This window comes from Allobosea sp. 05T422_2 (assembly GCF_056396265.1).
The window spans coordinates 1-54,381 of record NZ_JBFTLD010000013.1 but is presented as its reverse complement, the minus strand read 5'-3'; the positions used below and the strand labels follow the sequence as shown (position 1 = coordinate 54,381).

At 64.9% G+C, this 54,381-nt stretch carries 54 protein-coding genes, 2 tRNA genes and 1 pseudogene; 29 read left to right on the top strand and 28 right to left on the bottom strand.

Annotated elements, in window-relative coordinates; genetic code table 11:
* Nucleotides 1–51 precede the first annotated feature (51 nt).
* Entirely contained in the window at nucleotides 52–207 is a 156-nt protein-coding gene (locus tag AC1DJT_RS04545; RefSeq protein ID WP_476768755.1) for a hypothetical protein, read from the top strand.
* A 71-nt stretch (nucleotides 208–278) separates the two neighbouring features.
* Here the strand turns inward: AC1DJT_RS04545 and AC1DJT_RS04540 are convergent, their stop codons facing one another.
* From AC1DJT_RS04540 to AC1DJT_RS04525, 4 genes are all read right to left on the bottom strand, one after another.
* Nucleotides 279–941, bottom strand: coding sequence for a cold-shock protein (locus AC1DJT_RS04540; protein WP_441508201.1), 663 nt, complete (start codon nucleotides 939–941; stop codon nucleotides 279–281).
* Nucleotides 942–1,031: 90 nt separating this feature from the next.
* Entirely contained in the window at nucleotides 1,032–1,730 is a 699-nt protein-coding gene (locus tag AC1DJT_RS04535; RefSeq protein ID WP_441508200.1) for a carbonic anhydrase, read from the bottom strand.
* 71 nt (nucleotides 1,731–1,801) lie between these two features.
* Complete coding sequence (locus AC1DJT_RS04530; protein ID WP_441508199.1) at nucleotides 1,802–2,119, bottom strand: DUF167 family protein; 318 nt, start codon at nucleotides 2,117–2,119, stop codon at nucleotides 1,802–1,804.
* Nucleotide 2,120: 1 nt separating this feature from the next.
* Nucleotides 2,121–2,411 carry a YggT family protein gene (locus AC1DJT_RS04525; protein ID WP_441492532.1) on the bottom strand — a complete coding sequence of 97 codons (291 nt, stop codon included), beginning with the start codon at nucleotides 2,409–2,411 and terminating at the stop codon, nucleotides 2,121–2,123.
* 118 nt (nucleotides 2,412–2,529) lie between these two features.
* Here AC1DJT_RS04525 and AC1DJT_RS04520 point away from each other — a divergent pair.
* The 4 genes from AC1DJT_RS04520 to AC1DJT_RS04505 all read left to right on the top strand — a co-directional run bounded on the left by AC1DJT_RS04520 (nucleotide 2,530) and on the right by AC1DJT_RS04505 (nucleotide 6,840).
* Nucleotides 2,530–2,605, top strand: a tRNA-Ala gene (locus AC1DJT_RS04520).
* A 396-nt stretch (nucleotides 2,606–3,001) separates the two neighbouring features.
* Nucleotides 3,002–3,577: a transglycosylase SLT domain-containing protein gene (locus AC1DJT_RS04515; protein ID WP_476833613.1), complete on the top strand. Its 576-nt coding sequence runs from the start codon at nucleotides 3,002–3,004 to the stop codon at nucleotides 3,575–3,577.
* Nucleotides 3,578–3,793: 216 nt separating this feature from the next.
* Nucleotides 3,794–5,794 carry an AI-2E family transporter gene (locus tag AC1DJT_RS04510; protein WP_441508197.1) on the top strand — a complete coding sequence of 667 codons (2,001 nt, stop codon included), beginning with the start codon at nucleotides 3,794–3,796 and terminating at the stop codon, nucleotides 5,792–5,794.
* A 71-nt stretch (nucleotides 5,795–5,865) separates the two neighbouring features.
* Nucleotides 5,866–6,840 (top strand): ketopantoate reductase family protein, encoded by a 975-nt coding sequence (locus AC1DJT_RS04505; RefSeq protein ID WP_441508196.1) that lies wholly within the window; start codon nucleotides 5,866–5,868, stop codon nucleotides 6,838–6,840.
* Between the two features lie 19 nt (nucleotides 6,841–6,859).
* On the opposite strand, the gene AC1DJT_RS04500 is transcribed toward AC1DJT_RS04505, so the two are convergent.
* Together AC1DJT_RS04500 and AC1DJT_RS04495 are read right to left on the bottom strand one after the other, a co-directional pair.
* Entirely contained in the window at nucleotides 6,860–7,735 is an 876-nt protein-coding gene (locus AC1DJT_RS04500; protein ID WP_441508195.1) for a LysR family transcriptional regulator, read from the bottom strand.
* On the bottom strand, nucleotides 7,732–8,607 hold the full coding sequence (locus AC1DJT_RS04495) for a LysR family transcriptional regulator (protein ID WP_441492410.1): 876 nt from the start codon (nucleotides 8,605–8,607) through the stop codon (nucleotides 7,732–7,734). Before AC1DJT_RS04495 ends, AC1DJT_RS04500 begins: the two co-directional genes overlap by 4 nt.
* 118 nt (nucleotides 8,608–8,725) lie before the next feature.
* On the opposite strand from AC1DJT_RS04495, the gene AC1DJT_RS04490 reads away from it, so the two are divergent.
* From AC1DJT_RS04490 to AC1DJT_RS04470, 5 genes are all read left to right on the top strand, one after another.
* Complete coding sequence (locus AC1DJT_RS04490; protein ID WP_441508194.1) at nucleotides 8,726–10,252, top strand: ABC transporter substrate-binding protein; 1,527 nt, start codon at nucleotides 8,726–8,728, stop codon at nucleotides 10,250–10,252.
* Between the two features lie 46 nt (nucleotides 10,253–10,298).
* Nucleotides 10,299–11,234, top strand: coding sequence for an ABC transporter permease (locus tag AC1DJT_RS04485; RefSeq protein ID WP_476833612.1), 936 nt, complete (start codon nucleotides 10,299–10,301; stop codon nucleotides 11,232–11,234).
* A gap of 3 nt (nucleotides 11,235–11,237) precedes the next feature.
* Entirely contained in the window at nucleotides 11,238–12,053 is an 816-nt protein-coding gene (locus tag AC1DJT_RS04480; RefSeq protein WP_441508193.1) for an ABC transporter permease, read from the top strand.
* A 40-nt stretch (nucleotides 12,054–12,093) separates the two neighbouring features.
* Complete coding sequence (locus AC1DJT_RS04475; RefSeq protein ID WP_441508192.1) at nucleotides 12,094–13,014, top strand: serine hydrolase; 921 nt, start codon at nucleotides 12,094–12,096, stop codon at nucleotides 13,012–13,014.
* 147 nt (nucleotides 13,015–13,161) lie between these two features.
* Complete coding sequence (locus AC1DJT_RS04470; protein WP_441492405.1) at nucleotides 13,162–14,442, top strand: DUF763 domain-containing protein; 1,281 nt, start codon at nucleotides 13,162–13,164, stop codon at nucleotides 14,440–14,442.
* Between the two features lie 86 nt (nucleotides 14,443–14,528).
* Here AC1DJT_RS04470 and AC1DJT_RS04465 read toward each other — a convergent pair whose 3' ends face one another.
* Both AC1DJT_RS04465 and AC1DJT_RS04460 read right to left on the bottom strand, forming a co-directional pair.
* Nucleotides 14,529–15,317 (bottom strand): extensin-like domain-containing protein, encoded by a 789-nt coding sequence (locus AC1DJT_RS04465; RefSeq protein ID WP_476768753.1) that lies wholly within the window; start codon nucleotides 15,315–15,317, stop codon nucleotides 14,529–14,531.
* Nucleotides 15,318–15,322: 5 nt separating this feature from the next.
* Complete coding sequence (locus AC1DJT_RS04460) at nucleotides 15,323–16,303, bottom strand: L,D-transpeptidase family protein (protein WP_476833611.1); 981 nt, start codon at nucleotides 16,301–16,303, stop codon at nucleotides 15,323–15,325.
* 219 nt (nucleotides 16,304–16,522) lie between these two features.
* On the opposite strand from AC1DJT_RS04460, the pseudogene AC1DJT_RS04455 reads away from it, so the two are divergent.
* Both AC1DJT_RS04455 and AC1DJT_RS04450 read left to right on the top strand, forming a co-directional pair.
* Nucleotides 16,523–17,317, top strand: a pseudogene (locus AC1DJT_RS04455) (S10 family serine carboxypeptidase-like protein); the annotation flags it as partial.
* Between the two features lie 986 nt (nucleotides 17,318–18,303).
* Nucleotides 18,304–19,323 carry a PAS domain-containing protein gene (locus AC1DJT_RS04450; RefSeq protein WP_441492403.1) on the top strand — a complete coding sequence of 340 codons (1,020 nt, stop codon included), beginning with the start codon at nucleotides 18,304–18,306 and terminating at the stop codon, nucleotides 19,321–19,323.
* A 163-nt stretch (nucleotides 19,324–19,486) separates the two neighbouring features.
* On the opposite strand, the gene AC1DJT_RS04445 is transcribed toward AC1DJT_RS04450, so the two are convergent.
* The 7 genes from AC1DJT_RS04445 to AC1DJT_RS04415 form a co-directional block, all read right to left on the bottom strand.
* Complete coding sequence (locus AC1DJT_RS04445; RefSeq protein WP_441508204.1) at nucleotides 19,487–20,281, bottom strand: DUF899 domain-containing protein; 795 nt, start codon at nucleotides 20,279–20,281, stop codon at nucleotides 19,487–19,489.
* Nucleotides 20,282–20,586: 305 nt separating this feature from the next.
* On the bottom strand, nucleotides 20,587–21,030 hold the full coding sequence (locus AC1DJT_RS04440) for a DUF6691 family protein (protein ID WP_441508188.1): 444 nt from the start codon (nucleotides 21,028–21,030) through the stop codon (nucleotides 20,587–20,589).
* The gene (locus tag AC1DJT_RS04435; protein WP_441492401.1) at nucleotides 21,027–21,431 is read right to left on the bottom strand and encodes a YeeE/YedE family protein; all 405 of its coding nucleotides are present in this window, start codon (nucleotides 21,429–21,431) and stop codon (nucleotides 21,027–21,029) included. Before AC1DJT_RS04435 ends, AC1DJT_RS04440 begins: the two co-directional genes overlap by 4 nt.
* On the bottom strand, nucleotides 21,428–21,724 hold the full coding sequence (gene bigR / locus AC1DJT_RS04430; protein WP_441492529.1) for a sulfite-sensing transcriptional repressor BigR: 297 nt from the start codon (nucleotides 21,722–21,724) through the stop codon (nucleotides 21,428–21,430). The genes AC1DJT_RS04435 and bigR overlap by 4 nt, the downstream gene beginning before the upstream one ends.
* A gap of 32 nt (nucleotides 21,725–21,756) precedes the next feature.
* Entirely contained in the window at nucleotides 21,757–23,055 is a 1,299-nt protein-coding gene (gene blh, locus AC1DJT_RS04425) for a bifunctional sulfur transferase/dioxygenase Blh (RefSeq protein ID WP_476833610.1), read from the bottom strand.
* A gap of 80 nt (nucleotides 23,056–23,135) precedes the next feature.
* Nucleotides 23,136–23,777 carry a L,D-transpeptidase gene (locus AC1DJT_RS04420; RefSeq protein ID WP_441508203.1) on the bottom strand — a complete coding sequence of 214 codons (642 nt, stop codon included), beginning with the start codon at nucleotides 23,775–23,777 and terminating at the stop codon, nucleotides 23,136–23,138.
* 50 nt (nucleotides 23,778–23,827) lie between these two features.
* Nucleotides 23,828–24,445: a DsbA family protein gene (locus AC1DJT_RS04415; RefSeq protein WP_441508185.1), complete on the bottom strand. Its 618-nt coding sequence runs from the start codon at nucleotides 24,443–24,445 to the stop codon at nucleotides 23,828–23,830.
* A 176-nt stretch (nucleotides 24,446–24,621) separates the two neighbouring features.
* On the opposite strand from AC1DJT_RS04415, the gene AC1DJT_RS04410 reads away from it, so the two are divergent.
* Entirely contained in the window at nucleotides 24,622–25,287 is a 666-nt protein-coding gene (locus AC1DJT_RS04410; protein ID WP_441508184.1) for a response regulator, read from the top strand.
* 10 nt (nucleotides 25,288–25,297) lie between these two features.
* Nucleotides 25,298–26,641: an ATP-binding protein gene (locus tag AC1DJT_RS04405; protein WP_476833609.1), complete on the top strand. Its 1,344-nt coding sequence runs from the start codon at nucleotides 25,298–25,300 to the stop codon at nucleotides 26,639–26,641.
* A gap of 59 nt (nucleotides 26,642–26,700) precedes the next feature.
* Here AC1DJT_RS04405 and AC1DJT_RS04400 read toward each other — a convergent pair whose 3' ends face one another.
* The 3 genes from AC1DJT_RS04400 to AC1DJT_RS04390 are packed head-to-tail and all read right to left on the bottom strand — an operon-like array spanning nucleotide 26,701 to nucleotide 29,346.
* Nucleotides 26,701–27,129 (bottom strand): DUF411 domain-containing protein, encoded by a 429-nt coding sequence (locus tag AC1DJT_RS04400; protein ID WP_441508182.1) that lies wholly within the window; start codon nucleotides 27,127–27,129, stop codon nucleotides 26,701–26,703.
* 19 nt (nucleotides 27,130–27,148) lie between these two features.
* The gene (locus tag AC1DJT_RS04395) at nucleotides 27,149–28,585 is read right to left on the bottom strand and encodes an ATP-binding protein (RefSeq protein ID WP_476833608.1); all 1,437 of its coding nucleotides are present in this window, start codon (nucleotides 28,583–28,585) and stop codon (nucleotides 27,149–27,151) included.
* Nucleotides 28,582–29,346, bottom strand: coding sequence for a response regulator (locus AC1DJT_RS04390; RefSeq protein ID WP_476833607.1), 765 nt, complete (start codon nucleotides 29,344–29,346; stop codon nucleotides 28,582–28,584). Before AC1DJT_RS04390 ends, AC1DJT_RS04395 begins: the two co-directional genes overlap by 4 nt.
* 171 nt (nucleotides 29,347–29,517) lie before the next feature.
* On the opposite strand from AC1DJT_RS04390, the gene AC1DJT_RS04385 reads away from it, so the two are divergent.
* Genes AC1DJT_RS04385 through AC1DJT_RS04360 form a run of 6 tightly spaced genes read left to right on the top strand, consistent with a single transcriptional unit; the run spans nucleotide 29,518 to nucleotide 33,835 of the window.
* Entirely contained in the window at nucleotides 29,518–29,733 is a 216-nt protein-coding gene (locus tag AC1DJT_RS04385; RefSeq protein WP_441492393.1) for a hypothetical protein, read from the top strand.
* Nucleotides 29,730–31,238, top strand: coding sequence for a TolC family protein (locus AC1DJT_RS04380; protein WP_476833606.1), 1,509 nt, complete (start codon nucleotides 29,730–29,732; stop codon nucleotides 31,236–31,238). Before AC1DJT_RS04385 ends, AC1DJT_RS04380 begins: the two co-directional genes overlap by 4 nt.
* 18 nt (nucleotides 31,239–31,256) lie before the next feature.
* Nucleotides 31,257–32,693: a multicopper oxidase family protein gene (locus AC1DJT_RS04375; RefSeq protein WP_476833605.1), complete on the top strand. Its 1,437-nt coding sequence runs from the start codon at nucleotides 31,257–31,259 to the stop codon at nucleotides 32,691–32,693.
* Nucleotides 32,694–32,725: 32 nt separating this feature from the next.
* Nucleotides 32,726–33,214: a cupredoxin domain-containing protein gene (locus tag AC1DJT_RS04370; protein WP_476768749.1), complete on the top strand. Its 489-nt coding sequence runs from the start codon at nucleotides 32,726–32,728 to the stop codon at nucleotides 33,212–33,214.
* Nucleotides 33,215–33,245: 31 nt separating this feature from the next.
* Complete coding sequence (locus tag AC1DJT_RS04365) at nucleotides 33,246–33,539, top strand: copper-binding protein (protein WP_476768748.1); 294 nt, start codon at nucleotides 33,246–33,248, stop codon at nucleotides 33,537–33,539.
* An 8-nt stretch (nucleotides 33,540–33,547) separates the two neighbouring features.
* Nucleotides 33,548–33,835 carry a hypothetical protein gene (locus AC1DJT_RS04360; RefSeq protein ID WP_476768747.1) on the top strand — a complete coding sequence of 96 codons (288 nt, stop codon included), beginning with the start codon at nucleotides 33,548–33,550 and terminating at the stop codon, nucleotides 33,833–33,835.
* A 106-nt stretch (nucleotides 33,836–33,941) separates the two neighbouring features.
* Here the strand turns inward: AC1DJT_RS04360 and AC1DJT_RS04355 are convergent, their stop codons facing one another.
* From AC1DJT_RS04355 to AC1DJT_RS04340, 4 genes are all read right to left on the bottom strand, one after another.
* Complete coding sequence (locus AC1DJT_RS04355; protein ID WP_476833604.1) at nucleotides 33,942–35,423, bottom strand: tripartite tricarboxylate transporter permease; 1,482 nt, start codon at nucleotides 35,421–35,423, stop codon at nucleotides 33,942–33,944.
* Between the two features lie 37 nt (nucleotides 35,424–35,460).
* Nucleotides 35,461–35,934 carry a tripartite tricarboxylate transporter TctB family protein gene (locus tag AC1DJT_RS04350; protein WP_441508174.1) on the bottom strand — a complete coding sequence of 158 codons (474 nt, stop codon included), beginning with the start codon at nucleotides 35,932–35,934 and terminating at the stop codon, nucleotides 35,461–35,463.
* 102 nt (nucleotides 35,935–36,036) lie between these two features.
* Entirely contained in the window at nucleotides 36,037–37,005 is a 969-nt protein-coding gene (locus tag AC1DJT_RS04345) for a Bug family tripartite tricarboxylate transporter substrate binding protein (protein ID WP_441508173.1), read from the bottom strand.
* Nucleotides 37,002–37,760: a FadR/GntR family transcriptional regulator gene (locus AC1DJT_RS04340; RefSeq protein WP_476833603.1), complete on the bottom strand. Its 759-nt coding sequence runs from the start codon at nucleotides 37,758–37,760 to the stop codon at nucleotides 37,002–37,004. The genes AC1DJT_RS04345 and AC1DJT_RS04340 overlap by 4 nt, the downstream gene beginning before the upstream one ends.
* Nucleotides 37,761–37,868: 108 nt before the next feature.
* On the opposite strand from AC1DJT_RS04340, the gene AC1DJT_RS04335 reads away from it, so the two are divergent.
* Both AC1DJT_RS04335 and rnk read left to right on the top strand, forming a co-directional pair.
* Entirely contained in the window at nucleotides 37,869–38,774 is a 906-nt protein-coding gene (locus AC1DJT_RS04335; protein ID WP_441508171.1) for a dihydrodipicolinate synthase family protein, read from the top strand.
* A 559-nt stretch (nucleotides 38,775–39,333) separates the two neighbouring features.
* A complete protein-coding gene (gene rnk, locus AC1DJT_RS04330) occupies nucleotides 39,334–39,762 on the top strand; it encodes a nucleoside diphosphate kinase regulator (RefSeq protein WP_476833602.1) in 429 nt (142 codons plus the stop codon).
* Between the two features lie 23 nt (nucleotides 39,763–39,785).
* Here the strand turns inward: rnk and AC1DJT_RS04325 are convergent, their stop codons facing one another.
* Nucleotides 39,786–40,823 (bottom strand): DmpA family aminopeptidase, encoded by a 1,038-nt coding sequence (locus tag AC1DJT_RS04325; RefSeq protein WP_476833601.1) that lies wholly within the window; start codon nucleotides 40,821–40,823, stop codon nucleotides 39,786–39,788.
* Nucleotides 40,824–40,912: 89 nt separating this feature from the next.
* The gene (locus AC1DJT_RS04320) at nucleotides 40,913–42,238 is read right to left on the bottom strand and encodes an aminotransferase-like domain-containing protein (RefSeq protein WP_476833600.1); all 1,326 of its coding nucleotides are present in this window, start codon (nucleotides 42,236–42,238) and stop codon (nucleotides 40,913–40,915) included.
* A 98-nt stretch (nucleotides 42,239–42,336) separates the two neighbouring features.
* Between AC1DJT_RS04320 and AC1DJT_RS04315 the strand changes: the two genes are divergently transcribed.
* The 5 genes from AC1DJT_RS04315 to AC1DJT_RS04295 all read left to right on the top strand — a co-directional run bounded on the left by AC1DJT_RS04315 (nucleotide 42,337) and on the right by AC1DJT_RS04295 (nucleotide 47,267).
* Entirely contained in the window at nucleotides 42,337–43,299 is a 963-nt protein-coding gene (locus AC1DJT_RS04315; protein WP_441508168.1) for a substrate-binding domain-containing protein, read from the top strand.
* A gap of 76 nt (nucleotides 43,300–43,375) precedes the next feature.
* Nucleotides 43,376–44,266 (top strand): ABC transporter substrate-binding protein, encoded by an 891-nt coding sequence (locus AC1DJT_RS04310; RefSeq protein ID WP_476833599.1) that lies wholly within the window; start codon nucleotides 43,376–43,378, stop codon nucleotides 44,264–44,266.
* On the top strand, nucleotides 44,263–45,186 hold the full coding sequence (locus tag AC1DJT_RS04305; RefSeq protein ID WP_476768744.1) for an amino acid ABC transporter permease: 924 nt from the start codon (nucleotides 44,263–44,265) through the stop codon (nucleotides 45,184–45,186). Before AC1DJT_RS04310 ends, AC1DJT_RS04305 begins: the two co-directional genes overlap by 4 nt.
* Nucleotides 45,183–45,962, top strand: a complete 780-nt coding sequence (locus tag AC1DJT_RS04300; RefSeq protein WP_441508165.1) for an amino acid ABC transporter ATP-binding protein — start codon at nucleotides 45,183–45,185, stop codon at nucleotides 45,960–45,962. The genes AC1DJT_RS04305 and AC1DJT_RS04300 overlap by 4 nt, the downstream gene beginning before the upstream one ends.
* Before the next feature lie 114 nt (nucleotides 45,963–46,076).
* A complete protein-coding gene (locus tag AC1DJT_RS04295; protein WP_441508164.1) occupies nucleotides 46,077–47,267 on the top strand; it encodes a M20 aminoacylase family protein in 1,191 nt (396 codons plus the stop codon).
* Between the two features lie 76 nt (nucleotides 47,268–47,343).
* On the opposite strand, the gene AC1DJT_RS04290 is transcribed toward AC1DJT_RS04295, so the two are convergent.
* Both AC1DJT_RS04290 and AC1DJT_RS04285 read right to left on the bottom strand, forming a co-directional pair.
* Nucleotides 47,344–48,189, bottom strand: coding sequence for a carboxylesterase family protein (locus tag AC1DJT_RS04290; protein WP_476768743.1), 846 nt, complete (start codon nucleotides 48,187–48,189; stop codon nucleotides 47,344–47,346).
* A gap of 308 nt (nucleotides 48,190–48,497) precedes the next feature.
* Entirely contained in the window at nucleotides 48,498–49,487 is a 990-nt protein-coding gene (locus AC1DJT_RS04285) for an AraC-like ligand-binding domain-containing protein (RefSeq protein WP_441508162.1), read from the bottom strand.
* A 269-nt stretch (nucleotides 49,488–49,756) separates the two neighbouring features.
* Here AC1DJT_RS04285 and AC1DJT_RS04280 point away from each other — a divergent pair, with 269 nt between their 5' ends.
* Complete coding sequence (locus AC1DJT_RS04280) at nucleotides 49,757–52,855, top strand: S8 family serine peptidase (protein WP_476833598.1); 3,099 nt, start codon at nucleotides 49,757–49,759, stop codon at nucleotides 52,853–52,855.
* A gap of 96 nt (nucleotides 52,856–52,951) precedes the next feature.
* On the opposite strand, the gene AC1DJT_RS04275 is transcribed toward AC1DJT_RS04280, so the two are convergent.
* Nucleotides 52,952–53,281 carry a RidA family protein gene (locus AC1DJT_RS04275; RefSeq protein ID WP_441508160.1) on the bottom strand — a complete coding sequence of 110 codons (330 nt, stop codon included), beginning with the start codon at nucleotides 53,279–53,281 and terminating at the stop codon, nucleotides 52,952–52,954.
* A 107-nt stretch (nucleotides 53,282–53,388) separates the two neighbouring features.
* Here AC1DJT_RS04275 and AC1DJT_RS04270 point away from each other — a divergent pair, with 107 nt between their 5' ends.
* Entirely contained in the window at nucleotides 53,389–54,000 is a 612-nt protein-coding gene (locus tag AC1DJT_RS04270; protein ID WP_476768740.1) for a LysR family transcriptional regulator, read from the top strand.
* Nucleotides 54,001–54,234: 234 nt separating this feature from the next.
* Here the strand turns inward: AC1DJT_RS04270 and AC1DJT_RS04265 are convergent.
* Nucleotides 54,235–54,311 (bottom strand) — tRNA-Met (locus tag AC1DJT_RS04265).
* Nucleotides 54,312–54,381: the final 70 nt, after the last annotated feature.

The following is a 54,381-nucleotide window of genomic DNA, read 5'->3' as shown; positions in this document are numbered from 1 at the left end:
GAGCGGTCTTCCGGTCAGGCTCCATCGATCCAACCGGTCAGGAGGCCTGCCATGGAGCTGTTCGTCGGTCTTGATGTGTCTGTTCGCACMACCAGCGTCTGCGTCATGGATGCGGGCGGCAAGCTGATCCGGGAGAGCAAGGTCGAGAGGGAGCCGGAGGCGATCGACCGCGGGCTCTATGACCCCGCGGTGGGCGCTTTTGCTTGACTCCTACCGCCCCAAAAGAGAAGGCCCGCCAAACCGGCGGGCCTTGGATCAGGTCGGTGCAAAAGCAACGATCAGATGAAACTGACGTTCGCAGCTTCCGGGCCCTTCTTGCCGGCGCGGATCGAGAAACGCACGCGCTGCCCGTCCATCGGCGGCTGCAGGCCGCTGCGGCTCAGCGAACTGACATGCAGGAACACATCCGGTCCGCCATTGTCAGGCGCGATGAAGCCGAATCCGCGATCGGAGTTGAAGAACTTGACGGCACCGTCATAGGGCCCTTCCATCGGGGCGCTGTTGCGATCGCCGAAGCCGCCGCGATCGCCGCGGTCGTAACCACCGCCACCGTAGCCACCACCACCGCCACCATAACCACCGCCGCCGCCATAGCCGCCACCACCGAAATCGTCACGCGGCGGGCGCGGCGAGAACGGGCGCGGAGCACGCTCGCCACGCGGGGCGGCGGGCGTTGCGGTCGAGGCGTCGATCTCGTGCACGGCCACGACCTGAAGACCGCGGCGGCCTTCGCCGAGATCGGCAACGATCGTCGCACCCGGCTGCAGATCCTGCGGATCGAGCGGACCGATGGACGAGACATGCACAAAAACGTCGCCGGATCCGTCGGCAGGAGACGCGAATCCGAAGCCCTTCTCAGGGTCGAACCACTTGATCTTGGCTTCGATATTTTCGTGGGTGACGAAGGGAGCGGGAGCCGAGGGCTTACGACGATCGAACATGCGAGCTTCAAAAATCAGTGACCGGGAAGCGACAATCTAGCGCAAGCCGCGCCCGCCGTCATGGGGGGCGGAGCAGCTAAATTTTCGCCCTCATCCGGCTTCGCTGCAGCGGATAGTCTGCACCTTTTTGGGCATCTCGCCAATGGCCGGAACGAACTGTCCGGTCGCGGCATCGAGCACCATCAGCACGCCGGTCGCGACGGCGAAATAGGCACCGTGCAGCTTCAGCCGGCCCTTGCCCTCGAGGATGCTGATGCAGGGAAACGTCCGCAGATTGGCGAGAGATTGCTGGATCGAGGCCAGCGCCAGGCGCTCGACATAGGTTTCCAGGTCCTCGTTGCGGCCGCGGCCGCCGCTGCGCTGTGCTGCCGGATTGATCAGCGTGATCCATTTTCCGATGAAATCGCCGGGCGAAAGCGGCCCCTGCGCATCATCGGCAAAGGCGCGGATGCCGCCACAGCGGCCATGGCCCATCACGACGATATGCTCGACCTTCAGCGCCTGAACGCCATATTCGAGCGCGGCCGAGGTGCCGTGCAGCTGATCGTCGGGCGAGAATGGCGGAACCAGATTGGCGACGTTGCGCACCACGAACATTTCGCCGGGGCGCGCATCGAAGATGGTTTCGGGCGCGACACGCGAGTCGCAGCAACCGATCAGCATGATCTTGGGAGTCTGGCCGCTTTCGGCGAGCTCCTCATAGCGGCTCTTCTCGCGCGAGAAACGTTCGTCGAGGAAGGCGCGATAGCCTTCCGTGAGCCGCTCAGGAAAAGACTGGGGTGTGTCCATTGCCCTTGTTCGGACAGGAACTGGCCGCCTTCGTCAAGAGATTTGTGCAGCGCGGGAGGAGCGAAGAGCCCCTAGCCCGCCGCAAGAAGCTGTTCCAGCCGCACCGCGAGCAGGTCGGCTTCCCCCGCAACCAGCAGAGTCTTGAGCCGCGCCGTGCTTCCGGCAGCCAATGTCACGGCGGAACGGGAGACCGACAGGCTGCGCGCCAGCAAGGCGATCAGCGCTGCATTGGCCTCCCCCTCGCTGGGCGCGGCCCGCACCCGTGCCTTGAGCACGGCACGGCCGTCCGCGAGGACCTCGATGCCGTCGACCCCGTCGCGCCCACCGCGCGGGGTCAGCCTGACGCTCAGCCGCAATCCCCCGGGCGTCGCCGTCCAGGGAACGGCCATCTCAGAATACGGCAGGGTACAGATAGCGCTCGATCACGCGCTCGATGAAGAAGATGATCAGCAGCAGGATGATCGGCGAGATGTCGATACCGCCGAGATTGGGCAGCATGTTCCGGATCGGCCTGAGCACCGGCTCGGTCACCCGATAGAGGAAATCCCAGACCGAGGAGACGAACTGATTGCGGGTATTAACGACGTTGAAGGCGATCAGCCAACTCAAAACCGCTGATATGATGAGGAGCCAAGTGTAGATGTTCAGCGCGAGCATCACCACGTCGAGAACGGCACGCATCGACATTCCTCTTGTCGTCTTCAGGCTGGTGACGCGGAAAGATTTCGCCATCGCCGAAAAACTCCCGGCGCAGGCGATTGACATTCACGCGACGCAAGGCCTAGAAGGCCAGCGCCTTGGGGCTGTAGCTCAGATGGGAGAGCGCTGCAATCGCACTGCAGAGGTCAGGGGTTCGAATCCCCTCAGCTCCACCAGGCTTTTCCTGGTGGAATAAAGCTAGAAGAAACAAGGGCCTGACGCAGCCGACGTCACGGCGCGTGCACATGGGCGCTCCTGGTTCGCCAGCCAGCTTTTTCGTTGCCTCTTCCCGGCCAATGGGTGACTGCCCGATTGCTTCATCAATCTGCTCCGCAGTCCTGCCGACGCTGGCGGGATGACAGGGGGAGCGTAGCTAACTTCGAACGCTCCAGCTGGACCGGCCTCCCCAAATCCCCGAACCAAGTATCGAGCGTCATTGGGCAGGAAGCCACCCGTCGCGTGTCCAGATCGACCGCCGCAGAGTTGCCGCAAGTCCGCGTATTTTGGAGCCTGGGGTAGTTGAGCCTAGGATCAGGAGTTGTTGGCGTCCCCGCGAGCAGGTTTATCAGCTGATGGAGGCCAGATTGTCTTGGCAAAGGTGTCTTGTTGCAGCCGGTATCATCCTGCTGTCTGCCGGGATTGCGGGATGCACCACCACGKACGACGCTTCCGCGGAGGCAGCGAAACCGCTCGCTTACTCCAGCGAACAGCCCGTTGACGCGCAACCGGGCTCGGACCGCGCGGGAATCGACCGACTTATCGAACGACATTCCGCGCATTACGAACTCCCTGCGGATTGGGTCCGTCGAATCGTCAAGCGCGAAAGCAACTATCGCCCCACCGCCCAGAAGAATGGCCATTTCGGCCTGATGCAGATCAAACACGCGACGGCGCGAACCATGGGTTATGCCGGCCCGGCGGCCGGGTTGCTCGATCCCGAACTCAATCTCACCTATGGGCTCAAATATCTCCGGGGAGCCTGGCTCGTTGCCGATCGCGACCAGACCCGCGCCGACCGCTACTATCGCAACGGGTACTATTACGATGCCAAGCGGAAGGGGCTTCTCGAAGCAACCGGTCTCGGCAAGGACCGTACGCGGCTAGCCAAATCCCGCCACGCGACGGACAGAGTTCCCGAGGCTCGTTAGCGAAGCTAGGCCATGCGACTGAGGACGTCCGTCACCCGCCGTTCTCGCGCCCGGACGGGCCTGCGCACGTCTGAGATCGTTCTCGGACACTGAGAGGCAGGTGCATCGGTAGACCTATTGGAACATCGGGGTCGATCTCCCGTTCAGCCACCAGTGACCAACAGCGCGCACCTTCTACTGCTGAGTGGATGAAACGTGGCCGAGGAAAACCAATTCATGCGTCCGATCGCGCCTCTCGCCCCCTCTCGGGCGGCGCCCGCTCGGGCGATCGATGGTGGCCTTGGCAATGTTGCCATTGGCGCTTTGATCGTGACGGCGCTCTATCTCGGGCGCGATGTCTTCGTTCCGATTGCTCTCGCAATCCTGTTCAGTTTTGTTCTCGCGCCACTCGTCAAAGGGCTCCAGAAACTTCGGGTTCCCCGTTCGCTCGCCGTCATCACTGTCGTTCTCATCGCCTTCGCGGCGCTCGGCGCCTTGACCGTGGCAATGGTCAACCAGGCAACCCAGCTCGCCGGAGAGCTCCCGGTCTATCAGAGCACGATGCGGGAGAAGATCGCTTCGCTGCGGGGGGCCGGCCCAGGCAGCGGTGTCCTCTCGCGCGCGGCGGACGTACTGCAGGATCTGGGCAAGGAGCTCGATAGGCCAAAGAAGGACGCTTCGCCGTTGGACCCGACGGTCCGCCCCCCGGACGCGCGGCCGATCCCGGTCGAGGTTCACCAGCCAGAGCCAGGTGCGCTGGAGACACTGCGAGCCTTTCTCACTCCCCTCATCCATCCGCTCACGACGACGGGTATCGTCCTGATCTTCGTCGTTTTTATCCTTCTGCAGCGTGAGGATCTGAGGAACAGGTTCATCCGGCTGACAGGAACCTATGATCTTCAGAAGACCACAGCCGCATTCGACGACGCCGCTCGCCGCCTCAGCCGGCTGTTCCTGACCCAGCTTGTCCTCAATGCCGGCTTCGGTCTCGTCATCGGCACCGGGCTCTGGATGATCGGCGTCCCGAGCGCCCTGCTCTGGGGCATTCTCTCGGCGATCCTTCGCTTCATTCCCTATCTCGGCGCCATCCTCTCCGCGATTTTCCCAATGGTGATCGCTGCATCCGTCGATCCCGGCTGGACCATGCTGGCCTGGACAGCCGCGCTGTTTCTGGTTGCCGAGCCGCTCGCCGGTCATGTTGTCGAACCGCTGGTCTATGGCCGCTCGACGGGGCTTTCGCCTGTCGCGATCGTCGTTGCGGCCACGTTCTGGACGTGGTTGTGGGGGCCGATCGGGCTGGTCCTTGCGACCCCGCTGACGGTTTGCCTCGTGGTCCTGGGCCGTCATGTCGAGCGGCTTGAGTTTCTCGATGTCCTCTTGGGAGATCGGCCAGCACTGTCCGCTCCCGAGATCTTCTATCAGCGTGTGCTCGCCGGGGATCCCGCTGAGGCAGCAGACAAGGCCGAAGAGGTTCTCAAGGAGCGCTCCCTCTCCGTCTACTATGACGAAGTCGCCCTGGAAGGTCTGCGTCTGGCAGCCAGCGACGCGGCGCGCGGCGTCCTTGATGCGACACGACAGGCACGGATCCTGGAAACCGTGCGGGAAGTCGTCGATGACCTCGCAGACCATGATGACCGCAATCCTGCAGTCGGAGAAACGACCAACGACCCCGAGGCAGAAGCAGCAATCGCAGAAACTGACGAGGTCGAAAGTTCAGCCGACCTGCCGATGCTGGCATCGGAAAACCTGGGGAAGGCCTTCCGCGGTGAAGACCGGGTGGTTTGCGTCGCCGCCCAATCGGAGCTCGATGAGGCTGCTGCCCTGATGCTGGCGCAGATCCTCAGCAAGCATGGGCTCCCGGCCCGCGTACTGCCTGCAGACACGCTCTCGACGAATAACCTCGCCGCGCTGGCAGCGGATCAACCCGCCCTGATCTGCCTGTGCTATCTCGACGGCACGAGCTCCGCTCATATGAAATACGCCATCAAGCGCCTGCGCCGCAGGCTGCCATCCACGATCATCATCCTCGGCAGCTTGTCGCCAGCAGCGGGCTCGGCGGCCCAACTCAAGACGGCGGTCCTCGCCGACGAGGTCGAAACGAGCCTTCGCGGCATGAGCAATGCCTGCTTGACGCACGCGATGCGCAACACAGACACCTCCATGGCCAAGGAGTCGAGTGTGCCCGACATCGGAATGTCAGGAAACTTGGCGACCATGTCCGCCGGACATTCGAGCTAGGACAGGCCTACGCTATCGCACCGAGCACGCTCCCCTATAGTCGTGGCGATCGTCCATCAGTGAGCGGAACCATGCGCGTTGCAATCGTTGGAGCAGGAGCGATCGGCGGGGTTGTTGCCTGGCATATGACCCAGGCGGGTCAGCGGCCCGTTATCATTGCGCGCGCTGAGACCGCTGCTCTGCTCGCAACGGAGGGCCTGACGCTCCAGTCTCCCTCAGGGACCGAAACCGTGGCGGTGCAGGTCGCCGCCGATGCAGCCTCCGCAGGGGTCCAGGATCTCGTTCTGGTCGGGTTCAAGGCTCATGACTGGGCGAGCGGTCTCGATTCGATCCGGCCCCTGATCGGGCCATCGACGATCGTTCTGCCGATGCTGAACGGCATTCCCTGGTGGTATCTGCAAGGTCTGGGAACGCAGTTCGGCGACCGGAGGCTGGCATCGGTCGATGCGAGCGGTGCGATCGAGACCTCCATTCCAGCCGGTCAGGTTCTCGGCTGCGTCGTCTATATCGGTGCAAACCGGCCCGCGCCGAACGTCATCGCCTGGAACGGCAGAAAGCGTCTTGTTGTCGGCGAGCCATTGAAGCCGCATGACAGCCGGCTGGCAGACGTCGTCGCGTTGTTGAGAGCGGGCGGGGTCGATAGCGAGCAGAGCGCAGATATCCGGACTGAGGTCTGGCAAAAGCTGCTCGGCAATGCAGCCTATAATCCGCTTTCGGCCGTGACCGGGGCGACGGTCGACAAGATCGTGGGAGATCCTGCGGTCAGGGCCGTCGCAAAGTCGATCATGGCGGAGTGTGTCGCGGTTGCCGCCGCGCTCGGGGTCGAGAATCTGCCAGAGCTTGAGGCACGCCTCGAACTCCCTCCGACATTGATCGGTGTGAAAACCTCGATGCTGCAGGACATGGAGGCGGGGCGCCCGCTGGAGCTTGGCGCCATTGTCGGCGCTGTTGCGGAACTCGGTCGCAGGACGGGCGTGCCAACGCCRCTGATCGAGTGCGTTGGCGCCCTGGCGGCCAATGCCTGGCAGCAGCGATGGGGACAATGATCGGGGCGAGGTCAGAACATTATCCGCCTGTGATGATCTCGACCATGCGCGCTGCCAGGTGAGACAGCGGGCGGCTGCGGGCGGTCATCATGCATATCGTGATCGGGATGCGCGGCGTGATCTGCAGTTGGGCGAGGCCATCGAAACGTTGCGCCTCGAACAGCATGCTGTCGACGAGTGAGACATCGCCATCCCGGGCCAGCAAATGCGCGACGGTGATGCTGTAGGGCGCCGTCATGAAAGGGGCGTAGACGAGCCCGGCCTCTTCGTGCGCCTTGGCGATCAGCCAGCCGAGCGGCGACGATTCCCGATCGAAGCAGAGCAACCGGCGCCCCGCGAGTTCGGCAAGATCGACGCTGCCCTGCGCAGCCAGAGGATCATCCTTCCGGACCAGGGCAACGATCGAGCCTTCGGCTAGCGGCGTCAAAGCAATGTCGTCGCTCACGCGCGGCGAGAACATGAAGCCGATATCGGCCGTCCCGTTCGAAAGCTCCGCGACCGGATTGCCCATGATGAGCTCAGCACGTGCGTCGGGATGCGTCGCCAGCAGCTTGCGCAGGGCCCCTGCAACCAGTCCCTGTCCGATGCTGGGCGTCGCGGCGATGCGCAGTGGCAAGGCGCGCCCGGCACGCAAATCCGCGACGGTTTCTCGCAGATTGCACCATTCGCTCTCGACCGCGTCGAGGCTCGCCATCAGTTCCCGCGCTTCGGAGCGCAATACCAACCTGCCGTCGCGCCGCTCGAAGACCGGCACACCAAGGCTTGCTTCACTCCTCGCCACGATCTTGCTGATGGCCGATTGCGTCAGGTTGAACGCACGTGCGGCCTCAATCGTCGTGCCCAAGCGATGCACCGCAAGCAGGATGCCGGCCTGGGTCGGCGTGAGTTCGCTCATGGGGCGCGCTCCATCAAGCAGGCGAGCAGGACCTGCCCGGAGTGCTGCAGGTGGGAGCCTTCCCGATGATGCGCATAGGCGATGACGGCCGGGCTCGCGCGCAGCGGCCGCACGGCCAGCCCCTCGGTCAATCCGCTGCTGATCACGAAACCATCAACGATGGCGACGCCGCAGCCCTCGCGCACGAGATGGCAAGCCGAGTCGGTATGACGGACGGTGATCGAGATCCGCGGTGCAAGGCCCGCTTTGGTCAGAGCCTGCTGGAAACTGTCGGCGCTGCTGAAACCATCCGGCCCATAGCTGATCAGTCGACGCCCCGCGAGGTCCTCGAGGCCGATTTCGTCTCGCGCAGCCAATGGATCTGTCTGAAAAAACACGCAGACAAGCGGACTTTCCTGCAGCGTGATATTCCGCAGCCCTTCGTTCGGCAGGGGCCCGTAGGTGATTGCGAGATCGGCATCTCCCGCCGCCAGATGGGCGGCGACATGATCGAACATGATCTCGACAGGTGCCGCATCGCCGATGGCGCGTCGGGCTGCCGTGATCGCGGGCGGCAGGATGCTGTGGGCCAGTCCCGGCACCGTCACGATCCGGAGGCGGTCGACCATGCCGACCCGCATCATGTCGGCCTCATGGCGAGCCCGCCTGAGCGCCGCGAAAGCCGGCTGCGCCCGCTGGGTCAGGGCCTGCGCCTCAGGCGTCGGCATCAAGCGGCCCTGCAAGGTCGTGACGAGGTTCAAGCCGAGTTCGAACTCGGCAAGCCTCAACGCCTTGATCACGGCGGACTGGCTCATCTCTAGCCCTTGCGCCGCCTCACCGGTCCCGCCGAGCCGGACGAAGGCGTCGAGGACCTGCAGTGAGGAGAGCTTCATGACGCACCCTATTCCAACTGGTTGAAGATCTTGCCAAATCTTTCATTAGCAAGACTAGGAGGCCCATGAAAGGATGCCGGCCGTTGTCGGCATAGAACCGGCACCACAGGGGATCGCGATGACCAGATTTCGTTCGATGGTTTCGGCTGCCGCGCTTGCGCTCGCCGTGATGACGCCTGTGATGGGCGGCCTTGCTTCCCCCGCCCTTGCCAAGGGTATGTTGAGACTGGCGCAGACGCAGGATCTCGTCTCGCTCGATCCGATCGCCACCAGCGACAACGCTTCGATCTTCGCGCAACTGCTGATTTTCGACACACTGCTCCGCCCGAGCAAGGATGCCACCAAGCTCGAGCCTGGCCTTGCCGAGAGCTGGCAGGTCAGTGCCGACGGCACGACCTACACATTCAAGCTGCGCGAAGCGAAATTCTCCGACGGTACCCCGGTCACGTCCGCAGATGTGGCGTTCTCACTGAAGCGGGCCGGCAGCGATGCGAGCAACTGGAAGCGCTTCTTTTCGGGCATCGAGACGATCGAGACGCCGGATCAGCGCACGGTGATCCTCACGCTCAAGAAGACCTTCACGCCGCTTCTGAACAACCTGGCCTTGTTCTCTTCCGCCATCCTGCCGCAAAGGGCTTTCGAGGCGGCGCCCGACCGCTTCTTCGAAAAGCCGATCGGCTCGGGCCCCTTTACGGTTGCAGCATGGAATAAGGGCCAGGGTCTTTCGCTGAAGAAGAACGCATCCTACTGGCAGGCCGGCAAGCCCGACCTCGACGGCGCCGAGCTCCTTGTCATTCCCGAAGGCAACAGCCGCGTCCTGAAACTGCAGGCTGGTGAGATCGACGTCGCCTTGGAAATCCCGCTCAACCAGTTGCAGAGCCTCAGCCGTTCGGGCGCGATCAAGACTGCTGTTGCCGATGTCCTGCGCAGCGACTTCGTGATGATGAACACGAAGAAGAAGCCCTTCGACGATGTCCGTGTCCGTCAGGCGCTGAACTATGCCGTCGACAAGGAAGGCCTGGTCAAGGCGCTGCTCTATGGAACCGGCAAGGTCGCGAACTCGCCGATGCCGCCCATGGCCTATGCCGATTCGACGCTGAAGCCCTATTCCCACGATGTCGCCAAGGCGAAAGCCCTGCTGAAGGAAGCCGGCTATGCGGACGGCTTCAAGACCTCGCTGTTGATCCACTCGGGACGTCCGCTGCACCGCCAGCTCGGACAGGCGATGCAAAGCGCTCTGGCGCAGGTCGGGGTGACGGCCGAGATCAAGCTGGTCGAAGGCGGCACGCATTGGTCGACAACCAAGGCGGGCGACTACGAGATGGCGGTTTCCTACGCGTCTAGCGACACGATCGATCCCGATCAGCTCGCCGGCTTCCTGATCGTCAATCCCGAGCGCGCCAATGCCTACCACACGGAATGGAAGAGCGAGCGGGTCAACGAGCTCTACGAAAAGGAGCGCGTCACGGCCGATGGTCCGGAGCGCGGTGGGATGTTCAAGGAGATGATCAAGCTCGCGCATGAGGGCGCGCCGTCGGTCTTCCTGTTCTATCCCGGCACGTCCTACGCCTATCGCAGCAATGTCGAAGGCTTCGAAGTGCTTCCGACCTCCAATTTCCGCCTGGAGGACGTCAAGCTGAAGTGAAGCGCCGGCGGCCCCGCAGGGCCGCCTCTTCTTTCAGAAGCTCATCATGGTCGGTTACATCTTCAAACGGCTGTTCCAGCTGGTGCCGGTGCTGCTTGGCATCACGCTGGCCTGCTTCTTCCTGCTGCGCGCGCTGCCGGGGGATCCGGCAACGCTCTTGCTCGGGGCGCGCGGCGGCCCTGAGGAAGTTGCGCTGCTGAAACAGCGCCTCGGGCTCGATCTGCCGCTCTGGCGGCAATATTGGCTGTTCCTCGGCGATATCGGTTCAGGGACCCTCGGCCGTTCGGTGGTGCACGGCCGCGCGGTCTCGGAACTCGTGCTCGAGCGCCTGCCGGCGACGCTGTGGCTCGTCGCCTATTCAACCATCATTGCCGTCATCCTCACCGTTCCTCTTGCCCTGCTCTCGGCGGTCGAGCGGGACAAGCCGGTGGATGTCCTGATCAAACTCGTCTTCACCATCCTGCTCGCCATCCCCTCATTCTGGCTGGGGCTGGTCCTTGTCGTCATGCTGGCGATCTGGGTGCCACTGTTCCCCACCTCCGGGTACGGGGACGGCTTTCTTTCGCGGCTGCATCATCTGACGCTTCCCGCCCTGGTGATTGCCCTCGCGACGGCATCGCTGACGATCCGCAGCCTGCGCAGCGGCATCCTGAACGTGCTCGGCTCGGATTATGTCACGACGGCCCGGGCCAAGGGTAATGGCACCAACCGCACGATGCGCGTGCACGTCCTGCCGAATGCCCTGATCAGCTCGATCTCGGTGCTCGGCGCACATACGAGCTGGATCATCGGTGGCACGGTCGTGATCGAAACGGTCTTCGCCCYGCCCGGGCTCGGCTCGCTCTTCGTTGAATCGATATTCGCCCGCGACTACCCGATGATCCAGGGGCTGACCATCGTCTTTGCCGTGCTCGTGGTCCTGATCAACCTGGYGACGGATATCGCCTACGCGCTGGCCGACCCGCGCATCAGGCTGGATTGAACCATGACGCGACTGCGCCGCCTCAATCCGACGCTGCTGATCGGCCTCGTGATGCTCGCCCTGCTGAGCCTGTTCGTCGGGCTGGGGCAAGTCTGGACACCGCATGATCCCTTCCTCATCGACTACGGCAATACGTTGCAGCCGCCCTCACTCGGCCACTGGTTCGGCACGGACGATCTCGGGCGCGATGTCGCCTCGCGGGTCATGGCGGGCGGTCTCGTCGATCTGAGGGTGGCACTGATCTGTGTCGCGGCGCCGGCCATGTTGGGCGCGGCGATCGGTGCGCTCTCCGGCTATGTCGGTGGCCGCGTCGATACCGTGATCATGCGTATCACCGACATCTTCTGGGCCTTCCCCTTCCATGTCCTGGTGATCGCCATCGTCGGCGTGCTGGGTCCCGGGGAATTCAACCTCTATCTCGCCTTCCTGCTGGTGAACTGGATCTCGTTTGCCCGCATTGTCCGTGGCGAGGTGCTGGTGCTGCGCGAACTCGAATTCGTGCAGGCAGCGCGCAGTTTCGGCGGTACCGACCGGCACATCGTTGCCAGGCATGTCCTGCCCAACGCCGTGACCCCGGCAATCGTCTATGCAATGGCGGATGTCGTCCTGACGATCCTGGCCGTGACCTCGCTCAGCTTCCTCGGCCTCGGCATCCAGCCGCCGACACCGGAATGGGGGCTGATGATCTCGGACGGCCGCGAGTTCCTGTTCGACGCCTGGTGGATCGCGACCTGCCCGGGTCTCGCCATCATCTATACCGGTGTGACCTTCGCCCTGATCGGCGAGGGGGTCGACACCGCCTTGCGCCCGAAGGGCTGACCTTTTCCTGCGCGGCCGATGCCTGCGCCATGAGGACATCATGAGCTTCTTTCGCGACGATACAGAACTGCAGCGGATCGGCCGCGCCATCGAGGCCCATGCGTCTTCGATCTATTCCGGACGTGGTGTCCCGCTGGACCAGTTCGCCTATGTCCTGCTGCGCCCTCAGCCTGCTGGTGAGAAACCGGTTGGAGCTGCCCGCCATGCCGACTGGCGGAGCTACCCATGCTCTTTGGTCAAGGTCTTTCACCTCGTCGCGGCGCAGGCGGCCCTCACGGAGGGACGGTTGACCGAGCATGAGGAACTCGACCGCGCGATGCGCGACATGATCCTCTGGTCGTCCAATTCGGCAACGAACTACATCATCGACCTGCTCACCGGCACGACCGGCGACACATTGCTGCAGGGGGAGGCCCTGGCCGACTGGTGCGAGCGCCGCCGGGAGATCAACCGCTTCTTCGCCGGCTTGGGCTGGTCCGAGTTGGTCGGCATCAATCTCGACCAGAAGCTGATGGATGATTTGCGCTACGGCCGCGAGAAAATCGGGCTCGATCTCTCTCCCATCGGCCACAACCGCCTGACGCCGATCGCAATGGCGCGTCTGATGTCAGAGATCTTTTATGGCTCCTCGCTGTTGCCGGAAGCTCGCCTGAAGCGGGTGCGCGACCACCTCATTCGCGACCAGGAAAGTCCCGACCGGGCCCGCGGCGCCTATCAACTGCTCGGATATCTCGGCGGCGGCCTGCCGGACGGTTCGCGGATCTGGTCCAAGGCCGGACGGACCCGCTGGCTGGGCGATGCACGCGCCGAATTTCGCCGCCACGACACGATGCGCGCCATCCTGCCTGGCGGCGAGGACTTCATCCTGACCGTCTTCACCCAGGGCGAAGCGATCGGAGAGGATGACGGCTTCCTGCCGGGGATTGGTAAGTTGGTTGCAGCCGAGATAGCCGGGATTTGAACGGAATCTTGATGTGCACGGCGACGACCGGCGGTCGGGCGCAACGGAGCGACAGGACCAGCCGCCTCGACGAGGATCAATTTCTGTAGAAAGCGGGGACAGGCCGGGCTATATCAGGCGTTCCTCTTTCGTTCGCGAGACTTCGCCATGACCCGGCGATCCGGCAGCGCCGACCTTCCGCTCCACCATGGCCGCGTGCCCGCCTGGCTCGGTCGGCGCATGACGCAGCTCGGCGCGGTCATCTGCGCGGCGATCATCCATCATTATGGCCGCGACGAGTTGCTGCGGCGGTTGGCGCATCCATTCTGGTTCCAGTCCTTCGGGGCGGTGATGGGAATGGACTGGCACTCGTCGGGTATCACCACCAGCGTGATAGGCGCGCTCAAGCGTGGGCTGGCTCCGCTGTCGGGCGAGCTGGGCCTGCATGTCTGTGGCGGGCGGGGCCGCCATTCGCGCGAGACACCGGCCGAGCTCGAACAGATTGGAGCGAGGGTCGGGTTCGACGGACAGGCGCTCGCCACCGCGAGCCGGCTGGTCGCCAAGGTCGACAGTGCCGCCGTGCAGGACGGCTTCGACCTCTATCTCCATGGCTTCTTCGTCGGGAATGACGGCCATTGGGTCGTGGTGCAGCAGGGCATGAATGGCGATGGCGGCCTCGCCCGGCGCTATCACTGGCAGTCTGAAGGGCTGGGCAGTTTCGTCGAGGCGCCACATGCCGCCATCGATGGCAAGAACCAGGGCAGCATCATCAATCTGACCGACAGGCGCGCCGCCCTCTCCCGCAACGGCCAGATCGATCTGCTGCGCGACATCGGACCGTCGGGGATCGTGAGGGAATTTGCGGCGCTGGAGCGCGACCGGGCGCCGCCGGTCCTGTCGCCGGCGCAGCTTTCCCTACCTCATCTCGTCATGCCGGCACATCACGAGGTCAGGCCCAAGGACGTGATTGCGCGACGGCTCCATGGTGCGCTCGCCGCAGCCGCCGACAGCGCCCCCGCCGATTTCTCGGAATTGCTGCTCGTGCCCGGCGTCGGCGCCCGCACGGTCCGTTCGCTTGCGATGGTCGCGGAAGTGATCCATGGCGCGCCGTGCCGGTTCGCCGATCCTGCGCGCTTCTCTCTCGCCCATGGCGGCAAGGACAGACAGCCGTTCGCCGTGCCCACCAAGGTCTACGACCAGACGATCGCGGTGCTGAAATCCGCCATCGATCGGGCGAAACTCGGTCAGGACGACAGGCTCGCTGCCATCGCACGTCTGGACCGGGAAAGCCGGCGCCTGGAGCGCGTCGTCTCCGGTCCGACGTTGGATGAGTATGTCACGGAGGAGAGACTGCGCTCCGCCGAGTATGGTGGCCGGAGCGTCTTCGGCTGGGAGCGGTCGGACGGTGAAGCGGCACCCGCGCCGCCTGCGAAGGCGAACCCGGCTTGACCGTCAGCCATGGCGCCAGCGCGTCGCCATCGGCATYCCGCCGACGGCGTCTGGCATGCTGACTGGGGGGAGAACAGGACTGCTCTTCATTCGACCGTCCACTGGCAAATGCGAAACCCTCGCGAGCGCTGGCGCATGTCGAGATGAAGATGGTCCTTGTGGGAACTGTCGGCTCCCGGGCCGAGCACGGTGGCGAACCGTTGGCAGACGCTCTTCTGCACCGCGTCGCGCATTGAGCGGGACAGAGGCTCCTGACCCGCGAATGCCACGGCGCGGCCATCCTGCATCAGCAACCCGCCGACATCGAGAGCGTTGCCGCTCGCATGCTCACTGATCGGCGCACCTGTATCGGCGTTTCGTGACCGGCAGGCATATCCGCCGACCCCTGTCAGCTTCGCAAGCCGGGCGTTCTCCTGCCTCGCCAGCGCAGCGAGATCGTCGCGGATCCAGGCGAGAACCTCGAGCGCAAGAGAGCACCGCACGGTGATCGCGCTGTCCAACTCGATCCTGGAACCGTCGGGCATGGTCAAGCGCTGGAACGTCACCGGATCCTCGATCGCACATTCCCCCGTGCTTGCGCCGTTCTGCGAGGGCAATACGAAACCCCCGCTCTCCTCGAAGGCCCTGATACAGGTCGATGGAACTGCCGGAACACGCTGTTCCAACAAATTCCCGTTTGCAGTGGAGTCAGCCTGCGGGGCCAATCTGCTCGGCCGCGGCGGAGGCAGCGGCGCGAGCACGCGTGCTGGATCCGATTGCGAAACGCCTTGCACTTTTGCCTGGCTGTCGCGCGCCAGCGCCCCGAAGCCGAACATGAACAGAGAAATGGCTAGCGCGATCCCTGCGAGAACTCGCCGTCTCTGGCGACCTGACACCGCCCTCAATCCAGGAATCGCACCGGCACACCCGGGCGCACGAGGTCGGCCAGCTCCTCCGCATCCCAGTTCGTCAATCTCACGCATCCATGCGACGTCGTCTTGCTGACCCGCGAGGGTTCCGGCGTGCCGTGTATGCCGTATGTCGGTTCCGACAAAGCGATCCAGACGGTTCCAACCGGTCCATTGGGTCCGGGCGGAAGGACGAGGGTTTCATCGTTCTTGCCCTGCCGGAAGTTTTTCTCGGKATTGTAGGTGTATCTCGGGTTCCTCGCGATGCGCGTGACCCTGTACTGCCCGCTCAAAGAGGGCGTGTCAGTGCTTCCGATTGTTGCCGGATAGCTGGAAAGGATGGTGTCCCCATCGCCATAAGCGACGACCATGCCCGTACTCTTAACGACATCGACCCGTTTGGCAGCGCCCTTCTGGAGAGAGCGTTCGGAAGAGATGACGTAAATTCCGCGGCCAGCGCTGGTGAAGCGCTGCTCGGGATTAAGCGCCATCAATAGCCCTTCGCTCATGTGAAAGCGCTCGCTGAGCATCTCCTGCGGGCTCGTGTAGGAGAGCCGCTTCATCCTGGCCTGCTTGGCGTAGTCCCGGGGAATGGCGTCGGCGAATTTGTATTCCGTGTCCTTTTCGGACAGCTTGTATTCGACCACGACATCCTGATCGGTATCGCCGCCGAGACCGAGCCACGCGACCTCGTCCAGCTCGTCGCTTTCGCCTAGGTTCTCCTGGCGCCGGAACTGCGCGACCGCCTTGCGAAAGTTCTCGCCATCGACGCCATCGATCACGCCGGGCGAGATGCTGCGCCGGCTGAGCAGGGCCTGAGCCTTCACGATGAAGGGATCGGGCCCGTTCGCCGCCTGACGGATCGGTCGCGCGAATGTCGCCGTGTTGATCTGATCGGGCGTCAAGGCCGACACAGGGGCCGCACCGAGTACGAGCACCATAAGGACCATTACGTGCAGATCGGTGAGCTTCATCGATCGGGGGTTCCGATAAGGTCAAACCCTATACGGCGGAAGCGCCAACAWGTTCCCGAGATCTTGACAGGGCACCAGTTCGGCTCAGCCAGTCAGCGTGGCCAAGTCGCCCTTGGGACGCCGGCATGGTCGGCAATCCAACAGCCATTAGACCTCCGACAACCATCACGCAGATGCGCTACCGAAGCGACCTCGCCCAGGGAACCTAACGGCTTCGTGATGCGAGATGTTTGGCATGTTCCGCATTGGATCAGCTTAAGTTCTTGGGGATCGTCATCGGGACATGCCATGAGATTTCGCGCGCTTTTCGCACTTGCCGTTGCCGGGCTGTCCATTTCAGCGCCTCTGGCTTTCCTGGACCAGGCGCGAGCGCAGGAGACTGCGCCGGCGCGGCGGGATCAGGGCCCAGCAGATGCGCAGGCAAATCGGCAGGAGTCTCGCCCTGTCACCGGCCAGGGCGTAGCCCTGCCGCCGCCTTCCGTCACGCGTCACGAATTGACCCTGCCCGGCCGTACGCTGCGCTATACGGCCACGGCCGGCGCGCTGCCGGTCAGTGATCAGTCCGGCCGCAAGCTCGCCGAAATCGCCTATATCGCCTATGTGCTCGACCGTGGTCAGGGCGTCCCCGCCTCGTCGCGCCCGGTCACATTTGCCTTCAACGGCGGACCTGGTGCCGCCTCTGCCTATCTCAATCTCGGCCTGATGGGGCCGAAGCGGCTGCCTTTCGGCCGGCAGGGCGACGCCCCGTCCATGCCGCCCCTCGTCGTCGACAATGCCGATACCTGGCTCGACTTCACCGATCTCGTCTTCATCGACCCGGTGGGCACGGGATTCAGCCGTTTCGCCGCCGGCACCGATGAGGCACGCGGGCTGCTCTGGTCGGTCGAGGGAGACTACAAGTCGCTCTCACGCTTCGTCACCAACTGGCTGCGGCTGACCGACCGCCTCGCTTCGCCGAAATTCCTCGTCGGCGAGAGCTATGGCGGGTTCCGCGCCCCCAAGATCGCCAGCGAGTTGCAGACCGGCGACGGTGTCGGCGTCTCCGGCATCGTGATGCTCTCCCCGGTACTCGACTTCACCTACCAGCGCGACGCCGGCAGCTCGCCGCTTCGCTGGGTGGTGTCGCTCCCGGCGATGGCCGCGGTGAAGCTGGAGCGCGAAGGCAAACTCTCCCACCAGACGCTCGCAGAGGCCGAAAACTATGCTGCCGGCGACTATCTCGCCGATCTCCTGAAGGGGCCACGCGACAGCGACGCGACCAAACGACTGGCCGACAGGGTCTCAGCGCTGACAGGGCTCGACCGAGCTCTCGTGGAGCGCATGGGCGGCAAGGTCGATGCAACCACCTTTCTGCGCGAGCTGGACCGCAACAAGGGGCTTGTCGGCAGTCCTTATGATGGAAACGTCGCGGCCCTCGACCCCGATCCCGAAGCCGCGCGCGGCCGGGCGCCGGACGCCGTGCTGGGCGCGATCACGGCCCCCCTGACGAGCGCAATGCTCAGTCATTATGCGAGCGATCTGAATTGGCGGCCCGAAGGGCGCTACTTTCTTTTGAACGAAGAGGTCAACCGCCGCTGGAGTTATGGCCAGGGTCGCGGCGACCGCGAATCCATCCGCGAGCTCCGCAATGTGCTCGCGCTCGATCCCCGCCTCGAGGTCATCGTCGCACACGGATTCACCGATCTCGTCACGCCCTATTTCGAGACCAAGCTGCTTCTCGATCAACTGCCTGCCTTGGGCGATCCTGCCCGCGTCAAGCTGCAGGTCCTTCCCGGCGGGCACATGTTCTATTCGCGTGACGCCTCGCGCGCGAATTTGCGCGAGGCGGCTCGCACCATGATCGAGGCCCGCCAGGGATTGTGAGGAGGAGCCGGGCCCTCGCGCTGAAGCCCCGCTTTCCCAACTGATCACAGCGAAAGCTGCCACGCCATGTCCAATGACATTGCGGGTGGTCAAGCACGGCGACATATAGGATCCTGCGCCGATTGAGCCGAGACAAGATGTTGAACAACCTAGGTGAATCGGCCGAGAGCAAACTTCGCGCCCGCGAAGCCGAGCTCGCACGCATCCAACGCATCGGTCAGATCGGCGGCCTGGAGGTCGACCTGCGCCACGGTGAATTCAAGAATGTCCGCTCGCCAGAGTATTTGGCCGTCCACGGATTACCGCCGGACGCGATCCATGAAAGCCACGAGGCCTGGGTTGCCCGGATTCATCCCGATGACCGCGCGCGTGTCGTGGGCCATTTCCTCGCCACCGTTAAAAGCCCTGCCACCGAGTACGAAGTCGAGTATCGCATCATCAGGCCAAGTGACGGCCAGACGCGCTGGATCCTCGCTAAGGCCGAAATCACCAGAGACGAGCATGGCGGCGCGGTTCGCCTCGTCGGGGCCCATATCGACATTACAGCAAGGCGCCGCGCCGAAGAGCAGCGTGAGCTGATCGCCCGCGAGCTTTCGCATCGAATCGCCAACATCTTCACCGTTGTGAACAGTCTGGTGCGGATGGCGGCCCGCTTCGAGCCGGCGAGCAAGGGCTTCGCCGAGAAACTGCAGAGCCGGTTCCAGGCCCTGCATCGCGCCCATGCCTTCGTCGTCGACAAGGAGATCGGCGACGGAGGATTGACGCTGCTGCTGTCACGCCTGCTCGACCCTTATCGCGAGGGCCACGCAGATCGCGTGACCATTCAAGGAGAGGATGCTGCGGTCGGCCCGAGTGCAGCGACCGCGCTGGCGCTGATCTTTCATGAGCTGGCGACCAATGCGGTCAAGTATGGTGCGCTGTCCAGCGAAAGCGGGTCCGTGTCGGTTTCCACCGAGGTTCGGCAGGAGCAGCTTTTCATAACCTGGCAAGAGATCGGCGGCCCCGACGTGGTCACGCCTTCCGGACAGCCGGGCTTCGGCAGCGTTCTCGTCGATAGGGCGGCGCAATCTCAGCTTGGCGCCAAGATGCAGTACCTTTGGCTGCCCACCGGTTTGGTCGCAGTGATCGAGGCGGACCTCGCCGATCTGCGTCGCTGATGCGCCATCGACCTCCATGTCATGACCGGCCAGACCCGCAGGGCTCGCGTCGGCCAGAACCGCGTTGCAACGTTCAGGACACCGTTTCAGGCGCCTGAACGCTCAATGGCAGCGCAGGCGTAAAATTCTCCCGGCAGAACTCGGAAACGGCGTGAGGCACGGCTCACGCCGTTGGATCTGCCTTTCGGTCCCGGAAGGCAGCCTCTCCGGCATCCGACACCTCGACCCATTTTTTGTCGGGCGCCGCGTCGGCAACGTAGCTGTCGTGCCAGTTCCACCACTTATAGGTTGGCGTCTGCGGATAGCCTGCGGGAGAGTCCTCCCAGACCTCCTGCCGGCCCAGCGGCGTGATGTCGAGATAGTTCCAGGTGTTCCCCATCTGCTCGTCGCCGCGGTTATTGATGAAATAGGTGCGAAACACCCGATCACCGTCACGGTAGAACACGTTCGTGCCGTGCCATTCGTCCACGCCGAAATCGGCATCGAAACCGTCCGTGAGGGTGAACCAGGGCATTGTCCAGCCCATCCGCTCCTTGAGCCGTACGATATCCGCCTGCGGCGCACGCGAGACGAAGACGAGGGTGGTGTCGCGGGCGTTCAGGTGGGCGAGATGCGCAACCTGGTCGGCCACCATGGAGCAGCCCCGGCAGGCATGGTCCGGCCAGCCAAAAACGCCCGGCTCGAAGAAGGCGCGGTAGACGATCAACTGCCGCCGACCGTCGAACAGGTCGAGCAGGCTGGCTTTGCCCGCAGGCCCCTCGAACGCATACGCACTCGTCACGGCCGTCCACGGCATGCGCCGCCGCTCGGCGGCCAGGGCGTCACGGGCCAGGGTCTGGGCTTTTTCCTTCACGAGCAGTTGCTTGCGGGCTTCCTCCCATGCCAGCGACGGTACGACCGCTGGTGTCCGCATGACCGATTGTCCGCCTTTCCGTCCGCTCTCGGCTGATTGTGTCATGGCCTCTGAAACCTCCTGGTTTAGGCGATCTCCCGCACCTTCAGGACGCAACACGCTTCCATTTGGCGCTCATTGCTCGCCATTGATCGTCAGGCAGTTTGGCACCGCAGATCGGCCAGTGGGAGTAACAAGCGTGGCGATATTCGGACGGAGCCGCTGATCGCAGGCGCGGGGCCTGCGCCACTCAAGGAAGTCGCCGCGATCGGACCCTGCCACTCAGCCCCTTTGAGCGGCAGGACAAACTCCATGCGCCAAAGAATCCGAAGCTGGGTTGAGGGCTCAGATCCGGACTGACACGGATCGAATCAACCGCCTGCAGTCCCGGCGGCGACGAAGCGGTCATGAATCGTCATGCCGGCCAGCATGGCCGCAACGAACAGTACGACCGGCAGAAACCCCATGGAAAGCGCGGCAATCGCCGGACCCGGGCAGAAGCCGGCCATGCCCCAGCCGAGCCCGAACAGAGCAGATCCGAGGATGAGCCGCCGGTCGACCTGGCCGGACACAGGGATATGGAAATGATCGTCGAGGACGGGACGCTTCATTCGCCGCACCAGCGCCATCGCACCGAGCGCAACGGCAAGAGCGCCGCCGAGCACGAAGGCGAGGCTCGGGTCCCAATGACCGCTCCCGATATCCAGGAAGCCGATGACCCGGGCCGGATCGAGCATGCCCGACAGCGCAAGGCCGAAGCCGAACATGGCGCCAGCGACAAGCGCGACGAACAGGCGTGGCAAGCGCTGTGTCATCCGACGAGCCTCATGAGGGTGGCCGCAGCGATTCCGGCTACCAGGAAGGTGACGGTCGCGGCAATCGAACGGCGGGAGAATCGCGCAAGCCCGAGGATGCCGTGGCCCGATGTGCAGCCCGAGCCCATCCGCGTGCCGAAGCCGACCAGCAGCCCCGCAATCAGGATGATCGGCAAGGAGGCCGCGATCGTCACCTGCGGCCAGCGGCCGAAGGCGATGGCGAAGAGAACCGGACCGGCCAGGAGCCCGATCAGGAAAGCGGCGTTGGCCGGCACCTGAGCGCCCTGCGCCAGCCGGCCCACGATGCCGCTGATGCCGGCGATGCGACCGTTGAGAAGCAGCAGCAGCGCCGCAGAGAGCCCGATCAGCATGCCGCCGAAGAGCGAGGGCCAGTAACTCATGGTTGCGGGGCCTCCGGCTCGCAGAAGATGTCATAGAGCGCGCGGATCAGCAGCGCCGCCTTGTCCGCCGTCAGGCGATAGAAGATCTGCTTGCCCTCCCGCCGCGTCTCGACAATTCCCGCCTCCCGCAGCACCGTGAGCTGTTGCGAGAGCGTCGGCTGGTGAATGCCGAGCCGGCTTTCCAGTTCGCCGACGGCGTATTCTCCCTCGGCAAGCATGCAGGCAAGCATCAGCCGCGCCGGGTGGGCCATCGTCTTGAGCAGTCCCGCGACCTCGTCCGCGCGGGCCGCCATATCGACTGGCTTCGTCACCTCGCTCGACAGGGTCACCAGACGGCACCTTCGAGCGCATCGAGCGGGATCTTGAGATAGCGCCGGCCGTTGTCTTCCGGCTCCGGCAGGCGCCCGCCCCGAATATTCACCTGCAGCGCATGCAGGATCAGCTTTGGCATCGGCAATGTCTTGTCGCGTGCCTCGCGCAGCGCGACGTAGCCCACCTCGTCCATCCCCGCGACATGCGGGTTCGCTCGCCTCTGCTCTGCGACCGTACTCTCCCAGCGCGGCTCGCGTCCGCCCGGCCGATAGTCGTGACCGGTGAAGAGCCGGGTCTCGTCAGGCATCGCCAGAATATCCTGGATCGAGGCCCAGAGCGCTGTGGCGCTGCCGCCGGGGAAATCGGCCCGGGCGCTGCCGGAATCCGGCATGAAGAGCGTGTCATGGATGAAGGCGGCATCGCCGATCACATAGGTGATCGAGGCCAGCGTATGGCCGGGCGAAAACAGGACATGCGCATCGATCGAGCCAAGCCTGAAATGGTCGCCATGAGAAAACAGCCGGTCCCATTGCGAACCATCGGTCAGCAGCGCCGGGCAGTTATAGAGCTTCTTCCAAAGCTTCTGCACCTCGACCACATGCGCACCGATGCCGGTCGGCGCCCCGGTCCTCTGCTTCAGATAATGCGCGGCTGAGAAATGGTCGGCATGCGGATGGGTGTCGAGAATCCACGCGACGGTCAGCCCCTGCGCCGCGACATGCGACAGGAGCGCATCGGCGCTCGCCGTGCTGGTCGCCCCGGATTTCTCGTCATAGTCGAGCACCGGGTCGATGATCGCACAGCTCTTCGTCGCAGGATCCGAGACGACATACTGGATGCTGCCGCTGCGCGGCTCGTAGAACCCCTTGACCTCGGGCCGGGCCGGCAGCGCTCGGGCAGCGAGCCAGGCCTGCGCGCCCTTGAGATCGAAGCCGAGCCGCTCGCCGAATGCCCGGACATCCGCCGCCTCGAGGCRCCCGTCGATAACCTCGCCCAGCGCGTGCAGGGTCAACGCGCGCGTTCCGGATTTGCAATGGGCGAAGACCGGTCCGGATGCCGAGGCGACCGCTCTCTGGAATGCCCGCACATTGGCCTCGGTGATGGTCGGCCCGGTGACGGGTATGTGCGCATAGGCAATCCCGGCTTCAGCTGCGGCGGACGCCTCGGCCTCGGTGCCGGGCTGCCCGGCCTCCTCGCCATCGGGCCGGTTGTTGACGACCGTCGCGAAGCCTTCGCCTGCGAGCTGCGCAAACTCGGCAAGCGATGGCTGGCCACCAATGGTGAGCCTGTCGCTGATCCTGACGGTCGGCATGGCGTCGCTCCTCTTGCGGGCCTTCAATATACAATATCATATAATGTATATTGAAGACCCGCAAGAGGCACGTCACGCGGTCAGAGCACCACCACCCTGGAGCCGCCGGCAACGCGATTATACAGGTCGATCACGTCCTGGTTCATCATTCGAATGCAGCCTGACGAGACGGCCTCGCCGATCGTCCAGGGCTCGTTGGTGCCGTGGATGCGGTAGAGCGTGTCCTTGCCGTTCTTGAACAGATAGAGCGCCCGGGCGCCGAGCGGATTGCTCGCGCCACCTGCCATGCCGCCGGCCCATTTCGCATAACGGCCGGGCTCTCGCCGGATCATGTCCGGCGTCGGCGTCCAGCGCGGCCATTGCGCCTTGCGCTCGACGCGCGCCGTCCCGGTGAATTCAAGCCCCTCCTTGCCGACCCCGACGCCATAGCGCAGCGCCTTGCCGCCCTCCTGCACGAGATAGAGGAAGCGTGCCTCGGGATCGACGACGATCGTTCCGGGCTGCTCGCGGGTCCGGTAATCGACGAGCTGGCGCATATAGGCCGGCTTCAGATCCTCAAGCGAAACGGCAGGAACGGAGAAGCGTTCATTGTCGAGCGCCGCATAGCGCTCAGCCGCCAGCGGGTCGACGGTCGGGATGGTATTCGCGATCTGCGGCGGCGGCAGCGATGTCGTCGTGCAGGCGCCGGCCAGAAGCGGAAAGCCGACGGCGGAGAGGACCATCCTGACCGCCTTGCGGCGCGATGGCAGCATCGCCGAGCGAGTCTGCAACCTCATCGTGCCGCCTGCTTTCCGCGTGCATCGGCGACGACCTGCTTGAAGCCCTTGTAGTCGAGCGTCGAGGTCCGGAACGGTCCGACCAGATAGGTTGGCGTGCCCTGCAGGCCCAGCGAATCCGCTTGCGCCAGATTGCGCCGCAGCTGTGCCGTGATCTTCTCTGCATTCGCATCGAGATCGGCCTGCAGGCGGTTCATGTCGACGCCTGCGCCCTTGACCGCCGTCAGGATGGTGTCCTTCGAGCTCAGCCGGCCGGGAAGCCCCATCAGAGCCTTGTGAACGGCCTCGTAGCGCCCCTGATAGCCGGCACCGAGCGCGATCTGCGACGCAAGGACGGAGGATTCGCCCAGGATCGGCCATTCCTTGTAGACAAGGCGGATCTTGCCATCCTCCCTGACGACGCGCGCGAGGTCGGGGGCGGATTTCTTGCAGTAGGGGCAGTTGTAGTCGAGGAAGGCGACGATCGTGACATCGCCCTTCGGGTTCCCGCCAGCCGGCGCTTCCGGATCATTGAGGATGGCTTCGACATCGATGGTTTGGGCCATCGCCATGGGCGAGATGAAGGGCGCAGCGGCCAGCGCGGCCGCAATACGAATGAGGTTTCTGCGATTCATGCTGGGTTCCGCTCAGGCTTCCGGGTCCGGATGGACGAATGAGGTCTGGCACCGCACGGCACGCCGGACGGCATGGCCATGCGCTGCGCAAAGGATGCCCCGGGGTCGGAAATCCACCTTAAGCCAGCCTTAAGCCGCGCCAGCGAGGGAGGGCGTGGCCAATGGAGAGAACCGAAATGCGTATCCTCGTCGTGGAGGATGATCCTGTTCTGTCGGACGGGCTGAAGGTCGGGCTCGGGCTTGCCGGCGCGACGGTGGACCGCGTCGAGACCTGCGCCGAGGCGCTGGCCGCGCTCGCGACCTCCTGTTTTGATGCCGTGGTGCTCGACCTGATGTTGCCGGATGGGTCCGGGCTCGACGTGCTGAAGGAGATGCGGGGCAAGTCCGACCGCACGCCCGTACTCCTCCTGACCGCGCTCGACGAGGTCGCAGACCGGATCCGCGGCCTCGATGCCGGCGCTGACGACTATCTCGGCAAACCCTTCGATCTCGACGAGCTGGCGGCCAGGGTGCGCTCCGTGGCGCGCCGAAATGCCGGTCGAGCCGCGCCCGTCATGGCTGCGGGCGCCATCATGCTCGACCCCGCAACGCTTGCTGCCAGCGTTGCCGGCACGCCCGTCACGCTCTCCCGGCGCGAATTCGCAGTGCTGTCGGCACTCATGGAGCGTCCTGGCGCGGTCCGCTCGAAGGGCGAAATCGAAGACCGGCTCTATGGCTGGCAGGAGGATATCGAGAGCAACGCCGTCGAGGTCCATATCCACAATCTGCGTGCCAAGATCGGCCGCGACGCGATCGAGACCGTGCGCGGCCTCGGCTACCGGATGAGACAGGTGACGAAATGAGGCCTGGGCCATGACCTMCCTGCGCACGCGCCTCTTCGTCATCCTGATTGCCGCCACCGGGCTGATCTGGCTCAGCGCGGTCGCCTGGATCTATCTCGACAGTAGGTCCAAGCTGGAGCATGTGCTCGACACCCGCCTGCAGGAGGCGGCGAAGATGGTGCATTCGCTGGTCGACGCCGGCCGGATGCCGGACACCGCTATCGCCGGACTACCCGGCGCGACGGTCGAGCCGGCATTCTACGAGCGCCAGCTATCCTGCCAGATCTGGTCTCTCGACGGCCGGCTGGTTGCCCGTTCCAGCGGCGCGCCGGGCTCCCAGCTGACCGATCAGGCCGCCGGCTTCTCCGATCGAACGGTCGATGGCGAACGCTGGCGGGTCTACGCGGTCGAAGATGCCCAGAAGGGCATCCGCGTCATGGTCGGCGATCGCATCGGCTTGCGTCATGGGCTGGTCAACGACCTGATCACCGGGCTTCTCGCGCCCGCGCTGCTGATCGCCCCGTTGCTCGGCCTGCTGATCTGGCTCAGCCTCGGCCGGGGCTTGCGCCCGCTCGCGACCATGGCTGCGGAACTCAAGTCCCGTGACGCCGAGGACATGCGTCCCCTCGCGGCGGCCGAAGCCCCCATCGAGGTCAGGCCGCTCGCGCAGGCGCTGAACGGTCTGTTCGACAAGGTTGCGGCCGCCCGCCGCCATGAGCGCGAGATCACGGCCTTCGCCGCCCATGAATTGCGAACCCCGCTGGCTGGTTTGAAGACGCAGGCGCAGATCGCACTGGCCACAACCGACGCATCGATCAGGGAAGGCGCGCTACGCCAGATCCTGATCTCAGTGGACCGGACGGCCCGCCTCGTTCGGCAGCTGCTAACGCTCGCCAAGCTCGAAACGGAACAGCAAGGTCCGGCCTCGGGCCGTGTCCGGGTCAGCGGGCTCCTCGCCGAGATCATCGACAATGCGGCTCCGGCGGCCGGCATCGACGTCGAAATCGACCCTGGGCTCGCAGCCCTGGATGTGCCAGGCGACCGCGAGAGCCTCGCCCTGGCGCTGCGCAACCTGCACGAAAACGCGATCCAGCATATGCCGGGCGGTGGTGTCGTGTCCTGGCGTCCGACGGCCGATGGTCGCGGCGTCGCGGTATTCGACCAGGGCCCCGGCATCCCCCAGGAGGAACTCGGCCTGGTCAAGCAACGCTTCTACCGCGGTCGCCACAAGAGCCCGACAGGCACAGGGCTCGGCCTGACCATCGTCGACATCGCCGCCAGGCGCGTCGGAGCGCTGCTCGTCCTGAGCAACCGCACAGACGGCCCGGGATTGCAGGCAGCGCTCCTCTGGAACGACGGTTCGCTGCAGCGCTGAAGCAGCGGCCGGAAGGGTGGATTGCGCTACTCGGGCCGCTGCAAACACAGGTGGTTAGGTCAGTGCTTCGCGAAGACCGTCGTCTCGCCATCTGCCCCGACCAGAAGCGTCTCATACCGGTCCGGCGTCACGCCCTCGACCTCCATGCCGGGAGATCCGACCGGCATGTCGGGCACAGCCAGGCCGATTGCAGCCGGCTTGTCCTGCAGCAGCTTGCGGATGTCCGGGGCCGGCACATGGCCTTCGATGAAATACCCCTCGATGATCGCGGTATGGCAGGACTGGACCTTATCGGGCACGCCGACCAGGCGCTTGCTTGCTGCCATGTCCTTGCTCTCGACGACCTTGGGCGAGAACCCCGCCTGTTCGAGATGCTTGACCCAGGACTTGCAGCAGCCGCAGCTCGGGCTGAGATGGACCTGGATGGACTGGGCCGCCGCCGGAGCAGCGAAGAGCGCGAGCGTCAGCGCGGTAGCAAGGGTTTTCATCGTTCTCTCCAGATAGACATCATGAGCGGGCCGGGTTCGCGGCCGGCAAGGGAAAGCGCCCCGTCCTCAGCGCATCCGCGAATTGCTGTTMGCTGGCAGCCAGCGTCGGCAACGTCACCGTGACCCGGAGGCCTCCTTCCGCCCGGTTGGCGAGCAAGATCTCGCCGCCATGGGCATGAATGACCGCGCGCGCGATCGTCAGCCCGAGTCCGGTACCGCCGGTTTCCCGGCTGCGCGATTCCTCGAGCCGGACGAATGGCTGGAAAGCACGCTCGACCTCCTGCTCGGGAATGCCCGGCCCGTCATCCTCGATGATGAAGCTCAGGCCGGTCGGTGTCTCCGATATGGCGATCGAGACCTGATCGCCATATTTCACCGCGTTACCGATCAGGTTCCAGAAGGCGCGCTTCAAGGCGAGCAGTCGCCCGAGTACGCGGCCATGACCGAGTCCGCTGAGCGTGATCGTTCGCCCCTGATCGATATGGTCGTCGACGATGGTTTCGATCACCGAGACGATATCGAGTGGACGGATCGCCTCGCTGGAGACGCCGCCGCGCAGGAATTCGAGCGTCGAATCGATCATCGCCTCCATTTCGGAGAGGTCGGCATCGACCAGATCGCGCGTCGCATCGTCCTCCATCAGCTCCGAGCGCAGCCGCAGACGCGTGATCGGCGTGCGCAGGTCATGCGAGACCGCCGCCAGCGCCTGCATGCGCTCGGCGACGAGGCGCTGGATGCGCTCGCCCATGGTGTTGAAGGCGCGCGCCGCCCGGCGCACCTCAGCGGGGCCGACCTCGCTGAGCGGTGTCGGGGCCTGGTCGAGGCTGAAGCGCTCGGCTGCCAGCGCCAGGTCGCGCAGCGGCCGCGTCGCCCAGCGCAGCAGCAGCACGCCGATGACGATGATCGCCACGCCGAAACAGATCATGATCGCCAGCACGTTCCAGTCGGCATGCTGCGCGGCCCCGAGCGTCGTCGAGGAGAAATTGACCCAGGAGCCGTCGTCCAGCCTGACCGAGACCAGCATCATATGGCGATCGGCATCTCCCTCTCCGGCGCCTGGGGCCCCGCCATCGGCATAGCCCAGGCGAAACGATTCCGATGCGAGCTCAGGCGCGAGTTCCATCAGCCGTGCCGCCATCGCCTGCGTGCGTTCGGTTTTCGGCGCAGTACCGAGGACGAGGCTGACATTGCTCCAGTGCACCTCCAGGCTCGCGCTCGACAGATCATGGGCGACGCGATCGCGCTCTGCATCGTGCACGTTGCCGGCGATCGCGCGCTTGATCGTGACAATGCGCTCCGCCAGCGCCTTGTCGCGCTGCACATTGGCCATGCTGTCGACACTGACGCGATAGGCCCAGTAGCCGGCGAAATGGAAAGCGAGCAGCGCCGCGACGAGGATCAGGATGGCGCGGCCCGCAACCGTGTCGGGCCAGCGCGGACGGAGGGACCTGCTCATGCCRGCTCACCCTCGCGCGCCTGCACGGTCGGCGTGAACATGTAGCCCGAGCCTCGGATGGTCTTGATCAGCTGGCTGCCATTCGTATCCGCCTCGAGCTTGCGGCGCAGGCGGCTGATCTGGACATCGATCGTCCTGTCGAAAGGGTCGTCACTGCTGCGCGTCTTGGCAAACTGCATCAGCGCCTCTCGCGAGAGCACCCTGTTGGCGTGTTCGGCAAAGGCAAGCAGCAGGTCGAACTCGCCAGTCGAAAGATCGACCAGCGTTCCCGACGGCGACAGCAATTCCCGGCGGCGCAGATCCATCGTCCAGCCATCGAAGCCTATCTGCTCGCTGGCGCGATCACTCGGCTCGCCCCGGCGGATGCGCGTGCGCCGCAGCACGGCCCGAACCCGCGCCAGCAGCTCGCGTGGACTGAACGGCTTGGTCACATAGTCATCTGCGCCGACCTCGAGCCCCTGTATGCGGTCGCTCTCCTCGCTGCGGGCCGTCAGCATCACGATCGGCACCGGCGAGATCGCGCGGATATCGCGGCAGAGTTCAATCCCCGAACGGCCCGGCAGCATCAGGTCGAGAATGACGAGGTCGATCTCGCTGCGTTTGAGGATGTCGAACATCGCATCGCCATCGGCGGCGCCGCTGACCTGATAGCTATGCCGCTGCAGGAAGCGCGCGACCAGCAGGCGGATCTGCGGGTCGTCGTCGACCACCAGCACATGGCCGTGATCCTCGGCCTGAACGCTTGCAGGGAATGGGTTCAACTTCGGACTTCCGACTGGACGGGCGAGGAGTGATCGGTACGCGGCTCAAGGGTCAAGATAACGCCTGCTTGCGCCAAATGCGCGGATCGCTTCGCAACAATTTGTAACGGACGCGGCCGGAGCKCCGTTGCTAGTCAGACGTCACCACGCCGCTGGAGACGCCGAATCGCAATGATTGCAAGACCACTCCTCCTCGCAACCCTTGCGATCGTGCTCGGCGCCTGCGCCGGCAAACCGCTGCCTGACTATCTCGCACGTCCGGCCGATCCGAACGTGAACGTCCCCGCCCCTGCCTATCAGAGCGTCACTGCCGGCAGCACCGTGCTGCGCCCGGCCGAGCCGAAGGACTGGCGTGAACTCAATCGGCGCGTTGGACCGCAGCCATGACCGAAGGACCGATCACTGTGGCCACGCCTGCGTCCATCCCTTTCCGGTCGATCATGCGCTTCCCGTCTGTTTCCCGCCTCGCCCTTGTCGCCGGCATGGCCGCGCTCCTTGGCGGTTGCGCGACCTTCTCCGCCGATGGCGGCATCGGCCCGGCGCAGAATCTCGCCTTCAGCGAGCTGAAGAAGGACGTGGTCAAGATCAATGATGCYGKGGTGGCGATCAGCGCCAAGGCTCGCGTCGACCAGCTGCTGAGGAAACCGCTGACGGCCGATTCCGCGGTGCAGATCGCGCTGCTTAACAATCGCGGCCTGCAAGCCGCCTTCAATGATCTCGGCATTGCCGAGGCGCAGATGGTCGCGGCGAGCCTGCCGCCCAATCCCCGCTTTGGCATCTCCAAGCTTTCAGGACGATTTGAACTGGAGATCGAGCGCCAGGTCGCAGGCAGCCTCTTCGCGCTTGCGACATTACCGGCGCGCGCCGCAATCGCCCGCGAGACATTCCAGACCGCCCAGTTGCGCGCCGCCGAATCCGTGCTGAAGCTGGCAGCCGAAACGCGCCGGCAGTATTACCGGGCCGTCGCCGCCAATGCGCAGGTCGGCTTCTTCGAGCAGGCCAAGAACTCCACCGACGCCGCCTCCGAGCTGTTCAAGCGGCTCGGCGAGTCCGGCGGCATCAACAAGCTCGATCAGGCCCGCGAATTCGCCTTCGACGCCGAGCTCGGCGCCCAGCTCGGCCAGGCACGCCTGCTGCAGCGCCAGGAGCGCGAACGCCTCGTGCGGCTGCTTGGCCTGTGGGGCGACGAGCTGAAGTTCCAGATCCCCGCCAATCTTGCGCCCCTTCCGCAAATCCAGAGTGCCAAGGCGATCGAAGCCGAGGCCTTGCGCAAGCGGATCGATCTGCAGATCGCCCGCGGCGATCTCGACGCGCTGGCGAAGTCGCTGGGCCTCACCAACGCAACCCGCTTCGTCAACGACGTCGATCTGCTCGGCCGGCGCACCTATGACCGTGGGCGCAGGGCCCTGGCCGATGGTGACGTCGAGCGGGAGTCGAAGCGCAGCACCACGCTCGAACTCGAGATCGAGATCCCGATCTATGATTTCGGACAGTCGCGCGTGGTCCGGGCCGAGCAGAACTATATGCAGGCCGCCAACAAGCTTGCCGAGAAGGCCGTCAATATCCGCTCGGAAGCGCGCGAAGCCTATACCAGCTATCGCGCCACCTATGACATCGCCCGGCAATACCAGAACAACGTCCTGCCGCTGCGCAAGATCATCCAGGACGAGTCGCTGCTGCACTATAACGGCATGCTCGTCGATGTGACGCAGCTCATCACCGATGCGCGCGGGCGCATCCTGTCGAATGTCGCCGYGATCAATGCGCGCCGCGATTTCTGGATCGCCCATACCGACCTCAAGCACGTCGTGATCGGCGGTGGCGGCACCGGTGGCGGTGGAGCGACCGCCGCCGCGAGCACCGGTGGCGACGGCGGCGGCGCAGGCCATTAGCGAGCAAGGAACGACACCATGACCATGTCACGCAGAGGCTTCATCGGCTCGTCCGGCCTCGTCCTTGCCGGTGCGACAGCCGTCTCCGGCCGCACCGCCTTCGCTTCGGTCCCCGAGGCGCCGACCATGACGGACGCCTCGACCCAGGCACCACTGGTTCCAACCAGCGGGCCGGATTACCAGCCGGTCGCCACTTTGAACGGCTGGACCCTGCCCTGGCGGATGAACGGCGACTGGAAGGAGTTCCATCTCGTCGCCGAACCKGTCGAGCGCGAGCTCGCGCCGGGCATGAAGGCCTATCTCTGGGGCTATAACGGCCAGTCGCCGGGCCCCACCATCGAGGCGGTGGAGGGCGACAAGGTCCGCATCTTCGTCACCAACAAGCTGCCCGAGAACACGACKATCCATTGGCATGGCCAGCGCCTGCCCAACGGCATGGATGGCGTCGGCGGGCTGAACCAGCCGCATATCCCGCCCGGCAAGACCTATGTCTACGAGTTCCTGCTGCGGCGCTCCGGCACCTACATGTACCACCCCCATTCGGACGAAATGGTCCAGATGGCGATGGGCATGATGGGCTTCTTCGTCGTTCATCCCAAGGACCCGGCCTTCCGCCGCGTCGCCCGTGATTTCGTCTTCCTGCTCAATGCCTTCGACATCGAGGCCGGCTCCTATGTGCCGAAGGTCAACACGATGCTCGACTTCAACCTGTGGTGCTGGAACAGCCGGGTCTTCCCGGGGATCGATCCTTTCGTCGTGGCGAAGAACGACAAGGTGCGCATCCGCTTCGGCAATCTGACGATGACGAACCATCCGATCCACATGCACGGCTACGAGTTCAAGGTCTCCTGCACGGATGGCGGCTGGGTCGATCCAGCGGCCGCCTGGGACGAGGTCTCGATCGATGTCGCGGTGGGCCAGATGCGCGCCTTCGACTTCGTCGCCGACGAGCTCGGCGACTGGGCGATCCATTGCCACAAGTCGCACCACACCATGAATGCCATGGGCCACTCGGTGAAAACCTATATCGGCGTCGGCAAGAAGGACATTGCCAAGCGGATCGCCAAGATCGCGCCGGGCTATATGCCGATGGGCTCCAACGGCATGGGCGAGATGGGCGCGATGGAAATGCCCCTGCCGAACAACACTCTGCCGATGATGACGGGTTTTGCGCAGTTCGGCCCGGTTGAAATKGGCGGCATGTTCTCGGTCGTGAAGGTCCGCGAGGGCCTCGCCAAGAACGACTACAAGGACCCCGGCTGGTTCAAGCACCCGGAAGGTACCGTCGCCTACGAATACAAGGGCGCCAAGCTGACCGAGGCACCCCGTGCGACTGCGCCCGACAGCGGCGGGCAATCAGCCGACTGGCGCGTGAAGGATCCGCGCAAACCCCGACTCGGCCCGGATGGCAAGCCGGTGCCCGCGGCCAAGGCCGGCGGCCATTCCAACCACTGAGCGTCCATCGACACCCCTTCGGGAGAGGAACCATGTCAAAGCACTTCACGAAACTCGGCTTGGCGGCGGTGGCCGTCATGTTCTCCGCCGCGGCAGCGCTGGCCGGTCCTGGCGGAGCCGGGCACGGCCATGGCGACGAGACCGCCTATGGCAAGCCGGGCGATCCCAAGAAGCCGGCCCGGCTGATCCAGATCGCCATGGCCGAGCGTGAGGGCAAGATGCAGTTCATCCCGGACAGGATCGAGGTCCGGCGCGGTGAACAGATCCGCTTCCAGCTGCGCAACAATGGCGAGCTCGATCACGAGTTGGTCGTGGCGACGCTCGAGGAGAACCTCAAGCACGCCGTCGAGATGCAGAAGAACCCCGACATGGAGCATGACGATCCGAACGCCAAGCGCCTCTCCCCCAAGAAGACCGGGGAGATCGTCTGGCAGTTCACCAAGGCCGGGCAGTTCGATTTCTCGTGCCTGATCCCCGGCCACCGCGAAGCCGGAATGACCGGCACCATCACCGTCAAGTGACCGCGGCAACCCTCACATCACGATGGAGACCATGATGCGCAGACTTCTCACGATCGCACTTGTCAGCGGCAGCCTTGCTGGCGCGGCCCTGGCGCAGGACGCAGCTCCGGTGAGCGCGACGGTCAAGAAGGTCGATATGGCCCAGGGCAAGATCACGCTTGATCACGGCCCGATCAAGAACCTCGACATGGACGGCATGACGATGGTGTTCAAGGCCGCCGACCCGGCCATGCTCAAGGAGTTGAAGGCCGGCGAAAAGGTCAAGTTCACCGCCGAGCGCGTCAACGGTCAGATCACCGTCACCTCGCTGCAGAAGGCGAAGTAAGCGCAGCGGTGGCCCGCATCTCGGCGGGCGGCGGGCGCGATCGGTTCTTCGCGGCACTCGCTGCCCTCGTCTTATCCGCTCCATCCCCTGGCGCCGCAAGCGACGGTGACCTGCAACGCGCCCTGCTCGAATCCGGTTGTGCCAACGCCAAGGTCATCAGGCTGCCCGATCAGGGCAAGATCGTCATCTACCGGGCGAACTGCCTCAGTACCGAGCATAAGGTGATCGAACTGGTCTGCATCGCTGGTCGTTGCACAGCAAGCAGCCCCTCGTCGGAGGACGAGCGAGACAGGTAGCCAATGAGCCCCTTGCCGACGGTCCGCGCAGGGGAAAGCGCACAATGGAAAGAAGGCCGGCAGCGCAATCATCGCTGCCGGCCTTCCTTTTGGCTTCAAGCGGCGTTCACAGGTCCTGCGGCATCGGCCTTGCCGGATGCTTCGGCGCCCGCAGCGAGGCGACGATGGTCCAGGCAATGATCCCGACCGTCACCGCCGCAAGCACCGCCGCGATCGGTCGATTGACCAGGCCGATCAGGCTGCCGTCGGACTTGATCATCGAGTTGATGAAATACTCCTCCAGCAGCGGGCCGAGCACCACGCCGAGGATGACCGGCGCAACCGGAAAGCCGTTCTCCTCGAGCACGAAGGCAAGGGCACCGAAGGCCAGCATCAGCCCGACATCGAAGAGCGAGTTGTTGATCGCGTAGGAGCCGACGATGGCGAAGAGCAGGATGATCGGCATCAGGATCTTGCGGGGCACATGCAGCACCCGCGAGGCCACCTTGATGATCGCCCAGCCGAGCGGCAGCATCAGCAGGTTGGCGATGACGAAGACGAGAAACAGCGCGTAGACGTTCTCGGGATTGTTGACGAAGATCGTCGGCCCCGGCGCCATGTTCTTCATCATCAGGACACCGATGGCGATCGCGGTGATCGAGTCGCCGGGAATGCCGAAGACGAGAGCCGGAATCCAGGCGCCCGCAAGCGAGCTGTTATTGGAGGCTCCTGCCTCGATCAGCCCTTCGGGGTGACCCGTGCCGAATTTCTCGGGCGTCTTCGAGAAGCGCTTGCTCATCGCATAGGACATCCAGGCCGCCATGTCGGCGCCGCTGCCCGGCTGGATACCGACGACGGTCCCGAGCGCGCTGCCGCGAACAAGCTGCCACGGGTATTGCTTGGTCAGCCGCCACATATTGGCGAAGATCGGCCCCATCTTCTTGATGACGATCTGCGGCGCGCTTCCGTCCGAGATCATGTGGCGCATCACCTCCGAGCAGGCGAACATGCCGACCATCATCGGGATCAGCGAGACACCGCCGAGCATCTCGGTGTTGTCGAAGGTGAAGCGCGGCTGGCCGGCCGGATTGTTCATGCCGACAAGCGAGATCATCAGGCCGATCAGCAATGCGATACAGGCCTTGAGCGGCGTCGAAGAGCCAATGAAGACTGCCCCGCCGAGACCGAGCATCACGATCCAGAAGAACTCGACCGAGCCGAAGCCAAGCGCGAAATCGGCGATGGCCGGGGACGCCGCCATCATCACCGCGGTTCCGAACAGGCCACCGAGAACCGAGAACCAGAGCCCGATGCCGAGCGCCAGCTCAGGCTCGCCCCGCAGCGTCATCTGGTAGGAATCGTCGACATAGGCCGCCGAGGCCGGCGTGCCGGGAATGCGCAGCAGGCAGCCCGGAATATCGCCGGAAAAGATTGCCATCGTACTGGTCGTGACGATCGCGGCGATGGCCGGGACGGGCGGCATGAAGAAGGTCAGCGGCACCAGAAGCGCTGTCGCCATCGTGGCGGACAGGCCGGGAATGCATCCGACAATGAGGCCGTAAATGGCCGAGGCGGTGATGACAGCGAGCACATAGGGATCGAGCACCATCCCCAGCGCGGTGACATAGGCATCGAGCCTGGCAGCCTCACCAGCGGATCGGTTCGAGGGGCCCCCACGGCAGCTGCACGCCGAGACCGAGATAGAAGATCGAATGCATCGCAAGCGCCGCGAGCAGGGAGAGCGCGAGGGCCGGGCCCGGCCGGACCCCACCCGCCATGAACAGCACGACGAGGATCAGCGGTGCCGTGATGAGGAAGCCCAATACCTCCGAGAACCAGAGGTAGAACAGCACTACAGCCGGCACGAGCGCGAGCTTCATCAACGCCGCAGGGCTGCGTGCCCAGTCGGCCAGGGCCAGCATCGGGCCGCGGTCGACCGCGCGAGCGCCATTGACCCCGAGGATCGCAGCGCAAAGCGCCAGCAATCCGGACAGGATCAGCGGGAAGGCCGAGGGGCCCAGCGGTTGCTGCGAAGGGTTCGGCAGATGCCAGGACGCCGTCGCGACGAGCGCGGCCAGCCCGAGGAACACCAGCCCGGCGAAGAGATCGTTGAATTTCATGGAGACCTGCCCGGCGCGAAGGACACGATGGGGTGGACGCGGCGCGGGCAAGCCAGCGCCGCGTCATGCTCCGGCGCGGGGCCGGGCTGGATTGGGCTGGCGCTACTGKCGCAGGCGCAGGCCGAGCGCGCCCATGATCTCGCCATTGCGCTTGTGCTGCTCGACGAGGAAGCTGCCGAAGGCCGGCCCCTTGGCGAAGGCATAGCCAAAGCCGCGCTCGGCCAGGAAGCTCTTGTAGCTGTCGGAATTCGCCACCTTGTCGGTCGCCTCGACAAGACGTGCCGTGACTTCGGCCGGCAGATTGGCGGGAGCCGCAAGGCCGCGCCAGGTACCACCCTCATAGTCCTTGCCGATCGCGTCCTTGACCGTCGGCACCGACGGGAAGGCCGAGATCTTCTCCTTCGAAAGCACGGCCAGCGACTTGACGCGGCCGGCATCGATCATCGGCTTGCCCTCGGGCAGCGATGACGGAACGATCTGCACGCCGCCGGAAGCCAGCTCCTGGAAACCAGGCGCCGCACCCTGGCTCGGCACGACGACGACGCTCTTCGGGTCGATGCCCTCGAGCTGCAGCAGCCCGGCAAAAGCGAGGTGATAGGCGGCTCCTGCCGCCATGCCCGACATCTTGAAATGGCCGACCGGCTGCTTGCGGATGTCGTCCAGCGCCGCGCGCAGATTGGCCCAGGGGCTGTTGGACGCGACGTTGAACGCGGCGGAATCGAAGTTCACCAGCGCCAGCGGCGTCAGCTTCTCATAGGTGAAGGGTGCGGTGTTCGACCAGTAGAAGGTCGTCACCTCGGCGGTGGCCAGACCGATCGTGTAACCGTCCGGCTTGGCATTGACGATCTCGGTATGGCCGACGACGCCGCCGCCACCGGTGCGGTTGACGACATTGACCGGCTTGCCGAGCTCCTTCTCCAGCCCCGCCGCAAGGATGCGGGCAACCGCATCGGTGCCGCCGCCGGCGGCCCAGGGCACGATCAGGGTGACTGGCCGCTCCGGCCAGGCGGCGGACGCGGAAAGGCTCGTCGCCGTCATCGCTGCGGCGAGCATCAGGCTCTTGAATGTCATGGCGTTTCTCCAAGGGTGGATTTCTTGAGATCCGGCGGCGTTATTGCGCCGTCCGAGAGCAGGTGCCCGTAGGTGTAACCAAGCAGGACTTMCATGGCTTCGCGCGCCTGTTTTGCGTCGCGGGCCTCGATCGCACGCGCAACGGCGGCATGGTTCGGCAGGTTGCCGGTGAAGACGCCCACGGTGATGTCGAAGATGGCGCTCAGGATCGCATCGATTGCGCCGCGAAAGCTGCGCAGCACCGGGTTATGCGTCGCCTCGAGAATCGCGAGGTGAAAGGCCTTGTCCGCCGCAATCGCTGCCTGCGGGTCGAACTGGCCGTCGTCCATCGCCGCAAGCGCGGCATTGATCCGCCAGACATCCTCAGGCGTTGCGCGCTGCGCCGCGAGGGCAGCCGCTGCCGGCTCGATGATCGCGCGGGTTTCCTCCAATGCGAGCAACAGGCTGCGGTCGAGCCCCCCGCTGTTCCGCACCCATCCCAGGACATCGCTGTCGAGCAGCATCCAGTCCTGGGCCGGACGAACATGCGTGCCGTGGCGCGGGCGGACGCTCACCAACCCCTTCGCGGTCAGCGTCTTCATCGCCTCGCGGACGACGCTGCGGCCAACCCGGTAATGCGCCTCCAGTTCGTGCTCGGGAGGCAGTACCGCCCCCGGCGCGATCTCGCCGCGCACGATCGCAGCGCCGAGCGCGGAGACCATCGCGCCGATCTTTCCGGGCTTCGCGCCTTTCCGCATGCCATGAGCCTGGGACATTCGACCCTCCATTTTCATGAAATTGCCACGCTCGGGTTTCGCTTGCAACCATTCATCTGATGTTTAACATCTGATCTTCGAAACGACACGCTACCGTGAGGATATGAGATGGGCTTCGCGCCGCCTTTCGCCGGCATTCATGCCATGGTCTACGCCTTGTTCGACGAGCAGGAGAGGCTTGACCGGGCAGCGATGCGCCGCCAGACGGAGCTCTGCCTTGCGCTGGGCGTGCACGGCATTGCCGCGCTCGGCCTCGCCACCGAAGTGTCCAAACTGACCCAGTCCGAGCGCCTGGCGCTAATGGAATGGGTTTCCGAGGACACTGCCGGACGCGTGCCGCTCGCCTTCACGATCTACGGTTCGTCCGTCGCGGAACAGATCGAGCAGGTCAGGGCAGCCGAGACTGCGAAGGCCGACTGGGTCATCCTGCAGCCGCCGATGGTCGGCAGTTTTGGAGCGGCTGAATATATCCGCTTCTTCGGCCGGGTCGCTGACGCGACYTCCCTGCCCGTCGCGATCCAGAATGCACCAGCCTATATGGGGCGCGGCCTCTCGGCCGAAGACATCCGCGAACTGGTGTCGCGCCATCCGAATATCAGCCTGATCAAGGGTGAAGGCCCAGCCGTGGACATTCGGCAGCTGATCACGACCACGGAAGGGCGGCTTCCCGTCTTCAACGGTCGCGGCGGCCTCGAACTGGTCGACAACCTGCGCGCCGGCTGTGCGGGCATGATCCTGGCCCCCGACACGATCGATCACGCGCTACGCGCCTATAACCACTTCATGGCTGGAGACGAGCCCAGCGCGGAGGCCGCCTATCGCGACGTCTCGCCTGCAATCGTCTTCATCATGCAGTCGATCGAGAGCCTGCTCTGCTACGGCAAGCGCCTCTTCGGCGAGCGCGCCGGTCTTGCCATTCACGACCGGTCCCCCGCTCTGCGCCCGACGGAATTCGGTTTGGAACTCGTGCGGCGGCACGCCGCGCAGCTCGGCCCCTACAGCGCTGCGGCCTAAGGCAGCGGTCCCAACAGTGGATCGCGGCTTTAGGGAAAGCCGCTGCAAACACAACACGTTGGATCATCGGCCTGGATACCATCCGGTCTGATGATCGAGCGTCATGATCGGGCCCGGACGGAAGTCGGACCGCCAGCCTTGCCCCGCGTTTCAGGCCAGCGTTGCGCTCCGCGATCGCAGCCTTCCGGCAGGCTTGTGATTTGACAATTCGGGCAGCGAGCCTAAGTCATGAGACATGATGGCGCGCTTCTCCAATTTCCGTCGCGGCCTGCACCGGGCAGGTAACCTGATCGCGGGCAACTAGCCCCGGATTCGTCGCGCCGCGCGCCTMGGGTTCGGGKCGGTCGGCGTTCCGGCGCCGAATCGGCATCATTCCGGACTTAAGGTCGACGCGGGCAACGCCCCGCACATCCACCATCAGCGCAAGCGACGAAAGCGTCTGCCGAAGGCAGAGAGCCCCCCCGACGCCATTGTCCGGCATCGTGCAAGCTCGCCTGCGCGCAATCTTCCACTGCTACGCGCTGCCCACGGGTGCGCAATCATTCAGGACGACGTTCACATGACCAACCGGACCTCCGGCGGGGCAAAGCCCCGTATCACCTTGACCGCAATCGATCACGAGAAGCTCACCCAGCTCGCGATTGCCGCGACCAACACCTTTCCCGATGTCGCAGCGGAACTCGCCGACGAAGTGGCGCGCGCCCGCGTTCTCGCCAAGGGGCGCCAGCTCGCCGACGCCGTGCGCATGGGCAGCGAAGTGCTGTTCCAGGACGAGGTCACGGGCAAGACCACCACCGTGACCCTGGTCTATCCGCCCGAGGCCGACATCGCCCAGGGCAAGATCTCGATCCTGACCCCGATCGGGACCGCTCTGATCGGCCTCTCGGTCGGCCAATCCATCAACTGGACGACGCGCAGCGGCGACGTGAAGCGTMTGACGGTTCAGGCCGTCCGCGATCCAGCCGATGGCGCGCCCCAACCGGCCTGATTGCGGCGGGCGACAGCGAGCCCTCAGGAGCGGGCGAGAACGTCGGCGAGCGAAGGCCTCGCATGACCGTCTCGCCCCGCCACCGCCGGCGCGGCGAGCATGGCGTTGAGGACGGCCTCCTGGGTCGCCTCGGCGGCCGCGCGAAACGGCAGATCGATTCGATTCTCGTTGAGCACGACCATCGGCGCGAGATCGGCGCGTTCATGATGGCTGATGCGGCCGGCCGTGCTGAAGGCCAGCGCGATATCGCCGCTGCCATTGCCCCAGAATGCGCCGAGCCGCGCCAGCCCCGCACCGCACCGCCTGGCAACGCGCGTCAGCTGCCGCGATTCCATCGGGATATCGGTCGCCACCACGATGATGACGGACCCACGCTCGGGCGCGGCCGCGTGCGGCATGGCKGGCGGAACGGGCCGGCGGCCATCAGGCAGAACCAGATCTCCCGCATTGCCAAAATTGGCCTGAACCAGCACGCCGAGCGTATAATCCCTGCCGTCCAGCCTGAGCAGGCGCGAGGCCGTGCCGATGCCGCCCTTGAAACCAAAGGCGCTCATGCCGGTCCCGCCGCCGACGGCGCCCTCCTCGACCGGGCCTGCCATAGCAGCATCAAGTGCCGCGAAGGCGTCGCTCTCGCTCAGAACGCGCGCCCGAATGTCTGAGAGAAAACCGTCATTGCACTCGAGCACGACCGGATTGACCGTTCCGGTCGTCCGGCCAATGTCGGGATTGGCCGCGAGCGCGCGCGTGACGAGGGCATTGAAGCCAGTTCCGACCGACAATGTGTTTCCCAGCAGAAGCGGGGTTTCGATCTGGCCGAGTTCGGAGACCTGCACCAGCCCGGCACTCTTGCCAAAGCCGTTGATGACATCGACACCGGCGCGCAGCTTCTCGCGGAACAGATCGTCGCCATKGGGCAGGATGGCCGTGAACCCGGTCTGGATATCCCCGTMGCGAATGGTCCTGTGGCCGACACGGACGCCGGCAACATCGGTAATCGCATTGAGCGGGCCGGGCGGCAGCGAGCCGCAGATCAAACCAAGGGAACGGGCGCGGGCAGGCATGGGCGGCAATCCGGCTGGCTGACGATGCTCCCGGCTATAGCGCAAACCCCGGCATCCGCCAGCACTGGAACGCAGCTCCGTTCCCGCGATCAGGGGGACCGGGCGAGAGCGATCGCATCGGCCACTTCCTCGTAGCGATCGGTTAGGGTCGCGGTCGCGACGCGGATATGGGCACTGGGCAGGACCGAGAACTTGCTGCCGGGATTGACCGCGATGTTGCGCGCGGCGAGCGTCACCATCGCGAAGGGCTCCGAGATGATCGGAACCCACAGGCAAAGGCCGCTTCCGGGCGCGGTGTGGATGCCGCGCGCGGCCAGCGCCGCAGCGAGCCTGTCGCGCCGCTGCTTGTAGATGATGCGAGCCTTCGCCACGATATCCCGACTCGCCTCGTCACGCAGCAGCCAGGAGGTTGCGCCCTGGAGCAGGCGGCTCGTCCAGCCCGCGCTGAAGGCCCGATAGGACTGGACCTGTTCGACGATCGCAGCCGAACTCGACAGCACCGCGAGCCGCAGATCGGGCCCGAGGGTCTTCGAATAAGAGACGATATGGATGGTGCGCTCCGGAAAGCGCACGCCGAGTGACGCGGGCGGTGCCTCCGAGATGTCGGCCACGCCGTCATCCTCGATGATCAGCGCATCGCTCTCAGCAAGGATGTCGCCGATCAGCGCGAGCCGTTCAGCACTGACCGTCTGCCCCGTAACCGAGTGCAGTCTTGGCTGGAACACGAATGCAGCAAGCCGCTCCTGCGCCGCGGCGCGGAGCGAGGCCGGCAGGGGGCCGTGCTCGTCGCAGGCCACAGGCACGATCCTGACGCCAAGATCCTCGAGGATGTCGAGCAGCCGCATGGCCGTCGGATGCTCGATCGCGACGGCCGAGCCCGGCGCCACAAGGGCCCGCAGGGTATTGTAGACGGCATTGTAGCCGCCATTGGTGGCGAGGAATGCTTCCGGCCGATAGGGCCAGCGCGCTTCGGCCGCCTCGCGCAGTTCCGGTACGACCCGGCTCCGTTCATAGCTGTTGAGCTTGTCGACCGTTGCGCCATGGGCCAGCGCCTCTGCGAGCGGTGGCAGCAGGGCTGTGTCGGGAATTGCCAGCGACAGGTTCAGCACGCCGGCACCGTAGTCGCCGGAGCTCGCCAGCCGTTCCGGCTGGGCGATGAAGCGGTCCCCACTGACCCAGGTGCCGTTGCGCCCCCGGCCGCGAATGAWCTTCTGGCGGCGCAATTCGCTCCAGGCCTCGGAGATCGTCGCCGGACTGACCTTCATTTCGTAGGCGATGTCGCGGATCGCCGGCAGCCGCGCCCCGACAGGCAGCGCCCCCGCCCTGATCAGCGCGCTGGTCTCCAGGGCGATGCCCCGGATGCTGCGATCAACGATCGTTCTTGCGAGCCAGTCGGCGCTGATCGAGCTGTTCATCTGCCGGCCATTTAATGTTCAATAACATAATAACATTTGCGCAGTTATTTTTGAACATTTAGCACTTGGCCTGTCGAGAGCTTTTCAGAGTTGCCAACATGGCTGTGACGCTGCGCCTTGCACTCCGCGATTGGGACTATATGACCCCGCTCGTTCTTGGCGACGTCTCCTCGCCCCGGCTGAAGATCCAGGTCGATCGCGTCGGCACACTGGTCGGCGATCTGGCCACCGACGAAGCTTACGATGCCGCAGAGCTGTCATTCAGCCGCTATGCCCAGCTGCGCCATGACGGCAACGACACGATCGTCGGCATGCCGAACTTCATCATGCGCGGCTTTCGTCATCGCTGCATCGTGACGACCAAGGACAGCTCGATCCGCACGCTCGCCGACCTTGCCGGCAAGAAGATCGGCGTCACAGGCTGGCGCGATTCCGGCAACACCTGGACCCGCGCCGCCGTGCGCCGCGAAGGCGTCGGCGTCGAGGACGCTATGTGGTATGCCGGGCGCCTGACCGAGGCTCACCCGATCACCGACCGCCTCGACGGCTTCGGTCGTCCCGGTCGGATCGAGGCTGCTCCGGGTGAGCGCCCGATGGTGGATCTCCTGCGGGATGGCGGGCTCGATGCCGTCTTCACTCCCTTCATGCCCAAGGGCTTCTTCGATCCGGCCTCGCCGTTCCGTCAGGTGCTCGAGGATTTCCGGGCGGCGGAGACCACCTATTTCCACGAGGTCGGCTACATCCCGGGCATGCACCTGATCGGCTTCAAAGCCGAATTCGTCCGCGACCACCCCTGGATCATGGACGAGCTCAGTGCGTTGATCGACGAGTCGCAGCGGCTCTGGCTCGAGAAGCGCGAGAAATACGCCGATACGACACCCTGGATGTTCGACGAGCTGCGCCGTTGCGCCCGCGATCTGCCCTCTTCGTGGAGCGCGAGCGGTTTCGCCGAGAACGAAGTCATGATCGCCGATTTCGCGACCGAGCTCCATGAGCAGAAGATCCTGCCGCGCCTGCTGACACCGGCCGAGCTTTTCCCGCGGCAAGCGCGCACCCGCTGACACGCCCGAGAAGCGTTGCGACAGGCCGGCGCCACCGCCCGGCCTGCAAGTTCAGACAAGAATGGGGAGTAGCACCATGTATTTCAGATTGATTGCCTCCGTCGCCTTCGCCGGATTGACGCTGGCCGGATCCGCGCTGGCCCAGCAGGGCACGATCGCGAAGCAGACGGTCAACGAGGAGCTGCGGGCGCGCCTGCCTGAGACGCTGCGCAGCAAGGGCAAGATGATTTCGGTCAATAACGGCTCCTTCCCGCCCTACGAGATCGTCACCGGCACCGAGATGAGCGGCGCCAGCTCCGACCTCACCGATGCCATCGGTCAGGTCCTGGGCGTCACGATCKAGCATGCGACGGTGGGAGGCCTGCCTGCCCTGCTCGCCGGCGTGAATGCCGGGCGCTACCAGTTCGCCTTTGGCCCGGTCGGTGATTTCAAGAGCCGGCAGGAAGCCAACGACTTCGTCGACTGGGTCCAGGAATTCGTCGTCTTCGCGGTGCAGAAGGGCAATCCCAAGGGCATCACCTCGCTCGACACCGCCTGCGGCAACCGCATCGCCGTCATGGCCGGCGGCTCGGCCGAGCGCGTCATCCAGGTCCAGGCAGAGAAGTGCAAGGCGGACGGCAAGAGCCCCATCGAGGTGCAGTCCTATTCCGATCAGCCGAGCTCTATCCTGTCGGTCCGCTCCAAGCGCGCCGATGCCTTCTTCTCGTCGCAGGCGCCCCTCACCTATTTCGTCGCGCAGGCCAACGGCCAGCTTGAACTCACCGGCGTCGGTGCACGCAACGGGTTTGAGGATCTCTATCAGGGCGCTGTGGTCCCCAAGGGCTCGCCGCTCGGCCCGGTTCTGCGCGATGCCGTCAAGATCCTGATCGATAACGGCACCTATGCCGCGATCATGAAGAAATGGGGGCTCGAGAATAACATGCTCAAGGAGCCCGGCCTCAATCTGGGCGGGGCCCTGCCGAAATGAGCGGCGAGCCCGCGATGACAGCGCCACCCTCGGGCGGCGCCGACCCGAGGGACGTGGTCAATGCGCACGCCCCCTTCCCGATCGCACGCCTGATCCTCTGGGCGGTCACGGCCATAATCGTCGTCGATTTCGGCCTGATCGTCGCGAGGAACGAAAATTTCGGCTGGCCGGTCGTCGCCGCCTATTTCTTCGACCGCACCGTGCTCAATGGCCTCTCGGTCAGCCTCGGATTGACGGTCGTCGCTATGGTAATCGGCACCGCGCTCGGGCTCGTGCTCGCAATCGCGCGGTTGTCGAAGGACACTCTCGCGAGCTCCTCCGCGTCGCTGTTCATCTGGTTCTTCCGTGGCACGCCGCTGCTCGTGCAGTTGATCTTCTGGTACAATCTCTCGACGCTGTTCCCCCAGATCTCGCTCGCAATCCCGTTCGGGCCGAACCTGGCGAGTTGGGAAACCAACTCGGTCATCACCCCGGTCACCGCCGCCATCGTCGGCCTCGCGCTGAACGAAGCGGCCTATATGGCGGAGATCATCCGTGGCGGCCTGCTTTCGGTCGATCGCGGCCAGGCCGAGACCGCCGAGGCCTTCGGCATGACCAAGGGCCGGGCATTGCGGCGGATCATCATTCCCCAAGCCATGCGCTCGATCGTACCGCCGACCGGAAACCAGCTCATCAGCATGATCAAGGCGACCTCGCTCGTCAGCGTCATCGCCATGGCCGATCTGCTCTACTCGGTTCAGTCGATCTACAACCGCACCTTCGAGATCATCCCGATGCTGCTGGTTGCGGTCCTCTGGTACCTGCTGATCACCTCGATCCTCAATGTCGGCCAGAGCTATATCGAGGCCTATTACAGCCGCGGCGAACGCCGCGACGGCGCGGCTGCTCCGCTGCCAGCCGTGCAGGAGGCAAGCCATTGACCGCCGCTGCAGCGACCACGCCGCTCGTCAGGGCGCGCGACATCCACAAGTCCTTCGACCATCTCGAGGTGCTCAAAGGCATCGACCTCGACGTGATGCCGGGCGAGGTCGTCGTCATCCTCGGGCCTTCGGGTTCGGGCAAGTCGACCTTCCTGCGCTGCATCAACCATCTCGAAGCCATCAACCGGGGCTTCATCGAGGTGGATGGCGAGCAGATCGGCTACCGGATGCGCAACGGCCGGCTGCAGAAGCTCACGGGCAACGGCATCGCGCGCCAGCGCCGCAAGATCGGCATGGTCTTCCAGCAGTTCAATCTCTACCCGCATATGACGGCGCTGGAGAATGTCATCGAGGCGCCGATCGGCGTCCATGGCATGAACCGCAGGGACGCGACGACGGGGGCGCTCGACCTGCTTGATCGGGTCGGCCTCTCCGACAAGGCGGCAAGCTATCCGCGCCAGCTCTCCGGCGGCCAGCAGCAGCGCGTCGCCATCGCCCGCGCCCTGGCGATCAAGCCAAAATTGATGCTGTTCGACGAGCCGACATCGGCGCTCGACCCCGAACTGGTGGGCGAAGTCCTGACGACGATGCGCGATCTCGCCCGGCAGGGCCTCACCATGATCGTGGTGACCCACGAAATCGGCTTCGCGCGCGAGGCCGCCGACCGGGTCGTGTTCATGGATGGCGGCAAGATCGTCGAAATGGGCCGGCCGGAGGAGGTGATGGACAATCCGCGCCATCCGCGCACCCAGGCCTTCCTGTCGCGCTTCCTCTAACCTTCCGTGCTCGCATCGGCATTCCCGAAGACGCCGATCCACTGTTCGGGCCGGTGCAGTAGCCGCCGTAGTCCGGCCAGTGCCGGGTCGCATCCGCAAAGACCGAGATAGATCATGTCCGCGCTCGACAACAGCTTCGCCCGCGTCTCCGATTTCGAGGCCATGGAGGCCGATCTCAGGGCGACCCGCCGTTACCTTCACGCCAACCCGGAACTCTCCCACGAGGAGGCCGAAACCGCGCGCTATGTCGCCGACAAGCTCACGGCCTGGGGTTACGAGGTGACCCGCAACGTCGGCGGCCATGGTGTCGTGGCGCGCCTCAGCAGCGGCACCGGGGCGGGCAGCATCGCGATCCGCGCCGACATGGACGCGCTGCCGATCACCGAAGAGACCGGCCTTCCCTATGCCAGCCTCCAGCCCGGCAAGATGCATGCCTGCGGCCATGACGGGCACACCGCCGTCCTGCTCGGCACGGCCGAATACCTTGCCCGCACGCGCCGCTTCGACGGCACGGTGACGCTGATCTTCCAGCCGGCCGAGGAGGCAGGCAAGATCAGCGGCGCCCAGGCGATGATTGCCGACGGGCTGTTCGAGCGCTTCCCCTTCGATGCGATCTTCGGATTGCACAATCATCCCGGCGCGCCGGAGGGCACGATCCTGCTGCGATCCGGCCCGATGATGGCCGCCGCCGACACGGTCACCATCACGATCAGGGGCAAGGGCGGCCATGCCTCGCGCCCGCATCTGACCATCGACCCGGTCGTGGTCGCCTGCCATCTCGTGGTCGCGCTGCAGACTGTCGTCTCACGCAATATCGACCCGACACAGACGGCTGTCGTCACGGTCGGCACTATCCATGCGGGCCAGGCCGTCAACGTCATCCCTGAAGAGGCCAGGCTGGCGCTCAGCGTACGCTCCTTCGAGCCGAAGATCCGCGACCTGCTGGAGGAGCGCGTCGTCAGGCTCGCCCGCTCGGTCGCGGAAGGCCACGGCGCGTCGATCGAGATCGACTACGAGCGCGGCTATCCTGTCGTGGTCAACGCCGAAGCCGAGACGGCCTTCGCGCGCATGGTCGCCGAGGAGCTGGTCGGCGCCGACAAGGTAGCGACCTGCCATCTCATCCCAGGCAGCGAGGACTTCGCCTATTTCCTCGAGCACAGGCCAGGAAGTTTCCTGCGCCTCGGCAATGGCCTCAACTCACCGATCCTCCACAGTGCGCAGTATGATTTTGCCGATGACAGCCTGACCGTCGGCGCCGCGCTGTGGGCCCGTCTCGTCGAGCGCTATCTGCAGGCCAACGGATAAAGCCGGGCCCTGTCGGCTTTCCGGATGCCGCCCCATAGTTGCCCTAGGCTCCACCGGAGCAACTTGCGGCGCGACGCTATCGTGGCGCGCGCTGGCTGAAGAGCCAAGTGCGCCATTCCGGCGCCAAGAACTGGTCCGGGCTGACTTTATGGTCCATCCCGTCATAGGTCACGAACATGGGCGAACCGCCGGCCCTGGCCAACGCATCGGCCCATGATCTCGATGCGGCATACGGATTCTCGCGGTCGGCCGTTCCATGGACGATCAGGAACGGGACCTTCGCCGCTTGTTGCGCCAGGCTGCGCTGCGGCGGAACTCCCGAGAATGCGACAACGCCCGCGAACGTCTTGGGCTTCGTTGCCGCGGCAATGATCGCCGCCGACGCCCCCATCGAGAACCCGACCAGGTAGACCCGCTGCGGATCAACCGGCAGGCGCCGTTTCAAATCCTCGACCAACGCCAGAACGTCAGCAAGCTGATCGCTCGGTTTTGCAACCCGATTACTGCCGTCGCCAGCATAGTTCGCGCTGCGCGTCGGAAATTGCGGCACGACGACATATGCCGGAAATTCACGGGCAATCGCGGGAGCGGCCCAGCTCCGGATGAAGGGCCCGACCTGGCTGACATTGTCGGTGCCCACCCCGCCCGATGCATGCAGCGCGATGACAAGCGGCAATTTCGCTTGGCTTTGAGCGGCCGGCGAAAGCAGACGATAGGGAATGCTATGCCCGTTGGGAGCGGCGAAGACGCTCGGCTGGAATAGATCAATTGGCATTTTGACGAGGGACTCGACCGCGGCCAACTGCGCCGGCGATGGCTGGGAGATGCGCCGATCTTCCCTGATTTCGCCGCCTAGAGCCCCGGATCCGGCTATGGTGAATGCCGCAAGCAGCGTCGCGGCAAGATTGAGCGATCGGCGCATCGTGTCCTCATCGGTTGCGAAATCTCAGGGTTCACCGCCTCTTCATCTGCCGTCGTCTGACGCTTCACAAACGGTCAAATCTCTGCCGAGCTGATAGATTTTCTTTGGGCTCAGGGCAGGCAATTGGCCTTCGGGCCGCTTTGTGGATTGTCGAGGGCGAGCGACCCTAGATCGTTTCGCGGCTCAGCCGGCGAATGCGGCTCAACCTCGCCTGCGAAGGTCYCACGCCTCGCGACGGCTCAGGACTTCCGGATGCAGATCAGCTCGTTCGCACCGACCACTGGCGGGGCCGCAAATACCGTCAGTGACTACCAGTCCAGGCGTCGTAGCCAGGCCTCCAGACTGTCGTCGCCGGGCTCGGCCGGTGCGAGGACACGGATCTGGGCGGCCTCGCGGGGCGCGACCCCGAACCGGGCCTTGAAGGCGCGCGAAAAAGCATCGTCGCTGGAAAAGCCGAACCTGCGCGCGAGTTTGCCGATGCCGCCTCGTTCGAGCGACGCTCCGTTCAGCGCGAGACGCGCGCGCTCCAGCCTGCGCCGGCGGATATAGTCCGAAACCCCGCCCAGTGGCGCGAACAGGCGGTACAGCGCCGAGCGTGACAGCCCGAAGGCGCAGCAAAGCATGGCCGCATCGAGCGCCGGGTCAGCGATATGGCGGTCGATGAAGCGGCACATCGTCGCCAGCGTGGCCGTCAGCGTGGATGGAGCGTCCTGGTCGCGCATCAACGAAGGCGCAAGGCAGGCTGCGAGGAGATTCGCGCTGGCCTTGAGAAGGCCGGGTGCCTCGCGAGGGCCGAGCTCCTGCGCTGCCCTCAGCAGGGCCTGCAGATGGTCTCCCGCGAGCCTGCCCAGCGCCTCCCGGCCCGACAGCACCGTGCCATGGGCTCTGTCGATTGCGTCGGCGTCGAGCCCGAGCAAGGCGCGGGGGAGAACAAGGTTGATTGCCCGCATGTCGCTGGCATGCGACCGCATGGGACGCGACAGGTCGAGGATCAGGACGTCGGACGGGCCGGCTCGCATCTCCTTGCCGTCGATATCCAGCGTCGTATGGCCGGACTGGTAGAGCTGGATCAGCAGGTGGTCGACGCCAACGGCGCCGATCAGCCCCTCCGAGCGCTCGTAGCGCTGGGCGCTTGTCATCACCTCTCCGACAAGGGCGACACCGAGATGATGGCGGCGGATGTCTCCCCGGAAGGTGGAGCGCCAGTCGCCGGAGAGAGGCTGGACGTCGAAAACCGGTGCGATTTCCTCGCGCCACCGGCCGAACATCCGCTGGGAATCGCAGTCCTGCTCGCTCACCCCTACGCCCCGTTTTCTCGACGCTGCTGCGCGGCGCCTGCGGCCGGCTGTGGCACGACACGCCCCATGCAATGCCTCCTAAACACCGAACGAGTGACCGATCGTCAAGAGACTGATTTCAGCCGCCTTCGACCTGGTTCATGGCTTTGGCACGGCAACGCGGTTGATTGGGACGCCATGCCGGCTTCGACCTCTCTCGACCATTCCAGCCTCATGTTACGGACCTGTGATCGATCCGCCTGAGCGGATGCCTGCCTCGAGACCTGCCCATGCCGTTTGCCGCAACGCGATCCACCCGTCTTCGCTCCTCCCTCCTCGCCACGACTGCTTCGGGCTTCCTCCTCGCGCTCGCGCCAACGGTGATCTCCGCGCAAGAGATCGCGGCCTTGCCAGATGCGTTCGCCGGCCGGCCCGCCCGCATGCTGCCGCGCGCCCTGGCGCTGCTGCCGCCCGCCGCAAGCTTTGTCACGCCGGAGTACAATGCCAGTTATGGGCTGGCCCAGATCGGTGCTGCCGACGCCTATGCGCTGGGGCTCACCGGCAAGGGCGTGCTGGTCGCGGTTGTCGACAGCGGCATCGATCCGACTCATCCGGAGTTTGCGGGGCGGATTTCGCCGCTGTCGCGGAACTTCGGGCTCGACCGCCCCGACCCCGCGGATATCGTCGACCGCGACCCGACCGCCCATGGCACCCATGTCGCCGGAACCATCGCCGCGGCCAGGGACGGGGTCGGAATGCAGGGTGTTGCCTATAATGCCGAGATTCTTGCCCTGCGCGCCGTCGTGCGAGGGCCGGGAGGGGATATTCCAGCCGCGATCCGCTATGCGAGCGAAGTCGGCGCGAAGGTCCTCAACGGCAGCTATGGTCCGTCCTATCCMTCACCCACGCTTCCCGACGGCAGTCCCAACCCGGACTATCAGCTGTTCCCGATCCAGCCCTACCAGCAGGTCGGCACGGCGGCGGAAGTTGCGGCCATCCGGCAGGCCGGCGCCTCCGACATGGTCATGGTCTTCGCCGCCGGCAACGAGCGGGAGGATCAGCCGGTCATCGCGCGCAACCCCACCGGCGCGGCATTCTATCCGGCGATCCGGCCAGGGAACGACAATAAGAACCTCTATGTCGTCCTCGACAATGCCGGGGACCAGGTCGATGCGAGCAAGCTCGATTATTCCGATCTCCAGCCCTACACGATTGCCGTCGTCGCCGTGGACCGTGATCGCAAGATCGCCTCCTTCAGCAACTATTGCGGGATTGCAGCAGCCTGGTGCCTCGCGGCGCCCGGCGTCAACATCCTTTCGACAGTCCCGGCTGACAAGGGTCTGAGTCCGACGCAACCCTATAATCTGTCGAGCGGCACCTCGATGGCCGCGCCGCATGTCGCGGGCACCGCAGCACTGGTCCGCGAAGCCTTTCCGTTCATGACCGCGCCGCAGGTGGTCCAGTCGATCCTGACCACCGCGACAGATCTCGGCTCCCCCGAGATCTATGGCTGGGGTCTCCTCAATGCCGGCAAGGCGGTTCGCGGCCMCGGGCAATTCCTGCAGACCTTCGATGTCGACACGAAGGGCTATTCCGGCTCCTTCGCCAATGACATTTCCGGCGCCGGCGGGCTGGTGAAACGCGGCGATGGCCGCCTCGAACTGTCGGGTCGCAACAGCTATGCCGGCGGCACCTCGGTGATCGGCGGCACGCTCGCCCTGAACGGATCCGTGACCTCGGCCGTATCGGTCGGCCAGGGTGGAACCCTGCGTGGCACGGGCCTCATCGAGGCCGGCCTGTTCAGTGCCGGCACCGTCATGCCTGGCAATTCGCCGGGAACGCTCTTCGTCAAGGGGCCGGTCGCCTTCGGCAGCACCAGTCGGTTCGTGCTTGATATCGACGGCTCCGGAACCCGCAACGGCACTGGCAACTATTCACGGTTGGTGACGACGAGCTCGGCCGGTAGCGTCGCCGCCAATGGACGTCTTGTGCCGGTCCTGCGCGGCATCTCCGGCAACGCGTCCAATCAGTTCACGCCTGCGGTCGGTTCCTCCTTCGGCATTCTCGCTGCAGCGGGCGGATTGAGCGGCAGCTTCACCGGGCTTGACCAGCCGGCAAGCGGCTTGCCCGGCAATGCCCGCTTCGATGCCCTCTACCGCGCCGACGGCCTCTCATTGATCGTGACGCCCGGCTCCTACGCAGCTCTCTCAGGTCTCGGCGGCAACGCCTGGGCCGTCGCCCAGGCCCTCGACAGCACGCGTCCCGCTGCCGGAATACGCCCCGATGCCGGCCGGCAGGAGGTGTTCGACGCGCTCTATACCACCGCGCCGGGCGCGCTCGCGCCAGCGCTGGGCTCGTTATCGGGACAGAGCTACGCCGACGCCAGGATGGCTATGATCACGGCGCAACGCATGGTCGATTCGGCCCTCGACCAGCGTCTGACTGCCGGGAGCTCTGCCCTCCCCGGCCAGGCCCCGAACCCGGGCGAGGCTGGGTATGCGAGCCTGGGCAAATCCGCGGCCGCGCGTCCGAGGCAACAGGCAGCCGCGCTCCAGCCCGGACGAGACGGCGTGGTTTGGGGACAGGCTCTCTATGGCTTCGGGCGCACTGGCAGCGACAGGTCCGGGCCCGGCACGGATTTCGGCGTGGCCGGAGCCCTGCTCGGCGTCGAACGTTCCGTGTTCAGTACGAGCCTGATCGGCGGTGCCGTCGGATACGCGCGCTCGAACGGCGATCCCAAGACCGATGCCGCGGGCCGGGTGACCGTCGACAGCTACAGCATCTCGGCCTATGGCCGCACGCGCCTCGGCGATCTGACCCTGCGCGGCGCGCTGGGCGGGACCTATGGCAAGACCGAGAACCGCCGGACGATCCAGCTCAGTCACGTCCAGCGCGTCGCCCATGGCGAGACGGATGGCTACGGCGTCTTCGGGCATCTGATCGCCGGATATGGCCTTGCTTCCATCTCCGGTCTTGAACTCTCGCCCGAGGCCGGGCTCAGCCTGAATCATTTCCGCCAGGGCGGGCTGACGGAAAGCCAGGCCGGCGCGTTCGCGCTGACACTGCGCGGCGAAAGCCAGACCTCGACCCGCACATTGGTCGGCGGCCGGCTGGCGACTCCCCTTACCTCCGATGAGCGGCTGCGTTTTGACCTCAAGGCCTATTGGTCTCATGAGCTGGCGGACAACGTCGCGATCCAGCGAGCGGGCCTTCTGGGCACCGCGTTTGCAGTCCGCACCCCTCGGGCCTCACGTGACGGAGCCGTGATTGGAGCAAGCCTCTCGGGGGCGATCGCGCCCAAGGTCGATGTGACAGGCTCCTATGACGGCGAGTTCCGTCGCGGCGCGACAAGCCACCGCTTTTCGCTTGAGGCCAGGACCCGCTGGTGAGGTCGGAGCGGCCTGGGCTCACGGGAGAGGGCAATCGGAGTGCGGTTCCCGCCGGGGAGCCGCGCTGAACGCGAGCTTGGCGTAGATCAGGGCAACCTATGTCACCTCGACGATGGCTTCGATCTCGACGGTGATTCCGAACGGGAGGCTGCCGACGCCGATTGCGGAGCGGGCATGCCGCTCGCCAAAAATCTCGACGAAGAGGTCCGAGTAGCCATTGATGACCTTCGAATGCTCAGTGAATTCACGCACCGCATTCACCATGCCGAGAATCTTCACGACGCGTCGGATCCGATCGAGCGAACCGAGCTCTTCCAGAAGGATCGCACGCTGCTGCAGGCCGACGAGGCGCGCATGCTCCGCGGCCTGTTCAGTCGAGACGCCTGCGCCGACCTTTCCGGTCGGGACCTCGCCCCCCGCGCACATAGGTCGCCGCCCGGGTCTTCACGGCGGGCAGCTGCAGCCCACGCTGCTTGATGCCCTGTTCGATCGACATTTCCTGTCCCCTTCCAGAAATTGGGAAGCCGTCCCGCGTGGCGGGCCGGTGGCGTGCCCAAGGGTTGCGATCGCCTTTCAGCGATAGAGCTCTAGGGTCAACCAATGCAATAGATCACATCAATCTGAGCAGACTCGACCTCAATCTGCTGCCCGCTTTTGATGCGCTTCTGTCTGAAGGCAGTGTCACGCGCGCGGCCAAGTGCATTGGCATAGGCCGACCTTCCATGAGCCATGTGCTCAACCGATTGCGCAGGCTGTTCAGGGACGATCTGTTCATCCGCGCTCCCGTTGGGATCAGGCCGGCCCCAGGCGCCCTGCGGCTTGCCGGGCCGATCCGCGAAGCGCTGTCGATGATCCAGGGGACGCTGCTTCAGGGAGAGAGTTTCGATCCGCTTCAGCCCGAGCGCGTCTTTCTGCTGGGGATGCCCGACAGTGTTGAAGTGCCGCTCCTGCCGCGGCTGATGGCACTGCTGGCGTCAATCGCGCCCAGAGTGCGCATTCAGGTTCGCGCGATCGACCGTTTCACCATTCTCGAGCTGCTCGACGGGCACCGCCTGCATCTGCGTGCCGCGGGCCTTCTCACTGAAGGCTCTAATCACCACAAGCGGCGCCGCCTCCACACCACCAACGATCAGACGTCGCCATGATCTGGCATCGATCCTATGACCACGACCCGGCGCATCGCTGGTTTCGCGAGACCATGTCAGGGCTCGCCGCAGCGCGTTAAAGCGAGTGCGACCGACGATACAGCCACGATGCTGACTCCTCAGCCGCCGTTTAGCGCCGCAGTTCACCGGTGCTTTGCGGCGCTGTGGCGCGAGATTGAGCGCAGAACGCAGAAAACCCCGCCTCTTATGTGAGACGGGGTTTGATATTTGATTTGGTTGCGGGGGCCAGATTTGAACTGACGACCTTCAGGTTATGAGCCTGACGAGCTACCGGGCTGCTCCACCCCGCGGTAATGGGAACGCGGCGCCGATGTTTTAGCATCGAGCGCCGCGTTTTGCGTTTTGCGATTGTGATGAGGG

Excerpts from the sequence above, each read along its gene's own strand:
- AC1DJT_RS04540 (WP_441508201.1), bottom strand. The coding sequence starts at position 941 with ATGTTCGATCGTCGTAAGCCCTCGGCTCCCGCTCCCTTCGTCACCCAC.
- AC1DJT_RS04535 (WP_441508200.1), bottom strand. The coding sequence starts at position 1,730 with ATGGACACACCCCAGTCTTTTCCTGAGCGGCTCACGGAAGGCTATCGC.
- AC1DJT_RS04530 (WP_441508199.1), bottom strand. The coding sequence starts at position 2,119 with ATGGCCGTTCCCTGGACGGCGACGCCCGGGGGATTGCGGCTGAGCGTC.
- AC1DJT_RS04525 (WP_441492532.1), bottom strand. The coding sequence starts at position 2,411 with ATGCGTGCCGTTCTCGACGTGGTGATGCTCGCGCTGAACATCTACACT.
- AC1DJT_RS04510 (WP_441508197.1), top strand. The coding sequence starts at position 3,794 with ATGCGTCCGATCGCGCCTCTCGCCCCCTCTCGGGCGGCGCCCGCTCGG.
- AC1DJT_RS04500 (WP_441508195.1), bottom strand. The coding sequence starts at position 7,735 with ATGAGCGAACTCACGCCGACCCAGGCCGGCATCCTGCTTGCGGTGCAT.
- AC1DJT_RS04495 (WP_441492410.1), bottom strand. The coding sequence starts at position 8,607 with ATGAAGCTCTCCTCACTGCAGGTCCTCGACGCCTTCGTCCGGCTCGGC.
- AC1DJT_RS04490 (WP_441508194.1), top strand. The coding sequence starts at position 8,726 with ATGACCAGATTTCGTTCGATGGTTTCGGCTGCCGCGCTTGCGCTCGCC.
- AC1DJT_RS04480 (WP_441508193.1), top strand. The coding sequence starts at position 11,238 with ATGACGCGACTGCGCCGCCTCAATCCGACGCTGCTGATCGGCCTCGTG.
- AC1DJT_RS04475 (WP_441508192.1), top strand. The coding sequence starts at position 12,094 with ATGAGCTTCTTTCGCGACGATACAGAACTGCAGCGGATCGGCCGCGCC.
- AC1DJT_RS04470 (WP_441492405.1), top strand. The coding sequence starts at position 13,162 with ATGACCCGGCGATCCGGCAGCGCCGACCTTCCGCTCCACCATGGCCGC.
- AC1DJT_RS04450 (WP_441492403.1), top strand. The coding sequence starts at position 18,304 with ATGTTGAACAACCTAGGTGAATCGGCCGAGAGCAAACTTCGCGCCCGC.
- AC1DJT_RS04445 (WP_441508204.1), bottom strand. The coding sequence starts at position 20,281 with ATGACACAATCAGCCGAGAGCGGACGGAAAGGCGGACAATCGGTCATG.
- AC1DJT_RS04440 (WP_441508188.1), bottom strand. The coding sequence starts at position 21,030 with ATGACACAGCGCTTGCCACGCCTGTTCGTCGCGCTTGTCGCTGGCGCC.
- AC1DJT_RS04435 (WP_441492401.1), bottom strand. The coding sequence starts at position 21,431 with ATGAGTTACTGGCCCTCGCTCTTCGGCGGCATGCTGATCGGGCTCTCT.
- bigR (WP_441492529.1), bottom strand. The coding sequence starts at position 21,724 with ATGGCGGCCCGCGCGGACGAGGTCGCGGGACTGCTCAAGACGATGGCC.
- AC1DJT_RS04420 (WP_441508203.1), bottom strand. The coding sequence starts at position 23,777 with ATGGTCCTCTCCGCCGTCGGCTTTCCGCTTCTGGCCGGCGCCTGCACG.
- AC1DJT_RS04415 (WP_441508185.1), bottom strand. The coding sequence starts at position 24,445 with ATGAATCGCAGAAACCTCATTCGTATTGCGGCCGCGCTGGCCGCTGCG.
- AC1DJT_RS04410 (WP_441508184.1), top strand. The coding sequence starts at position 24,622 with ATGCGTATCCTCGTCGTGGAGGATGATCCTGTTCTGTCGGACGGGCTG.
- AC1DJT_RS04400 (WP_441508182.1), bottom strand. The coding sequence starts at position 27,129 with ATGAAAACCCTTGCTACCGCGCTGACGCTCGCGCTCTTCGCTGCTCCG.
- AC1DJT_RS04385 (WP_441492393.1), top strand. The coding sequence starts at position 29,518 with ATGATTGCAAGACCACTCCTCCTCGCAACCCTTGCGATCGTGCTCGGC.
- AC1DJT_RS04370 (WP_476768749.1), top strand. The coding sequence starts at position 32,726 with ATGTCAAAGCACTTCACGAAACTCGGCTTGGCGGCGGTGGCCGTCATG.
- AC1DJT_RS04365 (WP_476768748.1), top strand. The coding sequence starts at position 33,246 with ATGATGCGCAGACTTCTCACGATCGCACTTGTCAGCGGCAGCCTTGCT.
- AC1DJT_RS04355 (WP_476833604.1), bottom strand. The coding sequence starts at position 35,423 with ATGGTGCTCGATCCCTATGTGCTCGCTGTCATCACCGCCTCGGCCATT.
- AC1DJT_RS04350 (WP_441508174.1), bottom strand. The coding sequence starts at position 35,934 with ATGAAATTCAACGATCTCTTCGCCGGGCTGGTGTTCCTCGGGCTGGCC.
- AC1DJT_RS04315 (WP_441508168.1), top strand. The coding sequence starts at position 42,337 with ATGGCTGTGACGCTGCGCCTTGCACTCCGCGATTGGGACTATATGACC.
- AC1DJT_RS04305 (WP_476768744.1), top strand. The coding sequence starts at position 44,263 with ATGAGCGGCGAGCCCGCGATGACAGCGCCACCCTCGGGCGGCGCCGAC.
- AC1DJT_RS04295 (WP_441508164.1), top strand. The coding sequence starts at position 46,077 with ATGTCCGCGCTCGACAACAGCTTCGCCCGCGTCTCCGATTTCGAGGCC.
- AC1DJT_RS04290 (WP_476768743.1), bottom strand. The coding sequence starts at position 48,189 with ATGCGCCGATCGCTCAATCTTGCCGCGACGCTGCTTGCGGCATTCACC.
- AC1DJT_RS04275 (WP_441508160.1), bottom strand. The coding sequence starts at position 53,281 with ATGTGCGCGGGGGGCGAGGTCCCGACCGGAAAGGTCGGCGCAGGCGTC.